Annotated in this window: 42 protein-coding genes (2 of these 42 only partly in view); 20 read left to right on the top strand and 22 right to left on the bottom strand. The window is 74.3% G+C overall.

What is annotated here, in order from left to right; all coding sequences use genetic code 11:
- From ftsY to dhaK, 8 genes are all read right to left on the bottom strand, one after another.
- A protein-coding gene (gene ftsY, locus DNL40_RS03030) for a signal recognition particle-docking protein FtsY (protein WP_111249721.1) crosses the window boundary here: on the bottom strand, positions 1–1,112 show its 5' portion. The gene continues 55 nt to the left of window position 1, outside the view; 1,112 of the gene's 1,167 nt are visible here — the first part of the coding sequence; it begins with the start codon at positions 1,110–1,112; its stop codon lies off the left edge, out of view.
- 58 nt (positions 1,113–1,170) lie between these two features.
- Positions 1,171–1,581, bottom strand: coding sequence for a hypothetical protein (locus DNL40_RS03025; protein WP_111249720.1), 411 nt, complete (start codon positions 1,579–1,581; stop codon positions 1,171–1,173).
- Positions 1,582–1,666: 85 nt separating this feature from the next.
- Positions 1,667–5,236, bottom strand: a complete 3,570-nt coding sequence (smc, locus tag DNL40_RS03020) for a chromosome segregation protein SMC (protein WP_111249719.1) — start codon at positions 5,234–5,236, stop codon at positions 1,667–1,669.
- 129 nt (positions 5,237–5,365) lie between these two features.
- Positions 5,366–5,809 (bottom strand): nucleoside-diphosphate kinase, encoded by a 444-nt coding sequence (gene ndk / locus DNL40_RS03015; RefSeq protein WP_111249718.1) that lies wholly within the window; start codon positions 5,807–5,809, stop codon positions 5,366–5,368.
- A gap of 55 nt (positions 5,810–5,864) precedes the next feature.
- Complete coding sequence (locus DNL40_RS03010; RefSeq protein ID WP_111249717.1) at positions 5,865–6,308, bottom strand: DUF4233 domain-containing protein; 444 nt, start codon at positions 6,306–6,308, stop codon at positions 5,865–5,867.
- 63 nt (positions 6,309–6,371) lie between these two features.
- Positions 6,372–7,073: a dihydroxyacetone kinase phosphoryl donor subunit DhaM gene (gene dhaM / locus DNL40_RS03005; RefSeq protein WP_111249716.1), complete on the bottom strand. Its 702-nt coding sequence runs from the start codon at positions 7,071–7,073 to the stop codon at positions 6,372–6,374.
- Complete coding sequence (gene dhaL / locus DNL40_RS03000) at positions 7,070–7,720, bottom strand: dihydroxyacetone kinase subunit DhaL (protein ID WP_111249715.1); 651 nt, start codon at positions 7,718–7,720, stop codon at positions 7,070–7,072. Before dhaL ends, dhaM begins: the two co-directional genes overlap by 4 nt.
- A 29-nt stretch (positions 7,721–7,749) precedes the next feature.
- Complete coding sequence (gene dhaK / locus DNL40_RS02995) at positions 7,750–8,760, bottom strand: dihydroxyacetone kinase subunit DhaK (protein ID WP_111249714.1); 1,011 nt, start codon at positions 8,758–8,760, stop codon at positions 7,750–7,752.
- Positions 8,761–8,954: 194 nt separating this feature from the next.
- On the opposite strand from dhaK, the gene DNL40_RS02990 reads away from it, so the two are divergent.
- Genes DNL40_RS02990 through DNL40_RS02975 form a run of 4 tightly spaced genes read left to right on the top strand, consistent with a single transcriptional unit; the run spans position 8,955 to position 12,775 of the window.
- Positions 8,955–9,974, top strand: coding sequence for a siderophore ABC transporter substrate-binding protein (locus DNL40_RS02990; RefSeq protein WP_111249713.1), 1,020 nt, complete (start codon positions 8,955–8,957; stop codon positions 9,972–9,974).
- A complete protein-coding gene (locus DNL40_RS02985; RefSeq protein WP_111249712.1) occupies positions 9,971–10,963 on the top strand; it encodes an ABC transporter permease in 993 nt (330 codons plus the stop codon). Before DNL40_RS02990 ends, DNL40_RS02985 begins: the two co-directional genes overlap by 4 nt.
- Positions 10,956–12,014, top strand: coding sequence for an iron chelate uptake ABC transporter family permease subunit (locus DNL40_RS02980; RefSeq protein WP_111249711.1), 1,059 nt, complete (start codon positions 10,956–10,958; stop codon positions 12,012–12,014). Before DNL40_RS02985 ends, DNL40_RS02980 begins: the two co-directional genes overlap by 8 nt.
- Positions 12,011–12,775 (top strand): iron ABC transporter ATP-binding protein, encoded by a 765-nt coding sequence (locus DNL40_RS02975; RefSeq protein WP_111249710.1) that lies wholly within the window; start codon positions 12,011–12,013, stop codon positions 12,773–12,775. Before DNL40_RS02980 ends, DNL40_RS02975 begins: the two co-directional genes overlap by 4 nt.
- Positions 12,776–12,883: 108 nt before the next feature.
- On the opposite strand, the gene DNL40_RS02970 is transcribed toward DNL40_RS02975, so the two are convergent.
- The 3 genes from DNL40_RS02970 to DNL40_RS02960 form a co-directional block, all read right to left on the bottom strand.
- Positions 12,884–14,287 carry a bifunctional folylpolyglutamate synthase/dihydrofolate synthase gene (locus DNL40_RS02970; RefSeq protein WP_111249709.1) on the bottom strand — a complete coding sequence of 468 codons (1,404 nt, stop codon included), beginning with the start codon at positions 14,285–14,287 and terminating at the stop codon, positions 12,884–12,886.
- Positions 14,284–17,631, bottom strand: coding sequence for an isoleucine--tRNA ligase (ileS, locus tag DNL40_RS02965; protein WP_111249708.1), 3,348 nt, complete (start codon positions 17,629–17,631; stop codon positions 14,284–14,286). The genes DNL40_RS02970 and ileS overlap by 4 nt, the downstream gene beginning before the upstream one ends.
- Before the next feature lie 326 nt (positions 17,632–17,957).
- Positions 17,958–19,550 carry a glycosyl hydrolase family 18 protein gene (locus DNL40_RS02960; RefSeq protein WP_245885588.1) on the bottom strand — a complete coding sequence of 531 codons (1,593 nt, stop codon included), beginning with the start codon at positions 19,548–19,550 and terminating at the stop codon, positions 17,958–17,960.
- 365 nt (positions 19,551–19,915) lie between these two features.
- Between DNL40_RS02960 and DNL40_RS02955 the strand changes: the two genes are divergently transcribed.
- The 3 genes from DNL40_RS02955 (at position 19,916) to DNL40_RS02945 (ending at position 23,039) form a co-directional block, all read left to right on the top strand.
- Positions 19,916–20,980, top strand: coding sequence for a putative F420-0 ABC transporter substrate-binding protein (locus tag DNL40_RS02955; protein WP_245885587.1), 1,065 nt, complete (start codon positions 19,916–19,918; stop codon positions 20,978–20,980).
- A gap of 68 nt (positions 20,981–21,048) precedes the next feature.
- Positions 21,049–22,068 carry a putative F420-0 ABC transporter permease subunit gene (locus DNL40_RS02950; RefSeq protein ID WP_111249905.1) on the top strand — a complete coding sequence of 340 codons (1,020 nt, stop codon included), beginning with the start codon at positions 21,049–21,051 and terminating at the stop codon, positions 22,066–22,068.
- Positions 22,065–23,039, top strand: a complete 975-nt coding sequence (locus DNL40_RS02945) for an ATP-binding cassette domain-containing protein (RefSeq protein ID WP_111249706.1) — start codon at positions 22,065–22,067, stop codon at positions 23,037–23,039. The genes DNL40_RS02950 and DNL40_RS02945 overlap by 4 nt, the downstream gene beginning before the upstream one ends.
- Before the next feature lie 61 nt (positions 23,040–23,100).
- Here the strand turns inward: DNL40_RS02945 and DNL40_RS02940 are convergent, their stop codons facing one another.
- Together DNL40_RS02940 and DNL40_RS02935 are read right to left on the bottom strand one after the other, a co-directional pair.
- Positions 23,101–29,145, bottom strand: a complete 6,045-nt coding sequence (locus DNL40_RS02940; protein WP_111249705.1) for a DUF5979 domain-containing protein — start codon at positions 29,143–29,145, stop codon at positions 23,101–23,103.
- Positions 29,146–29,511: 366 nt separating this feature from the next.
- Positions 29,512–36,774 carry a DUF5979 domain-containing protein gene (locus DNL40_RS02935; protein ID WP_146252005.1) on the bottom strand — a complete coding sequence of 2,421 codons (7,263 nt, stop codon included), beginning with the start codon at positions 36,772–36,774 and terminating at the stop codon, positions 29,512–29,514.
- Between the two features lie 150 nt (positions 36,775–36,924).
- Here DNL40_RS02935 and DNL40_RS02930 point away from each other — a divergent pair, with 150 nt between their 5' ends.
- The 3 genes from DNL40_RS02930 to DNL40_RS02920 are packed head-to-tail and all read left to right on the top strand — an operon-like array spanning position 36,925 to position 40,459.
- Positions 36,925–38,316 carry a right-handed parallel beta-helix repeat-containing protein gene (locus DNL40_RS02930; protein ID WP_218925978.1) on the top strand — a complete coding sequence of 464 codons (1,392 nt, stop codon included), beginning with the start codon at positions 36,925–36,927 and terminating at the stop codon, positions 38,314–38,316.
- Entirely contained in the window at positions 38,313–39,182 is an 870-nt protein-coding gene (locus DNL40_RS02925) for a hypothetical protein (protein ID WP_111249703.1), read from the top strand. The genes DNL40_RS02930 and DNL40_RS02925 overlap by 4 nt, the downstream gene beginning before the upstream one ends.
- A complete protein-coding gene (locus DNL40_RS02920; protein ID WP_218925977.1) occupies positions 39,179–40,459 on the top strand; it encodes a Dyp-type peroxidase in 1,281 nt (426 codons plus the stop codon). The genes DNL40_RS02925 and DNL40_RS02920 overlap by 4 nt, the downstream gene beginning before the upstream one ends.
- A 15-nt stretch (positions 40,460–40,474) precedes the next feature.
- Here the strand turns inward: DNL40_RS02920 and DNL40_RS02915 are convergent, their stop codons facing one another.
- Entirely contained in the window at positions 40,475–40,936 is a 462-nt protein-coding gene (locus DNL40_RS02915) for a hypothetical protein (protein ID WP_111249702.1), read from the bottom strand.
- A 102-nt stretch (positions 40,937–41,038) separates the two neighbouring features.
- Between DNL40_RS02915 and DNL40_RS02910 the strand changes: the two genes are divergently transcribed.
- Together DNL40_RS02910 and DNL40_RS02905 are read left to right on the top strand one after the other, a co-directional pair.
- Positions 41,039–41,632, top strand: coding sequence for an HhH-GPD-type base excision DNA repair protein (locus DNL40_RS02910; protein ID WP_111249902.1), 594 nt, complete (start codon positions 41,039–41,041; stop codon positions 41,630–41,632).
- 74 nt (positions 41,633–41,706) lie between these two features.
- Positions 41,707–42,804, top strand: coding sequence for a glutathione S-transferase family protein (locus tag DNL40_RS02905; RefSeq protein ID WP_111249701.1), 1,098 nt, complete (start codon positions 41,707–41,709; stop codon positions 42,802–42,804).
- On the opposite strand, the gene DNL40_RS02900 is transcribed toward DNL40_RS02905, so the two are convergent.
- The gene (locus DNL40_RS02900; protein ID WP_425450752.1) at positions 42,792–44,009 is read right to left on the bottom strand and encodes an FAD-dependent oxidoreductase; all 1,218 of its coding nucleotides are present in this window, start codon (positions 44,007–44,009) and stop codon (positions 42,792–42,794) included. The two genes, DNL40_RS02905 and DNL40_RS02900, sit on opposite strands and share 13 nt — an antisense overlap.
- A 203-nt stretch (positions 44,010–44,212) precedes the next feature.
- Here DNL40_RS02900 and DNL40_RS02895 point away from each other — a divergent pair, with 203 nt between their 5' ends.
- The 5 genes from DNL40_RS02895 (at position 44,213) to DNL40_RS02875 (ending at position 47,064) form a co-directional block, all read left to right on the top strand.
- Positions 44,213–44,971, top strand: coding sequence for an SDR family oxidoreductase (locus DNL40_RS02895; RefSeq protein WP_111249700.1), 759 nt, complete (start codon positions 44,213–44,215; stop codon positions 44,969–44,971).
- A 67-nt stretch (positions 44,972–45,038) separates the two neighbouring features.
- Positions 45,039–45,587 (top strand): TIGR03668 family PPOX class F420-dependent oxidoreductase, encoded by a 549-nt coding sequence (locus DNL40_RS02890; protein ID WP_111249699.1) that lies wholly within the window; start codon positions 45,039–45,041, stop codon positions 45,585–45,587.
- 104 nt (positions 45,588–45,691) lie between these two features.
- The gene (locus DNL40_RS02885; RefSeq protein ID WP_111249698.1) at positions 45,692–45,961 is read left to right on the top strand and encodes a hypothetical protein; all 270 of its coding nucleotides are present in this window, start codon (positions 45,692–45,694) and stop codon (positions 45,959–45,961) included.
- Between the two features lie 34 nt (positions 45,962–45,995).
- The gene (locus DNL40_RS02880; RefSeq protein ID WP_111249697.1) at positions 45,996–46,601 is read left to right on the top strand and encodes a DUF4126 domain-containing protein; all 606 of its coding nucleotides are present in this window, start codon (positions 45,996–45,998) and stop codon (positions 46,599–46,601) included.
- A 79-nt stretch (positions 46,602–46,680) separates the two neighbouring features.
- Positions 46,681–47,064: a DUF429 domain-containing protein gene (locus DNL40_RS02875; RefSeq protein ID WP_111249696.1), complete on the top strand. Its 384-nt coding sequence runs from the start codon at positions 46,681–46,683 to the stop codon at positions 47,062–47,064.
- A gap of 12 nt (positions 47,065–47,076) precedes the next feature.
- Here the strand turns inward: DNL40_RS02875 and cutA are convergent, their stop codons facing one another.
- Complete coding sequence (cutA, locus tag DNL40_RS02870; protein ID WP_111249695.1) at positions 47,077–47,403, bottom strand: divalent-cation tolerance protein CutA; 327 nt, start codon at positions 47,401–47,403, stop codon at positions 47,077–47,079.
- Positions 47,404–47,422: 19 nt separating this feature from the next.
- Positions 47,423–47,797 (bottom strand): PH domain-containing protein, encoded by a 375-nt coding sequence (locus DNL40_RS02865; protein ID WP_111249694.1) that lies wholly within the window; start codon positions 47,795–47,797, stop codon positions 47,423–47,425.
- Positions 47,798–48,118: 321 nt separating this feature from the next.
- Here DNL40_RS02865 and DNL40_RS02860 point away from each other — a divergent pair, with 321 nt between their 5' ends.
- From DNL40_RS02860 to DNL40_RS02850, 3 genes are all read left to right on the top strand, one after another.
- Positions 48,119–51,553, top strand: a complete 3,435-nt coding sequence (locus DNL40_RS02860; protein WP_111249693.1) for a glycoside hydrolase family 3 C-terminal domain-containing protein — start codon at positions 48,119–48,121, stop codon at positions 51,551–51,553.
- A gap of 151 nt (positions 51,554–51,704) precedes the next feature.
- A complete protein-coding gene (locus tag DNL40_RS02855) occupies positions 51,705–52,748 on the top strand; it encodes an alcohol dehydrogenase catalytic domain-containing protein (protein WP_111249692.1) in 1,044 nt (347 codons plus the stop codon).
- Positions 52,749–52,767: 19 nt separating this feature from the next.
- Positions 52,768–53,292, top strand: coding sequence for a YbaK/EbsC family protein (locus tag DNL40_RS02850; RefSeq protein ID WP_111249691.1), 525 nt, complete (start codon positions 52,768–52,770; stop codon positions 53,290–53,292).
- 93 nt (positions 53,293–53,385) lie between these two features.
- On the opposite strand, the gene DNL40_RS02845 is transcribed toward DNL40_RS02850, so the two are convergent.
- The 5 genes from DNL40_RS02845 to DNL40_RS02825 all read right to left on the bottom strand — a co-directional run.
- Complete coding sequence (locus tag DNL40_RS02845; protein ID WP_111249690.1) at positions 53,386–54,042, bottom strand: bifunctional 4-hydroxy-2-oxoglutarate aldolase/2-dehydro-3-deoxy-phosphogluconate aldolase; 657 nt, start codon at positions 54,040–54,042, stop codon at positions 53,386–53,388.
- A gap of 71 nt (positions 54,043–54,113) precedes the next feature.
- Positions 54,114–55,058, bottom strand: a complete 945-nt coding sequence (locus tag DNL40_RS02840; protein WP_111249689.1) for a phosphotriesterase family protein — start codon at positions 55,056–55,058, stop codon at positions 54,114–54,116.
- Between the two features lie 23 nt (positions 55,059–55,081).
- Positions 55,082–56,569, bottom strand: coding sequence for an FGGY family carbohydrate kinase (locus DNL40_RS02835; protein ID WP_111249688.1), 1,488 nt, complete (start codon positions 56,567–56,569; stop codon positions 55,082–55,084).
- Positions 56,566–57,381: a GntR family transcriptional regulator gene (locus tag DNL40_RS02830; protein WP_179950902.1), complete on the bottom strand. Its 816-nt coding sequence runs from the start codon at positions 57,379–57,381 to the stop codon at positions 56,566–56,568. Before DNL40_RS02830 ends, DNL40_RS02835 begins: the two co-directional genes overlap by 4 nt.
- Positions 57,378–57,671, bottom strand: partial view of a creatininase family protein gene (locus tag DNL40_RS02825; protein WP_111249686.1) — the 3' end only. It continues 438 nt past the right edge of the window; 294 of the gene's 732 nt are visible here — the last part of the coding sequence; the start codon falls outside the window, past its right edge — the gene reads right to left on this strand; the stop codon is at positions 57,378–57,380. Before DNL40_RS02825 ends, DNL40_RS02830 begins: the two co-directional genes overlap by 4 nt.

Here is a 57,671-nt window from a genome sequence, read left to right as displayed (position 1 = left end):
TCCGGCCCCTCCCCCAGGCCCACGAGCTTGACCGGCACGCCCAGCTCGCGCTGCACGGCCACGACGATGCCGCCCTTGGCGGTGCCGTCGAGCTTGGTCAGCACGATGCCCGTGACCCCGGCGACCTCGCCGAACACGCGCGCCTGGGTCAGGCCGTTCTGGCCGGTGGTGGCGTCGAGCACCAGCAGCACCTCGGTCAGCGGGGCCTCGCGCGTCACCACGCGCGTGATCTTGCCGAGCTCGTCCATGAGGCCGGCCTTGTTCTGCAGACGACCGGCCGTGTCCACCAGGACGACGTCGGCGCCGTCGGCCTTGCCCTGCCGCACCGCGTCGAACGCGACGGCCGCCGGGTCCGCGCCGTCACGGTCCGCCCGCACGGTGGTGACGCCGACGCGCGAGCCCCACGTCTGCAGCTGGTCCGCCGCCGCGGCACGGAACGTGTCCGCCGCGCCGAGCACCACCTTCTTGTCCTCGGCGACCAGCACGCGGGCCAGCTTGCCCACCGTGGTGGTCTTGCCGGTGCCGTTGACGCCCACCACCATGACGACGCCCGGCTGGCCGGGCTCGTCACCGGCCGTGCGCAGCGCGCGGTCCATGCCGGGGTCGACGAGCCGGACCAGCTCCTCGCGCAGGAGCGCGCGCACGGCCTGGGTGTCGGTGACGCCGAGCACGCGAACACGCGTGCGCAGCGCCTCGACGAGCTCCCCGGCGGGGCCGGCGCCGACGTCGGCGAGCAGGAGCGTCTCCTCGATCTCGTCCCAGTCGTCCTCGGTCAGCTGGTCGCGCGAGAGCACCGCGAGCAGGCGCGCACCGAGGGGCGAGCCGGAGCGGGCGAGCCGGTCGCGCAACCGCACCAGCCGCCCCTGCGCGGGGGCGGGCTGCTCGACGGGGACGGCCTCGACGTCGGCAGCGGTCGCGGGCACCTCTGCTGCGGGGGGCGCCTCGGCGGGGGCGGGGGCCGCGGCGTCGCCGGTCGCCGTCGTCGGCCGCTCGAGGACGGTGCCGGACGGCAGGTCACGCTGCCGGCGCGAGCGCGGGACGAGCAGGGCCGCCGTGCCGCCGCCGGCGACGAGGACGGCCAGGGGGATGAGCCAGAGGAGGACGTCGTTCACGAGTCCCAGTCTCCCAGAACGCAGGCGGCGGGCACGTGCGCGCGGCGGGGCGGGGCGGTCAGCCGCGCCCGCCCGGGGACGCCGGGCCCGGCGCCGGGGAGGCGGGGGCCCCGGCGGCCGGCTCGGGCGCGACGTCGGGGCGGTGCACGGTGCCCACGTGGAGCTGACGGGTGGCCTGCTCACGTGCGCGGTGCAGCACGTCGGAGAGCTGTTCCGCGTCGACGTAGGCGGGCCCGCTCTCGACGGTGCCGGCGAAGAACGTGTCGAGATCCGTGTCGACCGGTTCCGGCACCGCTTCCTCGCGCCGCTCGCGCCGGAGCCCCGCCCGGAAGCTGCTCCAGAAACCGCGGAGGCTGCCGCCGAGCCCCACGGGCACGTCGTCGTCGCGCCGCTCCATCACGTTCGCCACGAGGAACACACCGGCGACGAGGAGGACAGCGACGACACACCAGACGACGAACGTGACCATGGCACCAAGTTTCCCTCACCCGCTCGCACACGCCCGGGACGGGAGGTGAGGATTCTGCGAGGACACGAGCCCCAGGCCCGCGGTCTCAGGCGTCCGCGGCCTCCCGCAGGCGCTGGGAGATGACGGTCGTCACACCGTCACCACGCATCGTGACGCCGTACAGGGCGTCGGCGATCTCCATCGTGCGCTTCTGGTGCGTGATGACGATGAGCTGGGAGTCGCGCTGCAGCTCCCGGAAGATGTCGAGCAGGCGGCCCAGGTTGACGTCGTCGAGCGCTGCCTCGACCTCGTCCATGATGAGGAACGGGCTGGGGCGCGCCTTGAAGATGGAGACGAGGAACGCCACCGCGGTCAGCGAGCGCTCGCCCCCCGAGAGGAGGCTGAGGCGCTTGACCTTCTTGCCCGCCGGGCGCGCCTCGACCTCGATCCCCGTGCCCAGCAGGTCGGTGGGGTCGGTCAGCACGAGCCGGCCCTCGCCGCCCGGGAACAGCGTGGGGAAGACCCGCTCGAACTGCGCGGCCGTGTCCCGGAACGCCTCGGCGAACACCTGCTGCACCCGCTCGTCGATGTCCTCGACGATCTGCAGCAGGTCCTGGCGGGACTTCTTCAGGTCCGCGAGCTGGTCGGTGAGGAACCGGTGCCTCTCCTCGAGCGCGGCGAACTCCTCCAGGGCGAGCGGGTTGACCGTGCCGATGCGGGCCAGCGCCCGCTCGGCCTGCCGCAGCCGCTTCTCCTGCTCCTCGCGCACGTACGGCACGGGCTCCGGGTCGGGATCCTCCTCGGCCGCGCCCTCGGGCCGCGGCACGGGCACCATCCGGTGCGGGCCGTACTCCTCGACCAGGGTCTCGGGGTCGGTGCCGAGCTCGTCGGTGGCCCGTGCGCGCAGCTGCTCCAGGCGCAGGGTCTGCTGCGCGCGCGCCACCTCGTCGCGGTGGGCGACGTCGGTCAGCTCCCGCAGCTCGCCGGCGAGACGGTCGACGTCGGCGCGCACCGCGTCGAGCTCGTGGGCGCGGGCCGTGCGTGCTTCCTCGGCGGCCGCACGCTCGGCGGCGGCCCGCTCGATCGACCGGGCCAGCGCGTCGAGCGCCGTGGTCGCGTCGTCGCGGACCGAGGCGGCGACCTGCGCCTGGGCGGTGCGGGCCCGCGCCCGCGCCGCGGCCTTCTCGCGGGCGGCTCGCTCGGCGGCGGCCGCCCGGGCCAGGCCGTGCGCCCGCCCCGAGACGGCTCGGGCGCGCTCCTCGCTGGTGCGCAGGGCGAGCCGTGCCTCCGTCTCGGCGGAGCGCGCCTGTGTCGCTGCCTCCTGGGCGGCGTCGCGCGCGCGGGTGGCCTCGGTGACAGCCTCGTGGGACTGTGCGGGCTCGGCCTCGGCCACCTCCAGGCGCCGGGTCAGCTCCGCGAGCTCGGCCTCGTCGGCGGCCCGCCGCTCGGTGGCCTGGGCGAGGTTGCTCCGGTGCCGCTCCGCCTCGGCCCGGGCCGCCCGCTGCGCGGCTCCGAGCGTACCCAGCCGCTCGGCCACCGCGGCGAGCGCGGCGTCGGACTCGTTGAGGCGGTCGAGAGTCTCGTCGTACCGGTCCTGGGCCCCGGTCAGGGCCTCGCGGGCCGCCGCCAGCTCGAAGCGGCACCGCTCCCCGCGGGCCGTCGCCTCCTCGGCGCTGGAGCGTGCCTCGTCGAGCGCGGACTGCAGGTGGAGCACGCTCGGCGCCGCCGCGGACCCGCCCCAGGCGCGCACGGCACCGAGCAGGTCGCCGGCGCGCGTCGCGGCCACCACCCCCGGCTGGGCGGCCACGAGCGCCCTGGCCTCCGCCAGGTCCTCGACGACGACGACGTCGGCCAGCAGCGCGCGCAGCGGCGCGGCGGCGGGCCCCGAGACCGTGACGACGTCGAGCGCCCGGCGCGCCCCCGGGGGCAGCGCGCCGACCTGAGCCGGTGGCTCCTGCGAGGCGCCCTCCGAGCCGACCACCAGCCCGGCCCGGCCCGCGTCGTCGTCGCGCAGGAGGCGCAGCGCGTCGACCGCGGCGTCCACGTCGGCGACGGCGACGGCGTCGGCCAGGGGCCCCAGGGCGGCCGCCACGGCGTCCTCGTACCCGGCCTCCACGCCCAGCAGCGCGGCCACCGAGCCCAGCACCCCGGGCGCGTCCGCCGCGAGCAGCGCACCGGCCCCGTCCTTGCGGTCCAGGCTCAGCTCGAGCGCCTCCACGCGGGCCGACCACGTCGCCCGGTCCCGGTCGGCGGCGGCCAGCCGCTCCTCCAGCGAGGCGACGGCGGCACGGGCCTCCTCCAGCGCGTCGGCGGCGGCCTCGTGCTCGGCGTCCAGGCCTTCCTCCCCTGCCTCCGCGCCCACCACCTGGGTCTCCAGCGCGGCGAACTCCCGCACGGCCTCCTGCTCGCGCCGCTCCGCCTCCTCCAGCGCGGCGCGCACCCGCTCGAGCTCGGCGTCGCCCGCCTCGACGCGGCTGCGGCGCGCGGCGACCTGGCCGGCCAGCCGAGCCAGCCCCTCGCGGCGGTCCGCGGCGCCCCGCAGCAGGGCGGCCAGCTCCTTCTCCGCCTCGCTCCCGGCCGCCTCCGCCGCGGCCCGGGCCTCGACCGCGCCGGCCAGCGCCGTGCGCGCCAGCTCCACCTCCCGGGCCAGCTCCGCCTCCGACGCCCTGGCCCGCTCGGCCTGGGCCTCGAGCTCGGCCGGGTCCTGCCCGCGGTGCTCGGGCTCCGCCGTGCCCAGCAGACGCACCCGCTCCTCCGCGAGGGTGCGCAGGCCGCGCAGCCGCTCGCGCAGCGCCGACAGGGCGTGGAACGTGTCCCCCGCCCGGGCTGCCGCCGTCGTCGCCCCCGCGGCCGCCACCTCGAGCCGAGCCAGCCGCTCGCGTGCTGCACCCAGCGCCGCCTCCGTGGCGGCCTGCCGCTCGCGCAGGGCGGCCTCGTCCGCCTGCTCCGCCTCGATCTGTGCCGTCAGCTGGGCCAGGTCGTCGGCCAGCAGGCGGCTGCGCGCGTCCCTCAGGTCCGCCTGCACCGTGCGCGCCCGCCGCGCCGCCTCCGCCTGGCGCCCCAGGGGGCCCAGCTGCCGCCGCAGCTCGGTGGTCAGGTCGGTCAGGCGCGCCAGGTTGCCGGCCATCTGGTCCAGCTTGCGCAGGGCCTTCTCCTTGCGCTTGCGGTGCTTGAGGACCCCGGCGGCCTCCTCCACGAACCCGCGGCGGTCCTCCGGGGTGGCACGCAGCACCGCGTCGAGCTGCCCCTGCCCCACGACCACGTGCATCTCGCGGCCGATCCCCGAGTCGCTCAGGAGCTCCTGGATGTCGAGGAGACGGCACGGCGAGCCGTTGATCGCGTACTCCGAGCCGCCGCTGCGGAACAGCGTGCGCGAGATCGTCACCTCGGTGTAGTCGATCGGCAGCGCGCCGTCGGTGTTGTCGATGGTGAGGGCGACCTCGGCGCGGCCCAGCGGCGGGCGGCCCGAGGTGCCCGCGAAGATGACGTCCTCCATCTTGCCGCCGCGCAGCGACTTGGCACCCTGCTCGCCCATGACCCACGCGAGGGCGTCCACCACGTTCGACTTGCCGGAGCCGTTGGGCCCCACGACGCACGTGACGCCCGGCTCGAAGCTCAGCGTCGTCGCCGAGGCGAACGACTTGAAGCCCCGGAGCGTGAGCGTCTTGAGGTGCACCCGCCGAAGCCTAGCGGGCAGGGCCCACAGACCCCCGCAGCCCCTGACGACCGACGCGGGTCCCCGGGTCCCCGGTCCTGAGCGGTCAGGACCGGGGACCCGGGGACCCGCGTCGTGGGAGGGAGGGCGTCAGAGCGACGGGAACCAGAGCGCGATCTCGCGCTCCGCCGACTCCGGCGAGTCGGAGCCGTGCACGATGTTCTGCAGCACCGAGGTGCCCCAGTCGCGGGCCAGGTCGCCACGGATGGTGCCGGGAGCGGCCGTGGTGGGGTCGGTGGTGCCCGCGAGCGAGCGGAAGCCCTCGATCACACGCTGACCCTCGGCCACGACGGCGAGCGTGGGGCCCGAGAGCATGAAGTCCACCAGCGGCTGGTAGAACGGCTTGCCCACGTGCTCGGCGTAGTGCTGCGAGAGCAGCTCGGGGGTGGCGGTCAGCAGCTGCACGGCGGCCAGGGTGTAGCCCTTGGCCTCGATGCGGCGCAGCACCTCGCCGGACAGCCCGCGGCGGACGCCGTCGGGCTTGACCAGCACCAGGGTGCGCTCGACGGCGGGGACGGTGGTCTCTTGCGTCATGCCCCGAAGCCTAACGGGGGCCGCCGGTCCGCACCGGCGGCCCCCGTCGGAAGCCTCACACGTTCGGCGCGGTCTCCGGGTGGGCGGCGTCGTAGGCCCGCCGCTCCCTGTCGATGCGGGTACCCAGCCGCAGCGAGGCCACCCACATGATCACGAAGACGCCCGCGACGAGGTACATCATCGGCAGGGCCAGCCCCGTGGCGATGACCAGCACCTGGGCGACCGTGCCGCCCGCGATGCCCACGGGCCGGCTCGTCAGGCGCGAGAGCACCAGCAGCAGGAGGAACAGCGTGCCGCCCGCGACCCAGATCACGGTGGGGCTGGTGATCTCCACCGGCCCCTTCTCGTAGGCGCTGTCGCGCAGCCCGTACAGGGCCACGGCGGCGAACGCCACGCAGAACGCCTCGAGGGCGAGCGTCGTGGACGTGAACTGCTCGAGCGCCGACTTCTTGGGCTTGATCCGGTCGCCGGGTGCGGGGCGGTCCTTGCTGGTGCTCACGGCTCCAGGCTATCGGCCGCACGGCCGGCGCCCGACCCGGACCCCGGGAGGCAGCACGGTCGTTCAGCCCTCGAGCCCGCCCTCGATCAGCGCCACGACCTCCCGCACCGCCCCCTCGGCTCCAGGGCCCTGGGCCGCGACCTCGACCTCTCGCCCGCCCCGCACCCCGAGCTGCAGGAGCATGAGCACCGACGAGGCGTCCACGCCGTCCACCGTCACGGGGACCCCGAGGTCCGCGACGGCTCGCGCCAGCAGCGCCGCCGGCCGCGCGTGCAGCCCCAGCGGGTCGCGCACCACGACCCGTGCGGACACCCGCCCGGGCCCGCCCTCCAGGCCGCCGGGGCCGTCCGCGGCCCGCGCTCCGCCACGAGCGCCACGCCCGAACTGTGCCGCCGCTGCCTCTGCGGCGAGCGCCACCTCCCCGAGCGGCCGGTCCTGCTGCGCCGCGACCGCGGCCGCCACGGCGCCCTCGACGAACGGGGCCTGCGCCAGGCGCACCCTGCCGGCCCACGATCCCTCCAGCTCCAGCGCGGACTCGACCGTGAGCACCGCCGAGCCGAGGTCGGTGAGCACCACGGCCCCGTCGGCGTCGCGCAGGGCCGCGGCCACGGCGTCCCGCACGACGTCGAGGGACGTGCCCAGCGCACCGCCCGGCACCCCGGCTCCTACCTGGAGCACGACGTCGGGCGCCATCTGACCCGCCAGCTCCGCCGCCCCCTCGGCGAGGCGCACCGAGTGGGAGACGAGCACCAGGGCGACGGTCACGACGCCTCGGCCGCCACCACCGCCGCACGCAGCAGCAGGGCCGTCGAGCGCGCCCCCGGGTCCTCGTGCCCGGCCGAGCGCTCGCCCAGGTAGGAGGCCCGCCCCTTGGTGGCGACGAGCGGCACGGTCGCGCTCGCCCCGGCGTCGGCGGCCTCCGCCGCGGCGCGCAGGACCGCGACGGCGTCCCCGCCGTCGTCGGCGGCCCGCACGGCGGCGTCCACGGCGGGCTGCCAGGCGTCGACCATGGTTTTCTCCCCCGGCCTCGCGCGCCCTCGGGCCTCGATGCCCTCGAGAGCCGCCTCGAGCGCAGCGACCACCGCGCTGGCACCCAGGGACTCACGCTGGGCCGACCGGGCCGCGCGCAGGAACGCCGTGCCGTACAGCGGACCGGAGGCGCCACCCACCGTGGACATCAGGGTGGTGGCGACCAGGGAGAGGACGTCGCCGACGGCCACGGGGCCGCCGTCGGCGCCAGGGGGGTTCTCGTCGAGCTTGGCGAGGACGGCCTGCAGGCCACGGTCCAGGTTGATCCCGTGGTCACCGTCGCCGATCTGCCGGTCGAGCTCGGTCAGCCCGTCCTTGGCTGCCGCCACCTGCGCGGCGGCCTCGCCGATCCAGCGCCTGGCCCACGCGGCGTCCAGCGTCATCCCCGACTCTCCCCCGACTCGTCCTGGCGTCACCAGTGCAGCGCCACCGTTCGCACCGGGGCGTCCCACAGCCCCTCGAGCTCCTCGTCCAGCCGCAGCACCGTGACCGACGCGCCCTGCATGTCGAGCGAGGTCACGTAGCTGCCGACCAACGAGCGGGCCACGGTGACGCCGCGCTCCTCCAGGAGCCTGCGCGCCCGACCATAGACCACGTACAGCTCGCTCGACGGCGTGCCGCCCATCCCGTTGACGAACAGCAGCACGCGCTCGCCCGCCGCGAGGCCAAGGTCGTCGGCCACCGGGTCGACCAGCAGCCGCGTGATCTCGCTCGCCGGCGCCATCGGGACCCGGCGGCGGCCCGGCTCGCCGTGGATGCCGATGCCGATCTCGACCTCGTCGTCGCCGAGGTCGAAGCCGGGCCTGCCGACGGCGGGCACCGTGCAGGCGGTCAGGGCGACGCCCATCGAGCGCACGTTCGCCACCACGCGCCCGGCCACGGCCGCCACCTGGTCGAGGCTGTCGCCGCGCACGGCCGCCGCCCCGGCGATCTTCTCGACGGCGAGGGTGCCGGCCACCCCGCGGCGGCCGGCCGTGTAGAGCGAGTCCTCGACCGCGACGTCGTCGTCGACGACGACGGTGGCGACCTCGGCGCCCTCGGCCTGGGCGAGCTCGACCGCCGTCTCGAAGTTCAGCACGTCGCCCGTGTAGTTCTTGACCACGGCGAGCACGCCGGCGCCCGTGTCGGCCGCCCGCAGCGCTGCCGCGACGCGATCGGGTGTCGGAGAGGTGAAGACGGCGCCGGGCACCGCGGCGTCCAGCATGCCGTCCCCGACGAACCCGGCGTGCAGGGGCTCGTGCCCAGACCCTCCGCCGGAGACGACACCGACCTTGCCCGCCACGGCACCGTCGGCCCGGCCCACGAACAGCGGGCCGGACGGCTCGTCCAGGCCGTGCACGCGCACGAGGCCGGCGTGCGCGGCGGCGAAGCCGGCGAGCGAGTCCTCGACCGCGCGCGCCGGGTCGTCGAGCAGCTTCTTCATCTCTCCGTGCCTCCCCGGCCCTCGGCGTCGAGTGCCCTCGCCGTCATGCCACACCCGCAGGGGCGTGGTGTGCAAGCCGCTGCCGCAGCGGCCGCAGGTCACGAAGCGGTCACGATGCCAATTACGTGACATGACTCTTGCGAAAAAACCACCTAGTCTGCAGCGGCAAGGTCAGCCTTACCTAAGGAGAGAGCGTGCAGACGACGCACCCCGCACGAACCCGGACCGGCCGCGCCGCAGCGACCGGCCTCGCCCTGGCCCTGGCCCTCGCCGGCTGCAGCAGCACCGGCGAGGCCGCAGAGGTCACCGAACCCGGGACCGGCGGGCAGGAGTCACGCACCGTCACCGTCGAGGACAACCACGGCACCGTCGAGGTGCCCGTCGACCCGGAGCGCGTCGTGGCGCTCGACAACCGCGTCTTCTCCACGCTCGCGGCCTGGGACGTCGACCTCGTCGCCGCCCCCAAGGACGTCATGGGTGACGGCCTGTGGCCCGAGTACACCGAGAACGACGACGTCGCGAACGTGGGCAACCACCGCGAGCCCAACCTCGAGGCCATCGTGGCCGCCGAGCCCGACCTCATCATCGGCGGCATGCGGTTCGGCAGCTTCTACGACGACATCGTGGCGCAGAACCCCGGCGCCGTCGTCATCGAGACCTCGCCGCGCGACGGCGAGGACCTGGCGGACGAGATCAAGCGCCAGATCGAGATCCTCGGCCAGATCTTCGACCGCGAGGAGGAGGCCGCCGCCCTCGTCGAGGCCCACGACGCGGCCGTGGCCGAGGCCGCCGCGGCCTACGACGGCACCTCCACCGTGGCCGGCCTGATCACCTCCGGCGGCTCCATCCAGTACTCGGCCCCCGTCACGGGCCGCAGCATCGGCATGCTCTACCCCACGCTCGGCCTCCAGCCCGCGATCGCCCAGCAGGCCGAGGACACCTCGCACGGCGACGAGATCTCCGTCGAGGCCATCGCCGCCGCCGACCCGGACTGGATCGTCGTGCTCGACCGCGACGGCGCCACCTCGGCCGGCACCGACGGGTACACGCCCGCCGCCGAGCTCGTCTCGGGCTCCGAGGCCCTCGCCCAGGTGACCGCCGTCACCGAGGACCAGGTCGTCTACCTGGACCCGACCTTCTACCTGACCGAGGACATCCAGGCCTACACCAACCTGTACCGGCAGGTCGCCGCCGCCTTCTCCGCCGCCGCGTGACGTCCTCCACCACGGCACCGGTCGCTGCCCCGCCCCGCCAGGGGTGGTGGCAGCGACCGGCCGCCCTCGCCGTCTTCTCGCTCGTCACCGCCGGCCTCGTGGTGACCTCCCTGCTCGTGGGCGTCTACGACCTGCGCGCCGAGCGGGGCGCCGAGATGTTCCAGATCACGCGGCTGCCACGGACCCTCGCCCTGGTCCTGGCCGGCAGCGCCATGGCCGTCAGCGGCGTCGTGCTCCAGCAGCTCACGCAGAACCGGTTCGTCTCCCCCACCACCAGCGGCACCAGCGAGTGGGCCGCCCTCGGGCTGCTCGCCTCCGTGCTGCTGCTGCCCACGGCCGGGCTGACCACACGCATGGTGCTCGCGTCGGTGTCCTCGTTCGTCGGGACGATGGTCTTCATGGCCATCCTCCAGCGGGTTCGCCTGCGCACCACCCTGATCGTGCCCGTCGTCGGCATCATGCTCGGCGCCGTCGTCTCCGCCCTGACCACCGTCATCGCGATCTCGACCGACCGGCTCCAGCTCCTCGGCACCTGGTTCATGGGGTCCTTCACGCCCGTGGTCCGCGGCCGGTACGAGGTGCTGTGGGTCGTGGCCCTGGTGTGCCTGGCCGTCTTCGTGCTCGCCGACCGCCTGACGGTCGCCGGCCTCGGCAAGGACGTCGCCACCAGCGTCGGCGTGCGCTACGAGCACGTCATGCTGCTCGGCACCGCGATGGTCGCCGTGGCCACCGGCGTGACCACGGTGGTGGTCGGCTTCCTGCCGTTCCTGGGGCTCGTCGTGCCCAACGTGGTCTCCCTGCTGCGAGGCGACGACCTGCGCTCCAACCTGCCGTGGGTGTGCCTGGGCGGCATCGCCCTGGTCACCGCGTGCGACATCGTCGGACGGATCATCCGCATGCCCTTCGAGATCCCCGTCTCCATGATCCTCGGCGTCGTCGGCGCCGTGGCCTTCATCGCCCTCGTCCTGCGGCTGCGGCGTCATGGCTGAGGCCCTGCGCACCGCCCCCTCGGCGCCCCGCACCGCCGTCGCGCCTCCCGCCGGCGCGGGCCAGGAGCCCGCCGTCGTGCCGCTGCGCGAGCGCTACGGCGTGCGCCTGGCCGCCGTGCTGCTCGTCGCCCTCGCCGCCGCCGTCGGCATCCTCACCTACGGCAACCCCGCCACCCCCGGCAGCCGGGGGTACTGGATCATCGTCGAGTCCCGCCTCGTCTCGGTGGGCACGATCGTCGTGGTCGCCGTCTGCCAGGGCCTGGCCACCGTCGTGTTCCACACCGTGACCAACAACCGGATCCTCACGCCGTCGATCCTCGGCTACGACGCCCTGTACCGCGTCGTGCAGACCGGCCTCGTCTTCTTCCTCGGGGCGGGTGCCGCCACGGCCACCGACGGCGTCGGCAAGATGATCCTCCAGAGCCTGGTGATGGTCGCGTTCGCCACCCTGCTCTACGGGTGGCTGTTCACCGGCACGCGCGCCAGCCTCCACGTGCTGCTGCTCGTGGGCGTGGTGCTCGGCATGGCGTTCGGCTCGATGGCCACCTTCATGCAGCGCATGCTCACCCCCAGCGAGTTCGACGTCCTCACCGCCCGCCTGTTCGGCACGATCTCCTCCGCCAGCGCCTCCTACCTGCCCCTGGGCGCCGGGGTGTGCCTCGTGGCCGGCACGGTGCTGTGGCGGCGCCGGCACGTGCTCGACGTCGTCTCCCTCGGCCGGGAGACCGCCACCAGCCTGGGTGTCCCCTATCGCCGCGAGGTGCTGGTGACCCTGACCGTGGTGTCCGTGCTCGTCTCGGTCTCGACCTCGCTCATCGGCCCGATGACGTTCTTCGGGTTCCTGGTGGCCATGCTCACCTATCAGATCGTGGGCTCCAGCCGGCACTCGCTGACGCTGCCCATGGTCTGCGCCGTCGGCACGGCCACGCTGCTGGGCGCCTACTTCGTGCTGCGGCACGTCTTCTACGCCTCGGGGCTCGTCACCGTGATCATCGAGCTCGGTGGCGGCCTCGTGTTCCTCGTCTACCTGCTGCGGAAGGGACTGCGGTGATCTCGCTCGCCGACGTCGTCAAGACCTACGGCGACGTCCACGCCCTCGGACCCGTCGACCTGGAGCTGCCCCGCGGGGGCGTCACCGCTCTCGTGGGCCCCAACGGCGCCGGGAAGTCGACCATGCTCACGATCGTCGGGCGGCTGCTCGGCGCCGACGCCGGCACCGTCCACGTGGGCGGCATGGACGTCACCCGGGCCAAGCCCCGCGACCTCGCCCGCTCGCTGGCGATCCTGCGGCAGGAGAACCACTTCGTCGCCCGCCTCACCGTGCGCCAGCTCGTCTCCCTCGGCCGGTTCCCGCACTCGCAGGGGCGCCTGACCCCGCAGTGCGTCGAGGCCGTGGACCGAGCCCTGGAGTTCCTCGACCTGACGGCCCTGCAGGACCGCTACCTCGACGAGCTCTCCGGCGGGCAGCGCCAGCGCGCCTACGTCGCCATGGTGCTGGCCCAGGACACCGAGTACGTGCTGCTGGACGAACCGCTCAACAACCTCGACATGCGGCACGCCGTGGCCATGATGACCCAGCTGCGACGCGCGGCCGACGAGCTGGGCAAGACGGTGGTGGTCGTGGTGCACGACGTCAACTTCGCCGCCGCGTACGCCGACCGGATCGTCGCCATGACCGAGGGGCGGATCCGGTACGTGGGCACGCCGGCCGAGATCATGACGCCGGAGGTGCTCACCGACGTCTTCGACACCCCGGTCGAGGTCATCGACCACCCCGACCACCCGGTGGCCGTCTACTACCGCGCCTCCTGACCCGCCCGGCCGGTCCGGCCATGAGCACGGCAGGGACGAGCAGGGCGGGCGCGGCCGGTGATCGGCCGCGCCCGCCCTGGCCCCGCCCCGCCGCGCGGGCCAGGCTGCTCAGCGGCGGCCGAGCAGCACCCGCGCGTCGGCCACGGTGACGACCGAGCCGGTCACCAGCACGCCGGTGCCCACGCCCACGCCGACCGGGTCGTCGCGCTCGGCGAGGTCGGCGGCGAGCTGGATCGCCTCGTCCAGGCGCTCCGCCACGTGCACCCGGTCCTCGCCGTAGATCTCCTGGGCGATGCGGGCCAGGTCCAGGGGGTCGGCCGAGCGGTCCGAGCTGTTGCGCGTGAGCACCACCTCGGCCAGCACGGGCTCGAGGGTGGCGAGCAGCGCCTCGGCGTCCTTGTCCGCCATGATCCCCACCACGCCCACCAGGCGCGTGAAGTCGAACGCCTCGTCGAGGGTGGCCACCAGCGCCTCCGCGCCGTGGGGGTTGTGCGCGGAGTCCACCAGCACGGTCGGCGAGGAGCGCACCGTCTCGAGGCGGCCCGGTGAGGTGACGCTGCCGAACCCGGCCTCGACCACTCCGGCGTCGAGCGCCCCGCCGCCGCTCATCAGCGCCTCGACCGCCGCGAGCGCGAGCAGCGCGTTGTGCGCCTGGTGCTCCCCGTGCAGCGGCAGGAAGATGCCCGAGTACAGGCCCGCCGGGGTCTGCAGGTCCAGGACCTGCCCGCCGACGGCGACCTGCCTCCCTGCCACCTCGAGCTCGTAGCCCTCGCGCACCAGCCGGGCACCGACCCGGGCGGCGCGTGCCCGCAGCACGTCCGCGACGACGTCCTCCTGCGCGGCGACGACCGCCGTCGCGCCCTCCTTGACGATGCCCGACTTGTTGCCGGCGATCTCTTCCAGGGTGGAGCCGAGCCACCGCTGGTGGTCCATCGCGACGGGCGTCACCACGGCCACCTCGCCGTCGACCACGTTGGTGGAGTCCCAGGTCCCCCCGAGGCCGACCTCGACGACCGCGACGTCGACCGGGGCGTCGGCGAACGCCGCCAGCGCCATGACCGTGAGCACCTCGAAGAAGCTCAGGCGAGGACCGCCGGCCTCCTGGGACTCGCGGTCGGCGACGCCCACGTACGGGGCGACGTCCTCCCACACCTCGACGAAACGGGCCGCGCTGAGCGGCTCGCCGTCGACCTGGATGCGCTCGGTCACGCTGGTCAGGTGCGGGGAGGTGAACAGGCCGGTGCGCAGCCCGTGCTCGCGCACGAGCGACTCGACCATGCGGGCCGTGGACGTCTTGCCGTTGGTCCCGGTCAGGTGGACCACCCGGTAGGCCTTCTGGGGGTCGCCCAGCAGCTCGAGCACCCGGGCGACCCGGGCGAGCGTCGGGTCGATGTCGTGCTCCGGCGCCCGCGACATGATCTCGCGGTACACCTCTCGCAGGGACTCCTGGGCGGCAGCCTCCTCGGCCGCCTGCTGCGCCGCCTTGCGGTCGGCACCCTTCTTCGCGCTCACGCCTCGGCCCCCGTGTCGATCGTCGTTGCCCTGGTGACGCGCACCGCGCGGACGTCCGCGTGCGTCACCGACAGGGTCTGCGCGAGCGTCTCGCGCATGACCAGCTCGCGGTGCGCCTCGACGTCGGCGATGCGCTCGGTGGGCACGTCGAGCGCCAGGTCGATCCGGTCGCTCACCTCCAGGCCGGCGGCCTTGCGGGCGTCCTGCACGTCACGGATGACGTCGCGGGCGTAGCCCTCGGCCTCGAGCTCGGGCGTCAGGGCGAGGTCGAGGACGGCGAACCCGCCGCCGGGCAGCACGCTGGCCGCGAGCCGGGCCTCGCCGTCGGCGACCCCCTCCCCGACGACCGTCGTGAGCTCGTACTCGCTCTCCAGGAGCGGCACCGGGCCGTCGTCGGTGGTGACGACGACGACGCCGTCGGTGTCGCGACCCCAGGCGCCGGCCTTGGCGGCCTTGATGACCGCCTGCACGCCGCGACCCAGGCGCGGGCCCGCCGCGCGGGCGTTGACCGCCAGGCGCTCGGTGATGCCGAACCGCTCGGCCGTGCCGGCGTCGAGCTGCAGCAGGTCGACCTCCTTGACGTTGAGCTCGCTCGCCAGGAGCGGCACGTAGTCCGCGAGCGCCGCCGGGTCTTCGACGGCCACGGTGAGGCGAGCCAGCGGCTGGCGCACGCGCAGCTTGTTGGCCTTGCGCAGGCCCAGCGCGGTGGAGACGACGGCGCGGACCTCGTCCATCGCGGCGACGAGGTCGTCGTCGGGCACCAGGGCCGCGTCGGCCGTCGGGGAGGGGAAGTCCTCCAGGTGCACCGAGCGGCCGCCGGTCAGACCGCGCCACACCTCCTCGGTGAGCAGCGGGGCGAGCGGCGCCATGACGCGGCACAGCACCTCGAGGGCGGTGTACAGGGTGTCGAACGCGTCGACGTCCTCCTGCCAGAACCGGTCGCGCTGGGTCCGCACGTACCAGTTGGTCAGCACGTCCAGGTGCTCGCGCACCGACTCGCAGGCGCCCGCGATGTCGTAGGCGTCGAGCTGCCCGGTGACCTGGGCGACGAGGTCGTGGGTGCGGGCCAGCAGGTAGCGGTCCAGCGCGGCCAGGCCGGGCACGCGCTCGGCCGTGACCGTCTGCGCCTGGTAGCCGGCACCGCCCTTCGCCGAGTTCGCGTACAGGGTGAAGAAGTAGTACGTGCTCCACAGCGGCAGGAGCACCTGGCGCACGCTGTCGCGGATGCCCTCCTCGGTGACCACGAGGTTCCCGCCGCGCAGGATGGGCGAGGACATGAGGAACCAGCGCATGGCGTCCGAGCCGTCGCGGTCGAACACCTCGTTGACGTCCGGGTAGTTGCGCAGCGACTTGGACATCTTGCGCCCGTCGGAGCCGAGCACGATGCCGTGGGACACCGCCGTGCGGAACGCGGGGCGGTCGAACAGCGCGGTGGCCAGCACGTGCAGCGTGTAGAACCAGCCGCGGGTCTGGCCGATGTACTCGACGATGAAGTCACCCGGGTAGTGGTTCTCGAACCACTCCGCGTTCTCGAAGGGGTAGTGCACCTGGGCGTACGGCATGGAGCCGGAGTCGACCCACACGTCCATGACGTCCTCGACGCGGCGCATGGTGGACTTACCGGTCGGGTCGTCCGGGTTCGGGCGGGTGAGGCGGTCGATGTACGGGCGGTGCAGGTCCGTCACCTCCACGCCGAAGTCGCGCTGCAGCTCCTCCAGGGAGCCGTACACGTCGACGCGGGGGTACTGGGGGTCGTCCGACTTCCACACCGGCACGGGCGAGCCCCAGAACCGGTTGCGGGTGATGGACCAGTCGCGGGCGTTCTCCAGCCACTTGCCGAACTGGCCGTGCTGGATGTGCTCGGGCGTCCACGAGATCTGCTCGTTGAGCTCGAGCATGCGCTCCTTGATCTTGGTGACCTCGACGAACCAGGAGCTGACGCCCATGTAGATCAACGGCTGCCGGCAGCGCCAGCAGTGCGGGTAGGAGTGCGCGTAGGACTCGCGGCGCAGCAGCACCGTGCCCTCGGTGGTGGCACCCAGGGCGCCGGTCTCGGCCGGGTCGGCTCCGCCGCCCACCCGGGTGCGCGCCTTGAGGTGGTCGATGATGACGGCGTTGGCGTCGAAGACCTGCATGCCCTCGTAGTCCACGACCGGGAACGTGAACTTCCCGTCGGGGCCCACCGGGAGCACGGGGGCCACGCCCTCGCGGTCGGTGACGACCTTGTCCTCCTCGCCGAAGGCGGCCGCGTTGTGCACGACGCCGGTGCCGTCGGTGGTGGTGACGTAGTCCGCCTCGACGACGCGGTGCGCGCGGTCGTGGCCCGCGTAGTACCCGAAGGGCGGCTGGTAGCCCAGCCCGACCAGGTCGCTGCCGCGCAGGCGTGCCACCACCTGCTCCTCGATGCTCTCGACGCCCTCGTCCTTCAGCTCGCGCTCGTAGGCGGCGAGACGGTCGGTGGCGAGCAGGTAGCGCTCGGGCCGGCCCGTGAAGGAGGAGCGCACGACGACGTACTCGATGTCCGCGCCCACCGTGACCAGCAGGTTGGAGGGCAGGGTCCACGGCGTGGTGGTCCAGATCAGCACCAGGTCGCCTGCCTGGACGGCGCCGTCCGCCGTGCCCGAGGTGAGGCGGAAGCCCACGGTCACGGCCGGGTCCTGGCGCTGCTGGTAGACGTCGTCGTCCATGCGCAGCTCGTGGTTGGACAGCGGCGTCTGGTCGTTCCAGCAGTAGGGCAGCACACGGAAGCCCTCGTAGACCAGGCCCTTGTCGTACAGCTGCTTGAAGCCCCACATGACCGACTCCATGTAGGAGAGGTTGAGGGTCTTGTAGTCGTGGTCGAAGTCCACCCAGCGGGCCTGCCGGGTGACGTAGTCGCGCCACTCGTCGGTGTACCGCAGCACCGAGGCGCGGCACGCCTCGTTGAACTTCTCGATGCCGAGCTCGAGGATCTCGTCCTTGGTCTTGATCCCGAGCTGGCTCATCGCCTCGAGCTCGGCCGGCAGGCCGTGGGTGTCCCACCCGAAGCGGCGCTCGACCCGCTTGCCGCGCATGGTCTGGTAGCGCGGGACGACGTCCTTGGCGTACCCGGTGAGCAGGTGGCCGTAGTGCGGCAGGCCGTTGGCGAACGGGGGGCCGTCGTAGAAGACGAACTCGTTGCTGCCGTCCGGTCCCGCCGGGTTCTTCTCGACCGAGGCGCGGAACGTGTCGTCCTGCTCCCAGAAGCCGAGGATCTCGCGCTCGATCGCGGGCAGGTCCGGGGAGGCCGGGATGCCGAACGCGGCGCCGGGGTGGTCGGGGGTCGACGACGGGGCGTCGGCAGAGCGGTGCAGCGGGTAGACCATGGGACGAGGCTCCTCGAGCGGTGGCCGGCAGGACTCCTGCGGGGACGACCACCTGCCGTCTCCGGCAGGGTGCCGCGGTACCACCCCGCTTGCCCGCCCGCTCTCGCCGCTAGTGCGGCGGGCCCGGGCAGACCGCTCGTTCACGGCTGTGACGGGCCTACCCGTCCGGGTCTAGTCAGGACGCTCGCACGTCCCTTTCTTCCGGAGGCTCGCCGGTGATGGCCGGGTCGACGCCTGTGCGGTGCAGTCTATCGCCGCGCGCAAGCGTGCCGCGCGAGGTGGTGGACCATCTCGCGCGGCACGCTCGGTGCGCGCCGGGACCGGGGCTACCGCAGCCCGCGGGAGAGCGCGCCGATCAGCTCGCCGTCGGCGGTGTCACCGGACAGCTCCCAGAAGAACGCGCCACCGAGGCCCTTGTCCTTGGCCCACGCCATCTTCCCCTCGATGGTCTGGGGGGTGTCGTAGCTCCACCACTGGTCGCCGCAGTGGGCGTAGGCCGTGCCGCCGACGGTGCCGGTGGCCGGGCAGCGCGTCTTGAGGATCTTGTAGTCCTCGATGCCCGGCTCGTAGGTGCCCGGGGCGGCGCCCGTGGCAGAGCCGCCGGGTGCCCCCTGGGAGACGCCGGTCCAGCCACGGCCGTAGAACCCGACGCCCAGCAGGATCTTGTCGGCCGGGATGCCCGAGGCGAGCAGCTTGTTCACGGCTGCCTCCGAGTTGAACCCGTCCTGCGGGATGCCCGGGTAGGCGGTGAGCGGCGAGTGCGGGGCCGTCGGGCCCTGCGGGTTGAACGCGCCGAAGTAGTCGTACGTCATCGGCATGAGGAAGTCGAGCTTGCGCGTCGCCGTCGCGTAGTCGGTGGCGTCGATCTTGCCGCCGTCGCTGCCGTCGGCCGTGATGGCCGCGGTGATCAGGAAGTCGCTGCCGAACCGGTCGCGCAGGGCGCTGACGACGCGGTCGAAGGCCTGCGGACCCGACGAGTCGCAGGTGAGGCCGCACGCGTTGGGGTACTCCCAGTCGACGTCGATGCCGTCGAACACCCCGGCCCAGCGCGGGTCGTTGATCAGCTGGTAGCAGGAGTCCGCGAAGGCCTGCGGGTTCGCCGCCGCCTGCGTGAAGCCGCCCGACCAGCTCCAGCCGCCGAACGACCACAGCACCTTGAGGTCGGGGTTGGCGGCCTTGAGCTTGCGCAGCTGGTTGAAGTTGCCGCGCAGCGGCTGGTCCCAGGAGTCGGCGACGCCGTCGACGCTCTGGTCGGCCGTGTAGGCCTTCTCGTACGCCGCGTAGGCGTCGCCGATGGTGCAGCGCCCGCCGGTCGTGTTGCCGAAGGAGTACAGCACGTGGGTCAGCTGCGAGGCGGAGCCTGAGGTCTTGATGTTGTTGACGTGGTAGTTGCGGTCGTAGACGCCCCACTCGGCGAAGTAGCCGACGAGCTTGCGGTCCCCGGGCGCCGGGACCGGGGCCGTGGGCTCCGGGGTGGGCTGCGGGGTCGTCGGCTGCGGTGCCGGCGTGGTCGGGGCGGGCGTCGTGGGCTCCGGGGTGGGCGGCTGCGGTGCCGTCCCGCCGCCGCAGGGGACGCCGTTGATGGTGCAGCCGATCGGCTGGGCGGAGGGGCCCGTCCCGACCCAGCCCCAGGTCTGCGACGCGCCGGCCGCGAACGGGCCGGCCCACACCTTGGAGGTGATCGTGTACCGGTTGCCGTCGCGCGAGACGTCGGCGTCCCACGCGCTGGTGATGGCGGTGCCCTGCGGCAGCTCGAACTCGAGCCGCCAGCCCGGGGCCGTCGTGGTGGTGCCGTTGGTGACGGTGACGGACATCTGGTGCCCGGTGCCCCAGTCGCCCGACGGCGTGAACGTCGCGCCCAGGGTGCCCTGGGCCGCGGCGGTGGGGGCGACGGCCACGAGGCCGGCGACGAGCGCCACGGAGGCGGTCAGCGCCGCCCCGGCTCCGGCCCTCGGGCGCCATCGTGACCAGGACGACCTGCCGACAGCCGCGCGCGCGGCTCTTCCTGCAACTCGCATCGTGCCTCCTTGAATATGTAAGGAAAACGGACGAATCCGCCAGCCTGAACGTTACCCAAATGCAATAAGTACGGCAACGGTCACTATTCGCCTCGTCTGCCGTTTCTTCGACGATCTCCTGCCGCACGGCCGTACTACGCTCGACCCGGATCACGGGCCCGCCTCTGGCCCGTCGGCGCGGCCTGCGCATCTGGGCCGCGGTTCCGCGTGACGCGAGATGGCGCGTCGGTCTCCCAGCCGCTCCCTGCCCTCCTGGAGTCGTCCGCGTGCGCCTGCGCCCTGCCTCGCCCCCCTCGAACGCCCTCCGGTCCGCGCTCCCCACGGCGCTGTCCGTGCTCGCTCTCGCCGCCGTCGCGGCCTGCTCGGCGCCCGGTGCCGGGTCCGCCGCCCCGGGTCAGGGCGCCGACAGCACCGGCGGCACCACCCCCGCGGCGACCGGCACCGCCTACCCCCTGACGATCGACAACTGCGGGTTCGAGGTCACCTTCGACCAGGCCCCGAGCCGGGTCGTGACGATCAAGTCCACGACCGCCGAGATGCTGCTCGCCCTCGGCCTGGGCGACCGCCTGGTGGGCTCCGCGTTCCTCGACGGCCCCCTGCCCCCGGCGCTGGCCGACGCGGCGGCGGGCACGCCCGTGGCCGAGCCGTTCAGCGACGAGGTGCCCGGCACCGAGGCCACCCTCGCCCTGGAGCCCGACCTCGTCTACGCCGGCTGGGAGTCCAACGTGACGGCCCAGGGCGCCGGGGACCGCGCCACCCTCCGCCAGCTCGGCGTGAACACCTACGTCTCGCCGTCGGCGTGCAAGGACGCCGCCTACATGCCCGACCCCCTGACCTTCGACGCCGTGTTCGACGAGATCATCGAGGTGGGCGAGATCTTCGACGCCCGCGACGCCGCAGCCCGCCTCGTGGAGGAGCAGCGCGCCACCCTGGCCTCCGTCACGCCGGACGAGCGCGGCCTGACGGCGCTGTGGTACTCCTCCGGCGACACCATCCCCTACGTCGGTGCCGGCATCGGCGCCCCGCAGATGATCCTCGACGCCGTGGGGCTGGAGAACGTCGCTGCGGACGTCCACGACACCTGGACCTCGATGTCCTCCGAGCAGGTCATCGCCGCCGACCCCGACGTCATCGTCCTGGTGGACGCCACCTGGAACTCCGCGCAGCAGAAGATCGAGCGGCTCGAGGCGAACCCCGCCACCCGTGAGCTCACCGCCGTCCAGGAGCGCCGCTACCTCACCGTCCCCTTCCCGGCGAGCGAGGCGGGCGTGCGCAACGCGGACGCCGTGGCCGACCTCGCCGCGCAGCTCCAGGAGCTCGACCTGCCGTGACGCGGCCGGCACCCGTCGCAGCGCCACGCCCCGCTCCCGCTCCTCCGGGGGCCGGGGCGGGCGGGCGCGTGCGCACGCCGGCCTGGGCCGCGCTCGGCGCCGTCGTGCTGGTCGCCTCGGTGGTGCTGGCCGTGACGATCGGGCCCGCCGCGCTCGGGCCGGGAGACGTGTGGCGGTCGGTGACGACCCACCTCGGGGTCGGCGACCTGCTGGGCGTGACGCCCCCCGACCGGCTCCCCGACGCCATGGTGTGGCAGCTGCGCCTGCCGCGGGTGCTCACCGCCGCGGCGGTCGGCGCCGGGCTCGCCGTGTGCGGCGTGGTCATGCAGTCCCTGACCCGCAACCCGCTCGCCGACCCGTATCTGCTGGGGTTGTCGTCGGGCGCCTCGCTGGGCGCCGCCTGCGTGCTCGTGCTGGGCGCCACGGTGCTCCTGCCCGTGGCCGCGTTCGTGGGCGCGACGGCGGCCCTGGTGGCGACGCTCGCGCTGGCCGCGGCGTCGGGCCGCGGCGGCCTCGCCCCCGCGCGCACGGTGCTGGCCGGGCTCGCGGTGGGCCAGCTCGCGGCCGCCGCCACGTCGTTCGTCATCTTCTGGTCGGCCAAGGGCGACCAGTACCGGGAGATCCTGTCCTGGCTGATGGGGTCCGTCGCCGGGGCGACCTGGACGTCGGTGGCGATCGCCGGCGGGGCCGTGCTGGTGCTCGGCACCGCCCTGGCCTGCACCGGTTCGCTGCTCGACGCCTTCACCTTCGGCGACACCGCGGCGTCGGCCCTCGGCGTCCCCGTCCAGCGGGTGCGCTGGACGCTGCTGGTCGGCGTGGCGCTGCTCACCGGAGCGCTGGTCTCGCAGTCCGGTTCCGTGGGGTTCGTGGGCCTGATCCTGCCCCACGCCGTGCGCCTGCTCGTCGGTGCGCGCCACCGCGCCCTGCTCCCGCTCTCGGCCCTGGCCGGTGCCAGCTTCCTCGTGTGGGCGGACACCCTGGCCCGCACGGTGTTCGAGCCGCGCGAGCTCCCCGTGGGCATCGTCACGGCAGCGATCGGGGCGCCCGTGTTCGCCGCGCTCCTGTGGAAGGGCAGGGCCCGCGCATGACAGACCTCGCACCGAGCCGGCGCACCGCGGCCCGGCGAGCGTCCGACCAGGTGTCCCAGGACCCGGCCCGGTCCGGCCGGGCGAGCCTCGCGACCTCCGACAGGCTGCAGGACGAGGCGCCGCTCGGGGTCGACGCCCGGCGCGTGCGCTGGACGGTGGACGGGCGCCTGGTGCTCGACGACGTCGACGCCACCGCTCCCCCTGGCGCCGTCTCGGGCCTGCTCGGCCCGAACGGGGCCGGCAAGTCCACCCTGCTGCGCCTGGTGGCCGGGGTCCAGCGACCGGACGGCGGGCGCGTCCACCTCGTCGGCGGGCCGGTCCCGGAGCCCGGGCAGGGACTGGGACAGGAGCAGGGCGAGCCGCACGTGCGCACCGAGGACCTGCTCGCGATGCCGCGGCGCCGCCGGGCCCGGCTGCTGGCGCTCGTCGAGCAGGACGCCGCCACCGACCTGCCCCTGACGGTCCTCGACGCCGTCCTGCTGGGCCGCACCCCGCACCGGGGCCTGCTGGCGGGAGACTCCGACGACGACCGGGCCGTCGCCGCGGCCGCGCTGGAGCGTGCCGGGGCCGCCGACCTGGCCGGGCGCCTGGTGGGCACGCTCTCGGGCGGCGAGCGCCAGCGGGTGCACCTGGCTCGCGCCCTGGCGCAAGAACCTCGGGTGCTGCTCCTGGACGAGCCGACCAACCACCTCGACGTCGCCGCCCAGCTCGCCACCATGTCGCTCGTGCGCTCGCTGGCCGCGCAGGGCGTCACGGTGCTCGCGGCGCTGCACGACCTGACGCTGGCCGCACAGGCCTGCGACCACGTGGTCGTGCTGGCGCCCGGGACGGACGGCGGCCGCGTGGTCGCGGCCGGCCCGGTCGAGGAGGTGCTCGTGCCCGAGGTGCTCGACCCCGTGTACGGGGTGCGCACCACGGTGCTGCGGCACCCCTCCACCGGGCGCCCGGTGCTGACGTTCGAGCCGGCCTGAGGCCGCAGGGGCGCCGGACCCGTCTCCGCCCTCCTGCCCAGCCCCACGGCCAGGCGCACGGTCAGCCGCCACGACCACCACGGCGTGTCGCCCGCGGCGCGGTCGCCCGCCGACGGGCCCGAGCGGCGAGCACCGCCGCCCCCAGCGCCACCAGCAGCAGGCCGAGGCCCGCGAGCACCCCGAGCGCGGCGCCGTCGGCTCCCGTGCGCGGCAGGTCCCGCAGCCACGGCCACCACGGCAGCCACGACGGGGCCGCACCCGGCGGGGCGGCTGCCGGCGGCTCGCCCGGCGGGGGCTGTGGTGGGACCGGCCCGGGCGGCGGCGGCCCGGGTGACGGTTCCGGCGGCGGGGGCCCAGGCGGCGGAGACGGCGGCGGGACGCTCCCCCGCACGTTCTCGACGTTGACCAGCACCGTGGTCCCCGGGCTGCCGATCGTCAGGGTGACGCTCTGCCCCTGGGCGTCCTGCCCCAGCACGGTCAGCACGGGCGCGCCCCACACGACCCCTGCGACCTCGGGCAGGTCCACCTCCGTGACGGTCACCTGCGTGCCGGTGGGCAGGTCCTCGGAGAGGAACACGTCCCCGACGGCGAACGTGGCCCGTCGCGGGTCGCCGTCGCCCACCACGTAGTCGACGGCGAACCGGGTGCCCTGCGGCACCGCGTCCTCGAGGTCGTCCGCGAGCGTCTTGCCCACCGCGAACGTGCCCACCTCCGGGTCCACCGGGGGTTCGGGGGGCGGCACCGGCTCGGCCGGGTTGGTCACCACGAGCCCCACCGAGACCCCGGCGCCCACGACGAAGGAGGCGACCTCGCGGGTCACCGGGTCCGTGGTGACGGAGATCTGCGGCGTGCCCCAGACGACCCCCTCGACCTCCGGCAGCACGGTCTCGCGCACGGTCACCGGGGTGCCGTAGGGCAGGTCGGGCGAGGTGGCCACCTCGCCGAGCGGCATGTCGAGCGTCTGCCACGGGCCGCCGTCGACGGAGTACTCGAGCACGAACACGGTGCCCGGGGGCACCAGCCCGGCGGCCGACCCGCTGACCACCTTCTGCGCCGTGAACGCGCCCGTGGTGCGCTGCGCGGTGTTCTCCAGGCCCACGGCCACGGTCACGCCGTCCTCGACCGTGAAGACGGCGGGGCCCTCGGCGGGCTCGCCGCCGACGGTGAGCACCGGGGTTCCCCACGTGACCCCCTCGACCACCGGCAGGGACCCCTCGGTCACCGAGACCTGCGTGCCGGCCGGCAGCGGCTCGGGCAGCGTCCACGTCTCCCCCACCGCGACGTCCGCGAACCGCGGGCCCAGCACGGTGCCGTCCGGCAGCGTGGCCGTGTGCTCGACGGTGAACGTGGTGCCGTCCGGCACCAGGGCGGCGCCGTCCCCCGTGAGCGTCTTGGTCACGGAGAAGCCGCCCACGGGCGGGACGTCGGCGGTGTTCGTCAGGGACACCGTCACCGGCGGCCCGCCCTGCCCCACGGTGAAGGAGGTCGGGTCCACCACGGGCTCGCCCCAGGCGACGCCCTCGACGACGGGCAGCGCCCCCTCGCGCACCAGCACCTGCGTGCCGGCCGGCAGCTCGGGCGACGTCGCCGTGCCGCCGGCGGTCACCGCGAGCCCCGACCACGTCTGGCCGCCGTCGAGCGAGTACTCGAGGACGAACTGCGTGCCGGGCGGCACCGCGTCCGCCGCCTCGCCGGTCACGGTCTTGGTCACCACGAAGGTGCCGGGCAGGGGCTCGGCGGTGTTGACCGCCGTGACCGCGACGCCCGGCGTGGTGCCGCCGGCCAGGGTGAAGCTCACCTCGGCGCCCGGCTGGGCCTGGCCGTCGAGCGTGAGCACGGGGGTGCCCCAGCCGACCCCCGGCACGCCGGGCAGGTCTCCCTCGCGCACGACGACGGTGGTGCCCGCGGGCACGTCCGCGACCGTGGTGGTCTCCCCCGGGGCGACCTCGACGGTGGTCCAGGACGCCCCGCCGTCGGACGAGTACTGGAGGGGGAACGTGGTGCCGGCGGGCACGTCGTCCGCGGCGTCGCCCTGGAGCGCCTTGCCGAGCGTGAAGCTGCCGGGGGCGGGCTCGGCCGTGTTGGTGACCAGCACCGACACGCCGGTGGCGGACCCGACGGTGAACGTGGCGGTGCCCCCCTCGGCCGGCACACCGTCGACTGCGAGCGCCGGGGCGCCCCAGACGACGCCGGGGACGTCCGGCAGCGCCGGCTCGCTGACGGTCACGGTGGCGCCGGCGGGCAGGTCGGGGGCGGAGACGGGCTGGCCGACCGGGACCTCGAGCGGCTGCGGCTCGCCGCCGTCGACCGTGTACTGGACGGTGAAGGTGGTGCCGGGGGGCACGAGGGGCGCCCCGCCGCCGGCCAGCTCCTTGAGCACGGTGAAGGTGCCGGGCGGCAGGTCGTCCGCCGTGTTCTCCAGCCCCACCTCGACCGTGGCGCCCGGTCCCACCAGGAACGAGGCGGTGCCGCCCTCGACGGGGGTGCCGCCGACGCTGAGCACCGGGGTGCCCCACTGCACGCCGTCGACCGGTGGTAGGTCGACCTCGCTGACGGTCACGACAGAGCCCGCGGGCAGCGGCGGGGAGACGAAGGGTTCGCCGACGCCGACGGTGGCGGTCTGCGGTGCTCCGCCGTCGACGGTGTAGACCAGGGTGAACTCGGTGCCGGGGGGCACCTGGCCAGCCTGGGGGCCCACGAGCGTCTTGGTCACGGTGAACTGCCCGGGGGCGGGCTCGGCGGTGTTCGCCAGGCCCACCTCGACGGTGGCTCCGCTGCCGACGGTCAGGGACGCGTAGCCCTCGCCGGTCACCGTGACCCCTTCGCCGGAGAACGCCGGCTCGCCCCAGACGACACCGGGGATCTCGGGCAGGGATCCCTCCCGCACGAGGACCTGCGTGCCGGCCGGCAGGTCCGGGGATGCGACGGGCACGCCGTCGGCCAGCACGGCGGCGGGCAGCGCCTGCCAGGTGGTGCCCCCGTCGGTGGAGTACTCGACGGGGACCACGGTGGTGGCCGGGACGGCGGCGGCCGCGCCGCCGGTCACCGTCTTGGCGACGGAGAACGCGCCGTCGGCCACCATCCGGTTGGTGATGGTCACGACCTGCGAGCTGGGCGCGGCGCCCGGGTCGGCGGGGCTGCCCGTCACCCGCACCGGGCCGGGCGGGCTCACCGTCACCTCCTCCACCCCGGCCGTGGTGACCTCGAGCGCCTCGACGACGGTGCCCAGCGGCAGGGAGGCGATCGTGTGCCCGTTCTCCTGACCCACCCCGACGGTGAACGCTGCGTCGGAGGGCGGCAGCACGAAGGCGGCACCTTCCTCGGGCGTCACGACGTCGAGCCCGCGGAAGTCGCTCGCGGCCACCTCGATGTCGAACTCGGCGGGGTCGGGTGCGCTGCCCCCGGCGGGGTCGATCTCCTTCACGACGGTCACGGAGACGTCGGCCACGAGGCCCGCGTCGATCGAGTGGTCGTTCTCGCCCGGGTTGCCGGCGGTGTAGACGTGCTCGCCGATCGCGGGGTCGTCCGGGTCGGGGACGGCGTTGGAGCCGAGCCGGTCCTGGTCGGCGTCCACGGAGAGCGTGCCGGGGTCGCCGGGGCCCTGGAGCGGTGGGGGCTGCGCCTCCACGGTGGTGAACGAGACCTCCTCCCACGGCACGGGCGGCAGGCGGTCGTCGTCGAGCACCAGCTGCCCCTCGGTGGGCTTGACGAACCGGACCGTGTACTCGCCGCCCCGCACGTCGAAGCCCTCGACGTGGTGGGGGTCCGGCACCTCGACCACGCCCGTCTCCGTGTGCACGTGGTAGGTGGCCCGGGAGGTGAAGTAGTACTCGCCGTTCGCGTCGGTGAGCTGCTCCCCCAGGACCTGCCCGTCCTGGACGAGCTGGACGAGGAACCCGGCGACGGGCGGCTCGTCGGCGTCCTGGACGCCGTCCTGGTCCGCGTCGAACCACACGCGGTTGCCGATCTCGATCTGCGGGAGGAGCGCCAGGGTGTCGAGCTCCCCGAGGCCGCCGCCCTTCTGGAAGTACGGCCCGGGCTCGTCGCACCGGAACTCCAGCGCCCCGTAGCAGTAGTCCAGGGTCTGCTCGAAGGCGCGGGTCGGCGCACCGGTGGGCCTGTCGAACCACATGACGCCCGCGACCCGGATCTGGTCCAGCGGGTCGAACGCCGTGGCGGCCACCTCCGTGGCTCCCGTGAACGTCTCCACGGCACCCAGCGCCACCTCCTGGTGGTTCTGGACGGCCTTGATGCCCGGGTCCCCGAGCGCCTGCTGGTCGTTGAAGTACTCCTGGTGGGTGCCCCCGGGGGTCCCCGGCCCCTGACCGAGGCCGCCGGCCGTCGAGCTCACCGTGACGGGCTCACCGCTCCACCCGACGCCGGTCACGGTGCCGTTCGACTCCAGGTCCCACCGGTCGGTGCCGTCGAAGCCGGCCATCAGCACGTCCCCGGAGGAGATCGACTCGAAGTGGTCCCCGGCGAGCATCTCGCCCGGCCCGGACAGGTGCGAGGCCTGCGACCGGTTCCCGGACTGCGTCTTCGTACGGTCCGCCAGGCCCACGACCATGAACCCGTTGGTGGTGAAGGTCATCGAGGCGACGATCGGCTGCGGGTAGGTCTGGGCGTTGCCCCAGTCGGTGGGGAAGCCCACGCTGCCGTCGGGGAAGCCGTTGCCGTTCTGGTCCCGGGTGTCCCACGCCCACACGTCGGTCCAGGCGTTCCAGCGCGCGATCTGGGGGTAGAGCCCGGCGTAGTAGCCCGCGGGCCGGTTGTTGCCCCAGCTCGCCATGGGGTTGCCCCGCGGGTAGCCCAGGTCGATCCCCGCCACGCCCTGGTCGTAGAGCACCTCCTGCAGCGGCCCGGTGGTCTCGACGTGGAAGCGCGAGACGTGTGCCCGCATGCCCTCGGCCGCGGCGGAAGCCCCCGGGGTGGTGCCGGTGTCCACCCAGCCCACGTACACCTGGTCCTGGTGCACCTCGATGCCCCACGGCACCTGGGTCTCGTCGAACCCGGTCTCGATCATGGTGACGTCGGCGACCGTGGGCACGTACGCCGGGTCGTCGATCGCGCCGGTGACGTCGATGCGGTACACGTTCCGGTCCTGCAGGTTGACCAGGAACAGGTAGGCGAAGTCGAGGTCCTCCCCGCTCCAGGAGGCGATGCCGCCGATGCCGACCCGGTTGGCGCGCTCGAACGCGTCGGTGTCCGGGTGCGGGAGCGTCGGGTCGGCGATGTCGCGGTCGGCCGTGCTGGGCACCTGCCCGACGTCGATCCCGATGCTCGTGACGTCGACCCAGGGCTCCATGCAGGGCGGTGCCGCCGGGTCGGAGCAGACCTCGGTGCTCAGCCCCTCGCGCAGCGTCCCGTCCTCCTGCAGGACGTCGGGCACCCGGTACAGGCCGCCGATCCCGAGCGGTCCCACCCCGGCCATGCGCTTGTAGGTGGCCGAGACCACGAGGTCGTTGAGCCCGCGCGAGTAGCGCGACCCCCACAGCGAGCCGGTGTCGCCGAAGCGGGCCAGGACGGTGCGCTCGGCGAACTTGGGGTCGGCGTCCGGGGAGTCGAGCCGCGTGGGCGCTCCCGGGTTGCTGTCGACGGACCACGGGTTGACGACGACGGAGGCGAGGTTGCTGGAGTAGGCGTTGTCGTAGGCGCCCGCCGACTGGATCACGGTGGTGGCGAGCAGGTTCTCGTTGTGGCTGTCCCTCGGGATCACCGCCGCGAAGTCGACCGACGTGTCGCCGCTGCGCACGAACTGCACGCTGGTGCGGTTCTGCGGTCCCTCGAACCAGGACTCGAAACCGGGCGGCAGGTCGGAGAACTCGACGCGCAGGTGGTCGCTGAACGCCTCGAAGGTGCCCTCCGTGACCGACCATGTCCCGTCCGGCTCGGTGAGCGTCTCGGTGGAGGCGCCGAGGGCGTCGGTCACGGTGACGGTGACCCCGGCGATGCCCATGTCCTGGTGGTGGTCGTCGACGGTGAAGGAGCCGTCGCCGTCGAAGTCGGCGAAGACGAGCCCTCCGACCACGACGTCGACCGCCTGGGCCGGCTGCGGGGCCACCACCGGGGCGGCCAGGGAGCCGGCCACGATCCCGAGGGCGGCCACGACGGCCGCCCTCCGCCGCAGCCAGCCGCGGCCGGCGCTGTGCCGGGGGACGTGCCGGGGGACGTGCCGGGGGACGTGACCAGAGCGACGGTCCGGGCTCTGACCAGAGCGGTGGCGAGCGGTCGTGGTGCCCATGGGGTGCTCCTCCGGGGCTCGTGCGGCGCGCCGCGCGTCGGGCTGCGGAGACGATCTGCGGAGACGATCCCGCCCGGCTCGGGAGGGTCGCGACGGCCGGGCGCACCCGGCGCTCTCTCCCGGCGCACCGCTGCGCCGGCGACGTGTCCCCCTGCGGACTGCCTCACCCAGCCTGCGCCCGCGGCGTGCGGGTCGCACCTCGGGCGGGCTGACCGCCCGAGGTGCGTGCCCTCACTCCTCGCCGGTGGGATCCGTGCCGCCACGTCGACGGCGCACGAGCACGGTGCCCAGCGTGACCGCCCCGGCCGCCAGGGCCAGCAGCAGCCCCACCCCCGAGGCACCGGTGACGGGCAGCCACGGGAAGGGCGGCCGCGCCGACGGCGGGGGCGCCGCTCCGGGCGGCGTCTCCCCCGGCGGGGTCTCCCCCGGCGGCAGGCCCGGTGGCGGGGGCGTCGCCGGCGGCGGGGCGGGCGGTGTCGGCGGTGCCGGCGGCGGTGTCGTCGGTGGTGGCGGGGTCGGCCCCGGCGGGTCCGGGGGCAGCTCGGCCGGGTTCGTGACCACCAGCGAGACCGAGGCGCCGTCGGCCGCGGCGAAGACGGCGAGCCCCGTGGCCGGGTCGTAGGTCACCCCCTCGCCCGCGATGGTCACCTGCCCCCACACGACACCGGGCACCTCGGGCAGCGGGGTGACCTCGCGCAGGCGCACCTCCGCGCCGTCGGGCAGCCCCGAGACCGTGACGGGCTCCCCGGAGGCGGGGACGCCCAGCACGGTCGGCCCCTCGCCGTCCACCAGGTACTCGAGCGGGAACACCTGGTCGTCGGGGACGGCGCCCGCGGCCCCGCCCGTCACCTGCTTGACGACGGTGAACGCGCCGGGAGCGAGCTGCGCGTGGTTGGTCACGACGACGCCGACGGTGGTCCCGGCGCCGATGGTGAACGTGACGGGTGGCGCGGCCGGTTCGCCGCCGTCCACGCTCACCGAGGGCACGTCCCACGTGACGCCGGGCACCAGCGGCAGCCGCGGCTCGGAGACCGTGACCTCGGCCCCGTAAGGCAGCTCGGGGGACATCCAGGGCTGACCCGCCACGACCTCCACGGTCTCGACGGGAGCGTCACCTACCGCGTACTGGATCGTGAACGTGGCGTCGTCGGGCACCAGGGCGGCCCCGTCGCCGTCGAGCACCTTGAGCACCGTGAACCGGCCGGGCTCGTGCCCGGCGTCGTTGGTCAGCACCACCTCGACCACGGCGCCCGCGCCGACGGTCAGGGTCGCCTGGCCGGTGGCCGGGTCGACGGTGACGCCGGTGCCGCTGAAGGCGGGCTCGCCCCAGGTGATGCCCGGCACGTCGGGCAGGTCGACCTCGGTGAGGGTCACGACGGTGCCGGCGGGCAGCTCGGCCGAGGTCCAGGGCTCGCCCACGGTCAGGGTCTGCTCCGCCTCGACCGTCTCGCCGTCCGCGCCGGTGTAGGTGTACCGGACGGTGAACGTCGTGCCGTCGGGGACCTCGCCGGCCGCGCCCCCGGTCAGCGCCTTCTCCACGGAGAACGTGCCGGGAGCCAGGTCGGCCGTGTTCGTGACCGTGAGGACCACGGTGGTCCCGGCGCCCACGGTGAACGACGCCTGGCCGGTGGCGGGGTCGTAGGTCACCCCGTCGCCCGAGATCGTCACGGCCCCCCACTCGACCTGGGGCAGGGCGGGCCGGTCCGCCGTCTCGCGCAGCAGCACCTGCGTCCCGGCCGGCAGGTCGGCCACCGTGACCGGGAGGCCGCTGCCCGGGCTGACGGTCAGCGGCGTCCACGTCTGACCGTCGTCCGTGGAGTACTCCACGGTGAACGTGACGGCGCTCGGCACGCCACCGGCGCCCTCGCCGTCCACCGCCTTGACGACGCCGAAGCCGCCCGGCGCCTGCTCGGCCGGGTTCGTCAGGGTCAGCTCGACCACGCCGGCCGCCCCCACGGTGAACGTGGCGTACCCGGTCGCCGCGTCGGTGGTGACGCCCTCCCCGGTGATGCTCGGCTCGCCGAAGACGACGCCAGGCACCGCGGGCAGCGGCCCCTCGCGCACCAGCACCTGGGTGCCGGCGGGCAGGTCCGCCGAGGTGGCGAGCGAGCCGAGCGGCACGGTCAGCCCGGCCCAGGTGTCCCCACCGTCGGTCGAGTACTCGAGCACGAACTCGGTGCCCGGGGGCACGTCGGCGGCGCCGCCGCCGGTCACCTCCTTGACCACCGTGAAGCGGCCGGGGGCCTCCTCGGCGGTGTTGCTGACGCCGACGGCCACGCCGGTGCCGGGCTGGACCACGAACGTGACCGGGTCGCCCGTCTGCGGCACGCCGTCGACCGAGATCACCGGCGCACCCCACACGACCCCGGCGACGTCCGGGAGCCCCACCTCGCTCACGGTCACCGTCGCACCGGCCGGGACGTCCGGGACCGTCACCGTGCCGCCGAACGGCACCTCGACCTGGACGGGCGCCCCGCCGTCGATCGTGTACTCGATCGTGAACGTCGCGTCGCCCGAGACCGCGCCGGCGGCCGGGCCCTGGACGTCCTTGCTGATCGTGAACGCGCCGGGCGCCGGCTGGGCGGTGTTGAGCAGGGAGATCACCGGCGACGGCTCGTCGCCGGGCCTGACGGTGATCGTGGCGGGAGAGGCGACCGGCTCGCCGTCGACGAAGAGCTGCGGCGGCCCCCACTCCACCCCGGCGACGCCGGGCAGCGGTTCCGCCTCCCGGACCATGATCTGGGTGCCCGGCTCGAACTCTCCCTCGGGGAACGCGACCTGTCCCCACGGGATCGGGAGCTGGACCCACTCGAGCGGCTCCTGCGGGTCCGGCGGCACCACGGCGTACTCGAGCACGAACGTCGGGGCGCTCTGCCCCACGACGCCCGCGGCCCCGCCGAGCACGATCTTGCGCACCGAGAACGTACCGGGCTCGGGCTCGGCGAGGTTCGTCAGGGTCACCGAGACGGTGACGCCCGGCTCCACCACGAACGTGGCCGAGCCCTGCTGCGGCGCACCGGCGCCCACGGTGAACGTGGGCGTGCCCCACACCACGCCGGGCAGCGCGGGCAGGGGGGTTCCCTCGCGCAGCTGCACCACCGTGCCGGCGGGCAGGTCGGCCACCCCGACGGGTGTCCCGTCTGCCGCGACCTCGAGCGGCAGCCACGTCTGCCCGCCGTCCGTCGAGTACTCGACCGGGAACACCGTCCCGGCCGGGACGTCGCCGGCGGCCCCGCCGGTCACCTCCTTGACCACCTCGAAGCCGCCGGGCGCCGGCTCCGCCACGTTCGTGACCGTCAGCACCACGCCCGTCTCGCCCGCGGTGACGGTGAACGACGCCTGGCCGGTGGCAGGGTCGTACGTGACGCCCTCGCCACCGATCGTCACGGCCCCCCACGTCACGCCCGGGGGCGGGGCGGGCAGCGCCTCGCGCACCAGCACCTGCGTGCCCACGGGCAGCGCCGGGGACGTGAACGGTGCCGGCGCCCCGTCGCCGTCGGCGTCGTACCCGATGACGAAGTCCACCCACGTGGCCCCGCCGTCGGTGGAGTACTGCATCGGGAAGGTGGCGCCGTCCGGCACCTGGCCGGCCGCCGCGCCGTCGACCGACTTGGTCACGGTGAACGTGCCGGCGGCGAGCCGGTTGGTGACGCGCACGGTGACGGGGGCGGCCACGGTGCCGCCGTCGACCAGCTCGACCGGCCCCTCGGGGGCGTAGGTGACCTCCTCGACGGCGTCGCTGGCCGCCTCGGTGACCTGCACCGTGGTCCCGAGCGGGAACCACGCCGTCAGGGGCTCGAACGTGCCGTCCGCCCCGGCGGTGACGGTCAGCACGCCGTCGGCGATGCCGTCCGGGTCGGCGGGCGTCACGAGGTCCGCGTTCTGCTCGAGCTGCGCCAGCTCCGCGAAGGTGAACGCTGCGTCCGGGTCGGGGGCGGCCGGACCGACCGGCAGACCCCGGAAGTCGACGGCGTCCAGGACGAGGTCGAACGTCGTCCCCGGGGCGGCGGGAGCGCCCGTCGGGTCGATGATCTTCTCGACCGTGAGGGGGGCGAACGCCAGGAAGCCCGCGTCGATGGAGTGGTCGTTCGCGCCGGGGCCACCGAGGGTGAACGCGAACTCGCCCGTGACCAGGTCCGCGTTGGAGTCCGTGCGCTCGGGGTCCACCGCGGGCGCGGGCGGCGGCGGATCCTCGGGCAGCACCGGCTCGGGACGCACGCTCACGCCGTCGGAGTTGTCCGTGGGGTCGCGGGGGTTGACCAGCACCTCGGGCGTCGCCTGCTCTGCCGTGAACGGCACCGCGGACCACGGAGCGGTCACCGTGGTGCCCCACAGGTCCACGGTCAGGGCACCGTCGTCGGGCCGCACGAACCGGACCGTGTAGTCCGCACCGTGCTCCATCGGCGCGAAGTGCTCGGGGTCGTCGTCGCGCGTGGAGAAGTAGTAGGTGCCGTCGTCGGCGGTGACCTGCGTGCCGATGACGGCGCCGTCGGCGTCGACGAGCTCGACCGTCACTCCCCCGACACCGGGCTCGTCGGCGCTCTGCTCGCCGTCCTGGTCCGCGTCGAACCAGACCCGGTTGCCGATCTCCACCGGCGCCGGCGGAGTCAGCGCGTCGAGGTCGCCCAGGCCGCCACCCTTCTGGAAGGAGCCGCTCGGCGTCACCGCCTGGCCCGGGTCGTCGGTGAGCTCGACCGCGCGCTCGGGCGTGCCGGCGTCCTCCGACAACCACATCAGGCCCTGGACACGGATGTTGACCAGGGGGTCGAACGCCGTCGTCGCCACCTGGGTGGCGCCCGGCGGGCGCAGCACCGCCCCGAGGGAGACCTCCTCGTGGTTGAGGGTGCCGCTGGCGCCGCGCGCCGAGGCGTCGAGCGCCTGGTCGTCGTCGTAGAACTCGTACCCGCCCGGCCCGGTGGAGTGGTGCTCCACGGAGGCGTCCCAGCGCTGGTTGTAGGTGCCGTCCAGGCCCCACGCCCGGGTGTACCCCTGGTTCTCCAGCACGTACGTCTGCTCGTGGGTGTCCCACCCGGCCACGAGCATGTCCCCGGAGGAGACCGTCTCGAAGTACGTCTCCGGCGACGACCCGCCGGGCTGGCCGACGTCGGCCGCCCACTGGATGTTCCCGCCCTGCAGCGAGGTGCGGTCGGTGAAGCCGAGGGTGACGTAGCCGTCCGGGTCGAAGGTGAACGAGGACAGCACGGCCTGCGGGTAGACCTGGACGTGGTGACCGGTGGACCAGCCGCTGCCCTGCCCCGCGTCGATGCCCACGGAGCCGTCCGGCCAGCCGTCGCCGTCGGCGTCGGCCGCGTCCCACGTCCACACGTCGGTCCACGTGTTCCAGTGGCGCGTCTGCGGGTTCTCGTCCGAGTAGCGGTCGCCCTGGTCACCCCAGTTGCCGATCGGGTTGCCGCGGGGGTAGCCCAGCGACATCTCCAGGACGGGCACCGGGGCACCGCCGTCGACGCCCACGGTGGCCATGACGGCCGTCATGGGCTCGTAGCTGTCGCACTCGGGCAGGCCCGGGTCCGGCGGCGGGGTGCCACCTGGTACCGGCGGCAGCCCGGGGTCGACCTGCGCGGCGCACGATCCGGGGGCGGTGCCCGTGTCGACCCAGCCCACGTGAACCTCGTCGTTCCACACCTCGACGGCCCACGGGCGCTGCTGCGGGCCCAGCCCGAGCGGGATCTGCAGCACGTCGGCCGCGGTGGGCGTGAACCCGGGGTCGTAGGCGGGGCTGCCCGGGTTCGTGGGCGAGATGTCGATCCGGTACAGGTTCTGGTCCGCGAGGTTCATCACGTACAGGTACGTGGTGAAGCCGTCCGTCCACGTGTCGATCCCGCCGATGCCCACCCGGGCCGCCCGGGCGAAGGCGTCCGGGTCGGCGACGCTGTCCGTGGGGGCGTCGATGCCGCGCGCCGCGTTCGAGGGCACGGAACCGACCGGGATCCCGACGTCGGTCAGGGAGAACCACGGCTCGACGTCGCCGCTGGGCCCGATGTCGTCGGCGATCTTGCCCGTGCCCGGAGCCAGGACGTCGGGGATGCGGAAGATCCCGCCGAGCGCACGCTCGGTGGAGCCGCCCCACCGGTGCTCGGCCAGCCCGGACAGGCGCTTGTACGCCGCGGAGACGAGGGCGGTGTTGCTCGTGCGCTCGTAGGCCACGCCCCACACGGACCCGACCTCGCCGAACGTCGCGATCTCGCGCGTCTCCTCCGGGGTGGTCACCTCGGTGGTGGGTGCCGCGGTGAACTGCGGTTCGCCGTCGTAGAATCCGCCGGGGACGAAGACGCCGCTGACGGTGCCCGGTGACGCCGGGCACCACGACGGGACGGGCACGCCGGTCGCCACGTAGGCGCCGGCGCGCGGGTTGCTGCTCTCGTCGACCGCGGTCTCGGGGTGGTCGGGCACCGTCTGGGGCTCGACGAGGCGCTGGGTGACGGTGATCGGGCCGGCCCAGCACCCCGCCCCGCTGCCGGGGTAGCGGATGTTGACGCTGCCGAAGGTCACGGGCTGGACCGTCTGCGTGGGACCCGTCGGCGCGAGCCCTCCGTAGACGGTGTTCTGGCTCCACGGGCCCATGTCCCAGACGCCGTTGCCGTTCTCGTCGATGAACGCGACGCTCGACGGCGGCTCGCCCTCGTCCCAGAACCCGTTGCCGTTGAGGTCCTGGTACCAGCGGTACTCGTTGCCGTCCGGGTCCAGGGGCGCGAACCTGTCGATGCCCTCGTCGTAGACGCCGTTCTGGTTGAGGTCCTGGTAGGAGTGGATCGCCTGCGAGGTGGTCCAGTCCGCCGAGACCAGCGCCGGCACGTCCGCGACCGACGGGTGGGCGGGCGAGCCGGCCGACTGGACGGCTGTGATGACGTCCAGCGGGTCCACCCGGTGCGCCTCGGGCCGCAGCAGCGCGTAGTCGACCGACTCGTCCCCGGCCTGCACGAACTGGACGGAGGTGCCGTTCTGCTGCCGGTCCGCGGCGAACCACGACTCGTGGTTGGCGGGTACCTCGGCGAACGTGACCCGCAGCTGCGCGGCGGGCTCTCCCTCCTTGACGAACGGGACGGCGCCGTCGTTCTGCGCCGCGAACTCGCCCTCGGTGATGGACCAGTCGCCGTCGGCGGTCCACGCCCACCCGCCGGGCTGCCCGTCCTGGCCCAGCACGAACTCCTGCGCGCGCACGCTGCGGGTGCTGGCCGAGCGGCCGAGGGCGTCGGTGACGGTGACGGTGACGCCGTCGACCCCGTGCTCGACGAACCCGCCCTGGGGGTCCTCGTCGTAGACGCCGTCGCCGTCGTAGTCCGCGAACACCCGGCCTGCGGCGATGACGTCCTCCGGCGCCGCGCTGGCGGGCGGGTCGGGCACGCCCGGCACCAGGGGCGCGACCACCATCCCGGCGGTCAGGGCCACGACGGCAGCGGAAGCAGCGGCCCCACGGCGCCCGGTGCGGCGCCGTCCGGCCGCGCGGTGGCGCGGAGCGAGCGGTGGCCTACCCATCGCGTGATTCTGAGCACAGCTGTGTGATGTACGCCGCTCGGGAGCGAGATCGGTTCGCCGAGCAACCGCTTCGCTCGTGAGCGGACCCGTGCGAGCGGCCGGGGGCCGCTCGGGGCGCTGGTGAGCGACCGCGCCGGTACGTTGGGTGACGTGCCCGGAAACCGCACCCGCCGCGCCTGGTTCCTCCCCCTGGCCGTGCTGCTCGCGCTCGCCGGCTGCACCGCACCGGGCAGCGGCCGCGAGGCGGCGCCCACCGCCGCGCCCTCCGGCTCCACCGCGCAGGGCACCGGCGGCGAGCCCCGTGTCATCCGCGTGCCGGCCGACGCCGCGACGATCCAGGAGGGCGTCGACGCCGCCGCCCCCGGCGACATGGTGCTGGTCTCCCCCGGCACCTACACCGAGCAGGTGCTGATCGAGACCGAGGACGTGACGCTGCGCGGCGCCGAGCGAGACGGCGTCGTCGTGGACGGCGAGGGGCTGCGCCCCTCCGGGGTCGTGGCCACGGCCGACGGCGTCCGGATCGAGAACCTCACCGTCCGGTACACGACCTTCTACGGGGTGCTGGTCACGGGGATGCGCGGGGCCGACGGCGAGCCCTCCGCCCACGGCGTCGACGGCTACGAGCGCCTCGACCCTCAGGAGCACCCGCCCGTGCAGCGGTTCGGCATCAGCCACGTCACCACCTACGGCAACGGGCTGTACGGCATCTACGCGTTCGACGCCCAGCACGGCTACGTGCGCGACAGCTACGCCTCCGGGTCGGCGGACTCGGGCATCTACGTGGGCCAGTGCCAGGACTGCGACGTGCTCGTCCAGGGGAACGTCGCCGAGCGCAACGCCGTGGGGTTCGAGAACGCCAACGCGTCGGACTCCGTGGTCGTGGTGGGCAACCGGTTCTCCGGCAACCGGGTGGGCATGACGCTGCTGAGCAACTACCAGGAGGCGTTCGTGCCGCAGCGCCGCAACACCGTGGTGGGCAACGTGGTGACCGCCAACGCCTCCGACACCTCGCCCGAGCACGCCGACGGCGGGTTCGGCATCGGCGTCGGCATCAGCGGCGGGCAGGCCAACGTGCTGCGTGCCAACCTCGTGGCCGGCAACCCCGTGGCGGGGGTGCTGCTGGCCAACGCCGAGGACCTCGCAGCCTCCGGCAACCGCCTCGAGGGCAACGCCTTCACGGCCCCGGGGGTCGGCGCCAACGGCGTGGACGTCGGCAACGTCTCCGCCGACCGGGCACCCGCCACGGGCAACTGCGTGCAGGGCTCCGACCCGGCACCGAGCTCCGCCCCCGCCGGCCTCCTCGCCGTCGGCTGCGACGACGCCACCGCCCTGCAGCCCGCCGTCACCGCGGACGGCCTGCCGGCCGCCACCGTGCCGCCGGGCACGAGCTTCCTCCAGGTGCCGGCGCCGCCGTCACAGCCGTCCATGACCGACGTCGAGACGCTGCCCGAGCGGCTCCCCGCCGCCGTGCGCATGCCGGTGCTCGACGACGTCACCGTGCCGGACGCTGGCCTCCTCGCCGAGCGGAGCGGGCTGTCGTGACGGCGGCCGCCTCGCGGTGGCGGGCCCGCCCCGCGGGGGCCGCCCCGCGGCCGCGAGCGCGCTCGCTCCTCGCCGCCGCCGTGGCAGCCGTGGCAGCCGTGCTCCTGGGCGCCTGCTCTCCCGCGGCGGACGGGCACGGCACCTCCGCGCCGTCGCCGTCCGCGAGCGCCCGCCCGGTCACGACCGAGGAGGCCGAGCGGCTGGCGGTGGTGCGGTTCCGCAACTACGACGCCGGGGCGCGGAAGGTCTCGGCGTCGTACACCGAGCAGGGCCACCAGGTCGGTCTCGAGGGCGTGTTCGACTACACGACGCACACGGGCGCCGTGTCGGTCACCACCGACGGCGCCGTCACGGACACGGTGGTGTGGGACGGCGGCCGGGTGGCGATCGCCCCGCGGCCTCTGCCCGACGGCCCCGACGGCCCCACACCACCGGCGTCGTTCGACGGGTGGACGGTGGCCCCCGCCGATCCCGGCGGCTCCTCGATGGGGTCGCTGCTCGCGGTGGTCGCCGCGCTCGGTGCCGACCGGCCCGAGAACCCGCTCCTGCTGCGCCAGGGTGGCGCGCTGTGGCTGCGCGAGGACACCGTGGCGGGGACCCCGGTCACCGTGTTCGCCGGGCCCGTGCGCCCCGGCGACGGCACAGACGGCACAGAGGGCCCGGAGGACGGCACCGCGGGGTCGCCGACCGGGTCCGTGGACCCGGAGGCGGCGGGGCTGCGCTACTGGGTGGACGAGCAGGGAAGGGCGCTGCGCGTCGAGGTGCGCCTGGGCTCCACGTGGGCACGGGTCGACCTTCGCGACACCGAGGCCCGCGTGGCTGCGCTGCCAGGGCCGACGGCCGGAGACGACGGGGCGGCGCCGTGACGACGGAGGGTCCCGAGCACCGCTCACCGCCCCTCCCGCCCAGGGACGCCGCCGACGTGCCGGCCTCGGGCGTGAGCCGTCGCGCGCTGCTGCTCGGCGCGGGCGGCCTCGTGGCGGGGATCGGCGGAGCGGCGGCGCTGCGCGGTCATCCGGGCTCTCCCGGGGCGGCGGGCACGCCGGCGAGCGAACCTCCACCGGCCGGCGGTGTGCCGGTCCCCGCCGACGGCGTGCACCAGGCCGGCGTGACGACGCCGGCCGCCCCGCAGCCGCACGGGCTCCTCGCCGTCTGGGACCTCGACGGCGCCACGGCGGCACAGACCGGCCGGGTGCTCGCGGCGCTCGGCGTGCGCATCCTGGCGCTGACCGACCCGGCGCGGCCCGAGACCGACGTCGTGCCGGACGGCCCCGGCGACCTCACCGTCACGGTGGGGGCGGGTCCGCGCCTGCTGTCCCTGCCAGGACTGCCGCGAGACCTGCCCGGAGCCGGGCCGATGCCCACCTTCGCGGGCGACGACCGCATCGACCCGCGCCGTCGTGACGGCGACCTGCTGGTGGCCCTGCACGCCACCGACCCCACCGTGCTGCCCCCGGTGCTCACGGCGCTGGAGCGGGCGGCGGACGCCGCGGTGCCGGGGCTGCGCACCACCCGGTGGGCCGAGCACTGCTTCCGCGCGCCCGGCGAGGGCACCGTCGCCCGCAGCCCCCTCGGCTATCTCGACGGGATCCAGGTGCCGCGCACCGAGGAGGAACTCGCGGCCGACGTGTGGGTCTCCGCCGCCGACCATCCCGCCGCTGCCGGCGGCACCGTCGTCGTGCTGCGCCGCCTGGTGCTCGACCTGGCCCGGTTCTCGGCGGAGACGCCGCAGCGGCGCGACGAGGTGGTGGGACGCCGCCGGTCCGACGGCGCACCCCTGTCCGGCGGCGTGCGTGACGACGAGGTGGACCTGCGGGCCAAGACCCCCGAGGGCGCCTACCTGACACCCGCGCGGTCCCACGCCCGTGCCGCGCACCCGTCGTTCACCGGCAGCGGGCTCATGCTGCGCCGGTCCTACGGGTTCGCCGCCCCCGCGACGGGCACCGACGGCGGCGGCGAGCAGGGGGTGTTCTTCATCAGCTTCCAGCGCACGCTGGAGACGTTCGTGCGCACCCAGCAGCGCCTCGACGAGGTGGACGACCTCATGGGGTACGTGACCCCGACGGCCAGCGGCAGCTTCCTGGTGCTGCCCGGGTTCGACGCGCAGAGCCCGCTCGGGTCCGGGATCTTCCCCACCGTGTGACGTCAGAGGTGACCGTCAGATGTCCGGCAGCACGCTGCGGTGGAGGGTGCCCACCAGGAACGCCCGCACCCGCAGCAGCTCCGTGGCCGCCGACGCCTTGACCCCCAGCGCGGCCGCCTCCCGCGCGTCGACGACGCGCACGTCGGTGACGTCGTAGTCCGTTCCCTGGCGCGTCAGGGTGAAGGCGCCCGCCGCGAGCGCGTTCTGCGCCCAGTCGGTGTCCTCGCCCCACGGCAGCGGCAGCGCCACGAGGATGTCCCGCACGCTCTTGGTCTGCACGGGCGTGCGCGGGGCCGCGGTGACGGTGGGGTCGAGCGGCGCCCGCGCCGCGAAAGCGACGACCGGCGTCTGGAACGCCCGGCCCGTCACCCGGCCCACGTGGTGCACCACCACCCACGGCGGCACCCGTCGGGCCAGCGGGACCACGTACGGGTTGATCCGCTGGAGGACGGGAGCGATGCGCGCGGGGACGGCCATGCGCCCATGCTGCCCGGGGCCGGGCCACCGCGCAGGGCGGCAGGGCGGCGTGGCGGGGCGTTCGCCCGGTCAGCCGTGCCGAGGTCGGCCAGAATGGTGCCCATGACCGGCACCCTGTGGCTCACCGGCGACGCCGAGGCCGACCAGCTCCTGACCGACGACCCGTTCGCGCTGCTGGTGGGCATGCTCCTCGACCAGCAGTACCCGATGGAGGCGGCGTTCGCGGGGCCGCGCAAGATCCTCGACCGGCTCGGGTCGATCGACCCGCACGCCGTCGCGGAGGCGGACCCGGACGAGTTCGTGGCCCTGGCCACCCAGACGCCGGCGATCCACCGGTACGGGCGGTCCATGGCCGGGCGCATCCAGGCGGTCGCACGCGCCGTCGTCGAGGAGTACGACGGCGACGTCACGCGGATCTGGACCGACCCGGGCGCCTCGGGCGAGGCTCCCACGGGCACCGAGGTGCTCCGCCGCCTGCACGCGCTGCCCGGGTTCGGCGAGCAGAAGGCGAAGATCTTCCTCGCCCTGCTGGGCAAGCAGCGAGGGGTGCGGCCGGCCGGGTGGCGCGAGGCGGCCGGCCACTACGGCGACGAAGGGTCGCACCGCTCGATCGCTGACGTCACCAGCCCGGAGAGCCTGGCCAAGGTGCGCGAGTTCAAGAAGGCGGCCAAGGCGGCGGCCAGAGCCAAGGCGTAGGAGCAGGGCGCCGGGGCCGAGGACGCGGGACGAGCAGCGGCTGCGAGCCCGCCGATCGCCCGTAGGGTTGAACCATGAACGGCGCCTCGACGAACGCTGAGCACCCGGAGCACACCCAGGGCGGTACGTACACCGTCAAGGGCAAGGAGTTCGTGCGGGACCAGAACTACATCACCACGCGCATCGTGCGCGGCGGCGGGAGTCCCGACGGCGGGCACGACCCCGAGACGGACACCTACCCCGTGGAGCCGGGGCGCTACCGGCTGGTGGCCGCCCGAGCGTGCCCGTGGGCGAACCGCTCGATCATCGTGCGGCGCCTGCTGGGGCTGGAGGACGCCATCAGCCTGGGCCTGCCCGGCCCCACCCACGACGCACGGAGCTGGACGTTCGACCTCGACCCGGGCGGCAAGGACCCGGTGCTCGGCATCGAGCGCCTCCAGGACGCCTACTTCGCGCGGCACCCCGACTACCCGCGCGGCATCACCGTGCCCGCGATCGTGGACACCCGTGACGGCGCGGTGGTGACCAACGACTTCGCCCAGATCACCCTCGACCTGTCCACCGAGTGGGCCGAGCACCACCGTCCGGGCGCCCCCCGCCTGCTGCCCACGGACCCGGACGAGCGGGCCGAGATGGAGTCGGTGATGCGCAAGGTGTTCACCGAGGTGAACAACGGCGTCTACCGCGCGGGTTTCGCGGGCTCCCAGGAGGCGTACGCCAAGGCCTACCACCGACTGTTCGACGCCCTCGACTGGCTGGAGGAGCGCCTGGCCACGCGCCGGTTCCTCATGGGCGAGCACATCACCGAGGCCGACGTGCGCCTGTTCACCACCCTGGTGCGGTTCGACGCCGTCTACCACGGGCACTTCAAGTGCAACCGGAACAAGCTCTCCGAGATGCCGCACCTGTGGGCCTACGCCCGCGACCTGTTCCAGACGCCCGGGTTCGGGGACACGGTGGACTTCGAGCAGATCAAGCAGCACTACTACGTGGTGCACAAGGACATCAACCCCACGCAGATCGTTCCCGCCGGCCCCGCCCTCGACGGGTGGCTCGAGCCGCACGGGCGCGAGGCGCTGGGCGAGGACCCGTGGGGCGGCGGCACGGCCCCCGGCCCCGTCCGTGACGGCGAGCAGGTCACGCCGGGGCACAACCCGCTCTACCCGGCCTGAGCGCTCGCCCCCTGCGCCACCGCGGCGACGCCGTCGAGGAACCGCACGATCGCGTTCACGGCGTCACGCCCCGCACGGTTGGCACCCACCGTGGACGACGACGGCCCGTAGCCCACCAGGTGCACGCGCGGCTCCCCCGCCACCTGGGTGCCCTCCATGCGGACGCCGCCACCGGGCTCGCGCAGGCCGAGCGGGCGCAGATGGTCCAGCGCCGCCCGGAACCCGGTGTTCCAGAAGATGACGTCCACGGGCAGCAGGGTGCCGTCCGCCTGCACCACGCCGTCGGGCTCGATGCGCGTGAACATGGGCCGCCGCACCAGCAGGCCCCGTTCCTCCAGCGACCGCACGTACGGCGCCCGGACCAGCCCGGTCGCGGAGACCACGCTCAGGGGCGGCAGCCCGGCCCGGACCCGCTCCTCCACGCGTGCGACGGCGTCGTGCCCCGCCCGGGCGTCGAACTCACCCTCGTGCCACACCGGCTCGCGGCGCGTGAACCAGAACGTCTCGCCCACGTGGCTGATCTCCTCCATGAGCTGGAGGGCGCTGATGCCACCGCCCACCACGGCCACGCGTCGTCCGGCAAAGTCCTCGGCACGCACGTAGCCGGCGGTGTGGAGCTGGCGGCCCCGGAACGTCTCCTGGCCCGGGTAGCGCGGCCAGAACGGCTTCGACCAGGTGCCGGTCGCGTTGACCAGGGCCCGGGCCCGCAAGGTGACCTCCGTGACCTCCGTGGCCTCCTCGCCTCCGGCCCGGGCCAGCACGGCGAGCAGGCCGCCGTCGGCACGCTCCACGCGCCGTACCCGCACCGGCCGCACCACCCCGAGCCCCAGCTCGTGCTCGTAGTCGGCGAAGTAGGCGGGCAGCACGTCCACGCTGGGTGCCTGCGGGTCGGCGGGCGGCTTGTCGACGCCGGGCAGGTCGTAGATGCCGTTGACCGTGCTCATCCGCAGCGAGCGCCAGCGGTGACGCCACGCACCACCCGGCCCGTCCTCGGCGTCGAGGACGACGAACGTGCGGGCAGGTGCCGGACTCGACCCTGCCGGCCCCGCCTCGCCGTCGGGCACCACGGCCGGGACGAACCCCCGACGCAGCAGGTGGTAGCCGGCCGACAGGCCGGCCTGGCCCGCCCCCACGACGACGACGTCCACCGCTGCGGGCAGGGAGAGCGCGCCTCGTGCCCCGCCGGCAGGCGGGGTGGCAGGCAGGGACGCGGACGGAGCGACAGGGTCGGTCACGTCCTCGGCAACCACGCCCGCGGTCCAGGTCTTCCGCCCTCCGCGCCGCCCTGCCCTCGCCACGGGGCAGGCGGCGTCGCCGTCGACCACCAGGCGGTTGTGGCACCCTGACGCCTGGCACACCCGCCCGGCACGTCCGGACCGACCGAGAGACCGACCGAGAGGCTGCACCCATGAGCGAACCGCAGGCACCGTTGCGCGCCCTGGTCACCGGAGCCTCCAGCGGCATCGGCGCCGCCACCGTCCGCCGGCTGCGCGCCGAGGGCTGGGACGTCGTCGCCTCGGCCCGCCGCGAGGACCGGCTGCGAGCCCTGGCCGAGGAGACCGGCGCCACCGCCGTCGTCGCGGACCAGACCGACCATGCCTCCATCGAGAGGCTGCGCGACACGGTGCTCGCGGACGGGCCGCTGCACCTGCTGGTCAACAACGCGGGCAACGCGTTCGGCCTCGAACCCGTCGAGACGGGTGACCTCGACAGGTGGCGGGCCATGTACGAGCTCAACGTGCTCGGCACCCTGCGGGTCACGCAGGCGTTCCTCCCGGCTCTGCGCGAGTCCGGGCGCGGCGACATCGTCACCATCACGTCCACCGCCGCGCACGGCACCTACCCCGGCGGGGCGGGGTACACCGCCTCCAAGCACGCCGAGCGCATGATCGTGAACACCCTGCGACTGGAGCTGGCCGGAGAACCCGTCCGCGTCATCGAGATCGCACCGGGGGCCGTCGAGACCGAGTTCTCCCTGGTGCGGTTCGACGGCGACGCCGAGAAGGCCGCCGCCGTGTACGCCGGCTACGAGCCGCTCGTGGCCGACGACGTCGCCGACGCCGTCGTGTGGGCCGCGACCCGCCCCCACCACGTCAACGTGGACTCACTGATCATCCGGCCCCGGGCCCAGGTGTCGAACACGCAGACCGCCCGCACGCAGCGCTGACCCCCCGCTGCCCCGCCGTCGGGCGCCCTGCCGGGTGAGAGGGGCGCACCTGCGCCACCATCGGGGGATGCGCCTGTCCCCCGCCGAGTGCCGCGAGCGCCTCGCCGCCGCCCGTCATGTGGTCCTGGCGACGGCGGGCGCCGACGGCACCCCCCACGTGGTCCCGATGACGTTCGCCGTGCTGCCGCCGCACGGCCCCGCCGGGGCGGGGCACGCCGCGATCGTGTCCGTGGTGGACCACAAGCCGAAGTCGACGACCGCACTGCGCCGCCTGCGCACCATCGCGCAGAACCCGCACGTGGCCGTGCTCGCCGACCGGTACGACGACGACTGGTCCCGGCTGTGGTGGGTGCGGGCCGACGGCGTGGCCCGAGTGGTGGCGGCACCCAGCCCGGGAGCCGACCTGCACGGTGACGACGACGGCGGGTGGTCGGTGGCCGTGGCCGCGCTCACCGAGCGCTACCCCCAGTACGCCCGGCACCGCCCCGACGGACCCATGATCCGCATCGAGGTGGAGCGCTGGTCCGGCTGGGCGTGGGGCGAGGGCCCCCTGCCCGGGCGCGAGACCGGGGACGAGCCCGACCAGGGACCCGGATGGGGCGACGACCCCACCTGACCCCACCTGACCGCGAGCGCCCCGCCGGCCGGTGCTGGCTCGTGTGCATGCACGGCGCCGCCCGTCTAGCCTCAAGGGAAAGTTGCCCGGACGAAAGGCGTCCCGTGACCTCGGATCCCCTGGGGCCCGACGAGGCCCGACGGTTCCTCGAGCTGCTCGGCTACGAGGCCGAGGTCGCGTGCTTCATCGACGCGCACACCACCACCCCGTGCGACGGACCCGTGGCATGGCGGGGCACGCCGTCCTGCTGCCAGCGGCCCGTGTTCGCCTGCCCGCACCACCACGACGTGGCCGTGCACGCCGTGAAGCTGCAGCAGGCCGTGGACCCGCGGTGCGGCGACCTCGTCGACGGCGTCGACTGGCGGCACGTGTGACCGCTCACCGCCGCTGACCGGCAGACTGAGCGCCATGCTCGAGCTCGCCACCGGAACCGGCCTTGCCATGGCCGCCGGTCTCAACGCCTGGGTCCCCCTGCTCGGCCTCGGCCTCCTGTCCCGCCACACCGACCTCGTGGCGCTGCCCGGCGGGTGGTCCTGGCTCGAGAACGGGTGGGTGCTCACCGTGCTCGGCGTGCTCCTGCTCATCGAGGTGCTGGCCGACAAGGTGCCCGTGCTCGACTCGTTCAACGACGCCGTGCAGACGGTGGTGCGGCCCACCTCCGGAGGCATCGCCTTCGGCGCCGGAGCCACCTCCGAGACCGTCACCGTGCAGGACCCGGGCACGTTCGTCTCCTCCGGGCAGTGGCTACCCGTCGTGCTGGGCATCGTGCTCGCCCTGGTGGTGCACCTGGTCAAGGCGACGGCGCGCGTGGTCTCGAACGCGTCCACCGGCGGGGCCGCCGCGCCCGCGCTCTCGACGGCCGAGGACGTCGGCGCCGTGGCGCTGTCGGCGCTGGCGGTGCTGCTTCCCGTGCTCGTGGTGGTCGCCCTGCTGGGCCTCGGCGTGGCCGGGTTCCTGGTGGTCCGGGCGTCCCGACGGCGCAGAGCCGCGCGAGCAGCGCGAGCCTCGGGCTAGCACCGGCGCGTTCCCGCCCGGCGTGGCATCGTGACGTGGTGTCCGCAGCCCTGGGTCTCCGCGTGCTGGGCGTCGACGCCTGCAAGACGGGCTGGGTCGGGTTCGCCTCGGACGCCCGAGGCTACTTCGGCGAGGACATCGCCCGCCTTGGGTCACCTCCACCGACCGCCAGGTCATCGAGATCCACCCCGAGGTGTCGTTCGCGACGATGGCAGGTCGACACATGGCCCACCCCAAGAGCACGTGGGCCGGCACCGAGGAGCGCAAGCAGGCCCTCGCCGCCCACGGCATCGTCGTCCCGGCCCAGCTCGGCCTGGCGGGGAGGCGGGCCGCCGTCGACGACGTGCTGGACGCCGCGGCAGCCTGCTGGAGCACCGCCAGGTTCTGCGCCGGTGAGGCAGTCTCCTACCCCGACCCTCCCGAACGGTTCGATGACGGGATACCGGCGGCGATCTGGGCCTGAGGCGACGCAGGTTCAGTCGCCCACGGCTTCCCGCACCCAGTCCAGGTACAGCGCCTCCCCGCCGAGGACGGGTGTGCGCAGCACCTCGGGCAGGTCGTAGGGGTGCTGCTCGACGAGGAACTCCTCGAGCGTTCCCGCCCGGGCCGCCGTCGTCTTGAAGGTGGCGCGCCACTCGGTGGAGGTCTGGACCTCCCCGCCCCACCGGTAGGTGCTCGTGAGAGGGCCCTCGACCTGCCCGCACGCGGCGAGCCTGGCGGAGACCGCCCCGTGCACCATGGCGTCGAGGGTCTCGGCCGAGTCGCAGGTGACGGTGACCTGGACGATGCCTGCAGCGCTCATGCCCTGATCGTGGCAGGTGTCAGAGGGTCTTGTCGGCGAGGAGCTGCCCCACGCCGCGGATGTCCACCTGACGGTTGAACTCCAGCTTCACCTTGCCCAGGCCGCTGAACCACATCTCCAGCTCCGAGTCGAGGTCGAGCGTGCCGGCGGTCTCGATCGAGAACGCCTGGATCTTCGAGTACGGCAGCGTCGTGTAGTCCTTCTTCTTGCCCGTCATGCCCTGCACGTTGAGGGCGATGACACGCTTGTCGGTGAACGTCACCGAGTCGCGGATGCCCTTGAACGCCAGGTGGATCTGCTCGCCCGCGGCCAGCACGGGCGACAGCGCCTGCGCCGCGTCGGTCAGGTCCCAGTACCCGAGCTTGACGTAGCTGGCGTTCTGGAAGTCGATCATGGGCTCTCCTCGGTAGGTCCGTCGTCAGGCGACGACGGCACGGCTGGCTCGCCCGAGCCTAGCCACGGCGTCGGACACCGCAGATCGCGGCCCGGGGTGGGCTTCCCCGCTGCTGCCGTTGCGGGCAGGGGGCGGCCAGCCTAGTTTGACGCCCGAACGAATCGATCCGATCCGTTCGACGGTCAACCATCGCGACCTCGGTCGACGACGTCGTCGACCGGCGCCGCACCGTTGCGGACGCCTCACCGGGCACCACGCCAGGATCACCCCGCACCAGCGGCGCGGCCGCAGCGGCACCTTCGCGAACAGGATGGATCGACGATGAAGTCACCTTCGAGGCGGGCCCGCGCGGCCGCGCTGGCCGGGGCGCTGACCGCCACGGCACTCCTGACCACCACGATGGCCGCGCCGTCGGCCCTGGCCACGGCGCCCACCACCCCACCGGGGCACACCGCCCCGGAGCGGGCCCCCGCCTACCTCGACACCACGCTGCCGTTCGAGGTGCGCGCCGCGGACCTCGTCTCCCGCATGACCCGGGCCGAGAAGATCCAGCAGTTCCGCGCCGAGCGGCAGCACAACGCGGGGGTGGCCCCGGCGATCCCCCGCCTCGGCGTACCGGCGTACAACTACTGGAACGAGGCGCTGCACGGGGTCGCCCGCGCGGCCGAGGACCCGGAGCACCTGCTCAACCAGGGCGGCGAGGCCACCGAGTTCCCCACCGGCCTCGGCATCGCGGCCACCTGGAACCGTGAGCTGGTGCGCGCGATGGCAGACGCCACGTCGAACGAGGCACGGGCGATGAACAACTTCGCCTCTCCCGGCGTCGCCGCGGCGCACAAGGGACTCACCTACTGGTCACCGACGATCAACATGGACCGCGACCCGCGCTGGGGCCGCGCGGAGGAGACGTACGGCGAGGACCCGTTCCTCACCGGCGAGATCGGCGGCCAGTTCGTCGACGGCATGCAGGGTGAGCACGAGACGTACCTCAAGACGGTGGCGACACCCAAGCACTACCTGGCCAACAACTCGGAGAACAACCGGCACACCGGCAGCTCGAACCTGACCGAGGCGGAGCTGCGCGAGTACTACACGCCGGCGTTCGCGAAGCTCGTGGGCGAGCACGGCGCCGGATCGCTCATGACGGCGTACAACGCCGTCAACGGCACGCCTGTCTCGGCCAGCAAGGAGCTGGTGGAGGACCTCGCGCGCCGCACGTTCGGGTTCACCGGCACCGTGGTCTCCGACTGCGACGCCGTGCGCGACGTGTGGCAGCCCTCCAACCACCACTGGACGCCACCGGGCTTCACCGAGCCGCTCACCGCCCCGCAGGCGGTGGCGTGGACGCTCAAGACCGGCGTCGACCTGGACTGCATGGACCAGGACTACCCCACCTACCTCGAGGGCTCGTACGCCGAGGGCAACGTCACCGAGGCCGACATGGACGCCTCCCTGGTGCGCACGTTCACCATCCGCATGCGCACCGGCGAGTTCGACCCGGCCGAGCTGGTGCCCTGGCGCAGCGCCGAGTACACGATCGAGAACCAGGTCTCCAACCCCCAGCACCTGGCGGTGTCGCAGCAGATGAGCGACGAGGCGGTCGTCCTGCTCAAGAACGACTCCCCCGCCGGGTCCGACGGCCCGGCAGCGCTGCCCCTCACGCCCGAGGACGCGGACAACGTCGTCGTCGTGGGACCGCTGGCCACGACCGAGGTGCACGGCGACTACTCCCCCACCCGCCTGGCCGAGTCGAAGAACGCCCTGCAGGGCATCGAGGCGCAGGTCCGGGCCGTGGCACCCGACGCCCAGGTCACCTACATCCCGGGCATGAACAGGTCGGGCCTGGAGAACAGGCGCAAGCCGTCCATCGGCACGCGGGTGCCCCCGGCCGCGGGGCAGGCGGCGACCCCGGCCGCGGTGCGGTTCCTCGACGCCTCCGGGGCCGAGCTGGGGCGCGTGACGCCCGAGACGATCCTGCGCAGCGAGATGTTCTCCGGGTGGCGCGGCGTGCAGCCGTGGAACAACCCCGCGACGGCGTACGACAGCATGCAGACCCTCGGCGCCTGGGGCGGCTGGTTCGGCGCCGAGGTCGACGTTCCCGAGGGCACGGCCAGCGTCCAGGTGCTGCAGGGCAGCGCCGCCACCACGCTCGAGGGCGGGCGCTTCGACGTCCGCGTCGGGTCGCGGGACGGCGACGTCGTCGGGCAGGTGCCCGCGACAGGCGCACCGGAGTCGTCGGCGTACTCCGGTCCCACGGGCCCGCAGACCCTGTGGTTCGTCTACGAGAACGACTCGTTCGTGCCCGAGCTGACCGCCGAGCAGGAACAGGCGGTCCGCGACGCGGACGCCGTCGTCGCCTACGTGGGCACCATCGCCGGCAACAGCTCCACCAACCCGCTCATCCCGGGCAACCCCTCCGACTCCTCGGAGGACGAGGACCGGCCCGACATCGAGCTGCCCCGCGGCCAGGCCGACCTGGTGCGCACCGTCGCAGAGCTCAACCCGCGCACGGTGGCGTGGATCCAGGCGGTGAGCACCGTGGACATCGAGCCGTTCAAGGACGAGGCCGCCGCGATCGTCTGGTCCACCTACAACGGCATGTACCAGGGCGACACCGTGGGCCGGATCCTCTTCGGTGCCGCCAACCCGAGCGGCAGGCTGCCGTTCACGCAGTACGCGGACGTCGAGCAGCTCGCCGACCCGCGCGACTACACGATGACGCCCACCGACGGCCGCAACGGCCGCACCTACCAGTACTTCACCGGCGAGGTGACCTACCCGTTCGGGCACGGCCTCTCGTACTCCCGGTTCGAGTACTCCGACCTGCGGGTCGAGAGGAACCGGGTGGCCGTCGACGGGACGCTGCGGGCCAGCGTGGACGTGCGCAACACGTCCGCCGTCGACGGGGCCGAGGTGGTGCAGCTGTACGTGACCTCCCCGAAGGCGGGCAGCGCGGAACGGCCCGACGCGCAGCTCAAGGCGTTCGAGAAGGTCACCGTGCCCGCCGGCGAGACGCGGCGCGTGGAGCTGTCGGTCGAGGCGAAGGACCTGTGGTTCTGGGACACCAGGGCCGGCCGCAAGACGTGGGACAACGGCCGCTGGGGCCTGTGGGTGGGGCCGTCGTCGGACCGCTCCGAGGGGCTGGAGTCGGCGTTCACGCTGTCCGGCCGGCTGAAGCCGTCCCTCAACGTGGTGGCCGCGGTGCCCGACGGCGTGGTGCTGAACACCGCGACGCCGAAGAACGTGATCCACGCGAACCTGTCCGCCACCCGGTCGGACGACTCGTTCTACGACCTGCACAAGGTCAAGGTCGAGTACCGCTCCTCCGACCCGCGGGTGGCCAAGGTGTCCGGCGACGGCGAGGTGTCGCCGGTCAGGGCGGGCGTCGCCCAGATCACCGCGACCGTCTCCGCCGACGGCGGACGGAAGTCCACCACCTTCCCCGTGGTGGTGCGCTCCGGCGCCCTGACCGACGGCGACGTGACGCTGCACGAGCGGCTGGTCTCGTTCGGCGACCAGGAGGTGCGCCGGCGTGACGCCCAGCGCGGCGTGACCCTCCACGCGTCGGTGACGCCCCCGGCGCCCGGTGCGACCTACACCTACCGGGTCGCGCTCAACGAGGACAACACCGCCGGAGCCACCGTGACGCCCGACGGGCACCTGCGGGCCGAGAGGCCCGGCGTCGTGCGGGTGACCGTGGTGGCCGACGTGGGCGGGCAGAAGTACTCGCGCACGGCCACGGTGACCGTGCGATAGCCCGCCTCGCGGCGGTGGCGGGGAGGCGTCGTGCCGTCTCCCCGCCACGGCCGGCCGGTCCCGGTCCCGGCGGGCTTCGCCGTGCCTGAGGCGTGCCCACCCGGGCCGCTGCTCGGTCGGACCGCGCCACCCCCCATGGTTGGATCGCCAGGTGCGCGCCATCGTCTTCGACCAGTTCGCCGGCCCCGTCTCGGTCCGTGACGTCCCAGCACCGACCGCCCCGCCCGGCGCAGTCGTCGTCGAGGTCCGCGCGACAGGGCTGTGCCTGAGCGACTGGCACGCCTGGGCCGGCCACGACACCGACATCCCCGCGCTGCCGCACGTGCCCGGCCACGAGCTGGCGGGCGTCGTCACGTCCGTCGGCGACGGAGTCCGGCGCTGGAAGGCCGGCGACCGCGTCACCGCACCGTTCGTGTGCGGCTGCGGCACCTGCGAGTGGTGCACGTCGGGGCAGGCGCAGGTCTGCCCCGACCAGACCCAGCCGGGCTTCACCCACTGGGGCTCCTACGCCGAGCAGGTGGTGCTCCACGCCGCGGACGCGAACCTCGTCGCGATCCCCGACGGCGTCGGCTTCGCCACCGCCGCGAGCCTCGGCTGCCGGTTCGCGACGGCGTACCGGGCCGTCGTCGGGCGCGCCCAGGTGCAGCGCGGCGAGCGGGTCGTGGTGATCGGCGCGGGCGGGGTCGGCCTCTCCGCCGTCATGGTCGCCGCCGCCCGCGGCGCCCAGGTGGTCGCCGTCGACCGGCACGACGGCGCCCTGCAGACCGCGCGCCGCGCCGGCGCGGCGCACACGGTGCTCGCCGGTCCCACCACCGACGTCCCGGCAGCCGTCCACGAGCTCACGGGGGGCGCCCACGTGACCGTGGACGCCGTGGGCAGCGAGCAGACCTGCGCCGACGCCGTCCTGAGCCTGCGCCGGCGAGGTCGGCACGTGCAGGTCGGGCTGATCCCTCCGGTCGAGGGTCACCCGCGCGTGCCGATGAGCCGGGTGATCGCCTGGGAGCTCGACGTCCTCGGCAGCCACGGCATGGCCGCCGCCGACTATCCCGAGATGCTGGCGCTCGTGGCCGCAGGGGCGCTGCGCCCGCAGGACCTCGTGGAGCGCGTCGTCGGGCTCGAGGAGGGTGCAGCGCTGCTGCCGGGCCTGCGGGACGCACCGCGCGCGGGGATGACGGTCATCGACCCGAGGCGGTAGGGCTCACTACCATCGGCCCATGGCTGAGCCCGCGACTCCCGAGACCCGTCCGGCGCCGGAGATCGCATCGACGCACCCCGCCGTCGAGAAGGTCCGCGCAGCGCTCGTGGAGGCCGGGGCGCACGACGCCGCAGCCGGCATCCGCTGGCTCGACGACGCCGCCACCACGGCCGCGCTCGCCGCGCAGGCGTTGGGCGTGGAGGTGGGGCAGATCGCCAACTCGCTGGTGTTCCTGCTCGACGGCGAGCCCGTCCTGGTGATGACGTCCGGCGCACACCGGGTCGACACCGGCTTCCTGGGCTCGCGGCTCGGCGGCACCGTCACGCGCGCGTCGAAGGACGACGTCCACGCCGCCACCGGGCAGGTGATCGGTGGCGTCGCACCGGTCGGCCACTCGGCACCCGTGCCCACGTACGTGGACGAGGCGCTGGGCCGCCACGACGTCGTCTGGGCCGCGGCCGGTCACGCCAAGACCGTGTTCCCGACGTCGTACGCCGAGCTGCTGCGCATCACCGGCGGGACCGCCACGCCCGTCGAGCCCTGAACGGGCCTCGACGAGGACGAAGGAGGGGGACGGCGTGCGCATGCCGTCCCCCTCCGTCGTCACCTGAGGCCGCGGCGGGCAGCGGACCTGCGGTCAGGCGGCGCTGCGGCCCGTGCGCGCCTGCGCCACCGCCGTGAGGAACGCGGCCGCGTTGGCACGGAGGGTCTGCGCGTCACGGTCGCGGATCGCCGCCGCGGGCGCCAGCTCGCTGGCCGCGCCGACGGCGGCCGCCCCGGCCGCGAACCAGGCCGCCACGTTGTCCACGCTGACCCCGCCCGTGGGCACGTAGACGAGGTCGGGGAACGGGCCGCGCAGCGCGCGCAGGACGCCCGGCCCCCCGAGGCTGCCCGGGAACAGCTTGACGACGTCGACCTCGAGCGCGGCGAGGCGCTGCACCTCGGTGGGCGTGAAGCCCCCCACCATCGTGAGTGCGGCGGTCTGCCGCATCGCAGCCAGCACGGCCTCGTCGAGGCCTGGCGAGACGAGGAACCGGGCGCCGGCCTCGGCGGCCTCGTGCACCTGGTCGGCACGGGTGACCGTGCCGGCACCGACCAGGACGGCGTCGCCGAACCGGCGGGCGACCTCGGTGATGACCACGCCGGCACCCGGCGTGGTGTAGGTGATCTCGACGGCGGTGACCCCGGCGTCGACGAGCGTCTCGACGGCGAAGGAGGCGGAGTCGGCGTCGGGGGCGCGGAGGGTGGCGATCACCCCGGCCTCGGTCACGGCGGGGAGCAGGGGGTGCGGCATGCGGGTCGTCCTCAAGGTCGGGGCGGGGCGAGCCCGGACGGGGCTCGCCCCGCTGCGCGGCTCAGTACGGCTCAGTACGGCTCGGTGAACGAGAAGTACCGCTTCGGGTTTTCGACGAAGAAGAGCCGCACGAGCTCGTCGACGTCGGCGGGCGAGTAGTGACGCTGGCGCAGCTCGTCGCGGAACCGGGGCAGCCACTCCCCCGCGATGTAGTGCAGTCCGGGTCCGCCGGTGTAGGCGGTCAGGTCCGTCTTGCGGGCCAGGTCGCCGCCGATGAGGACGCGGTCGGCGTAGCCCGCCTCGACCACGTCGAGGATCACCTGGATGCGGGTGCTCTCGGGGAAGTACTTGATCTTGGCGAAGCCGTCATAGCAGAGGTAGGTGCCCCGCCCGGCGATCTTCTTGTGCAGGTAAGGGTCCGGGTTGCGCATGAGGTGGACGATGCCGACACGGTTGAGGTCGACGCCCTCCTCCTCCAGCATGTCGAGCTGCTTGAGCGCCATGGTGCCGGTCTCGGTGTGGCCGTGCAGCACGGCACCGGTGGCCCGGTGGGCCCGGGCGGCGGCGCGCAGCACGCGCTCCTCCACGGGGGTCACGCGGTTGTAGCTGGTGCCGTACTTGATGGCGCCGGCACGCACGTCGGTGCCGTCCATGCCGGTGGTGACGTCCGCGACGATCTGCTGCTGCAGCTCTTCCACGGTGCGGTCGGCGAGCAGGTCGTCGAACCACTCGCCCTTGTTGAACCCACCGCAGGCGATGATCTGCAGCCCGGTCTCCTCGGAGATCTTGCGCAGCTCGGCCGGCCGGCGGGAGTAGTCCCAGGCGGAGGCCTCGTAGAGGCTGCGGACGCCGACGGCGAGCGCTTCCTTGGCCTCGACGAGGGCCATGGCGGGGTCGAGAATGACGAGGTCCTCGTCGGCGCGCTTGTGCTCGGGCGGTGCCCCGAGGAGGTGCTCGTGGGAGTAGGTGAACCCCAGCTCGTCGGAGGAGATGTCTCCGGTCACGGTACGGATCATCGTGCTGCTTTCTCTCGTGGTGCTCAAGGTCGGGAAGGCCCGGAGGCGGTCTGCCGCCCGAGGGCCAGGGCCTGGCCGCGCAGGCGCTCGTACCGGGCACGGCGGCGGTCCCAGGCGGCCGCGGTGGCGGCCCGTGGGGCGATCTCGGTGCCGGCGGCAGGCGGGGCGACGTAGACGCCGGCGGCAGCCCAGCCGAGCACGGCTGCCCCGACGGCGGACAGGTCGGGCTCGTCGAGGACGTGCACGGGCAGGCGGGTGACGTCGGCGATGATCTGGGGCCAGGCGCCGATGCGGGAGCCACCGCCGGAGAGCACCACCCGGCGGTACCCGCCCGCCGGTCCGTCCGCGAGGAGGTCCAGCAGCCGGGCGACGTCGAACGCGACGGCCTCGAGCGCGGCGGCGACCAGGCGTGGCGGCGTGGTGGTCGGGGTGACGCCGAGGAGGGTCCCGGTGGCGGCGCTGTCGAAGTCGGGGCTGCCCGTGCCGGCCAGGTAGGGCATGAACATGAGCGGGTCGTCGGCGTCGGGGTCGGCTGGCGCCTGGGCGATGGCGTCGGCCCCCACCGTGCTGCGCAACCAGTTGACCACCAGGCCACCGGTGAGCAGGGAGCCGAGCGCGAACCAGGACCCGTCGGCGGTGGGGTGGTAGGTGACGGTCCCCGTGGCGCGCGGGCCGACGTCGGGGCGCGCGCCCGCACCGAGCACGGCCATGACGGTGGCGGAGGTACCGAGCGAGACGGCGGCGTCGCCCGCGTCGAGCCCGGCGGTGCCCGCGAGCGCGGCGGCCATGTCCCCCGCGCCCACGGCGACGGGCACCCCGGCGGGGATCCCGGTCTCGCGGGCGGCGGTGCGGGTCGTGCGGCCCCCGAGCGCGGTGCTGGGCAGCACGGGCGGGAAGATCCGCCGGGGCAGGCCGAGCGCCTGGATCGTGCCCTCGTCCCACTCCCACGTGCCGGGCCGGAGCAGCAGGGAGTTGTAGGCGTCGGTCGGGTCGGTCGCCACCTCGCCCGTGAGCCGGGCGCGCAGGAAGTCCTTGGCGGAGAGGTAGTGCTGCGCGCTGCGCAGGACGTCGAGGTCTCGCGCCTGCCACCACAGCAGGCTGGACAGGGAGAACACGGCCTGCGGCTCGTTGCCGGTCCGGGCGGCGAGGTCACGGCGCAGCGGCGGGTCCAGCGCGGTGATCTCGTCGGTGCCGCGCTGGTCGGCCAGCAGGAGGGCGGGAGCCACGGGGCGCACCTGGTCGTCGACGAGGACGACGGCGCTCATGTTGCCGCTGAGGCCGACGGCCGCGACCCGGGCGAGGTCCGCCTCCGCGGCGAGCGCCGCCAGCGCCGTCCTCAGGGAGTCCCACCAGCGCTCCGGGTCGGCCTGGACGCCGGAGGACGTCGGGTCGATCCCGTGGTGGTGGCTCGCCGAGGCCACGGTGCTGCCGACCTCGTCCAGGAGGAGGACCTTGACGCTCGTGGTCCCGAGATCGATGCCGAGACCGAGCGCGCCCCCGGCGCCCGTCACCCGGCTGCCTTCGTGAGCGAGGCCAGCAGCCGGCTGCGGTGCTGGTGGGCGTCGATGTGGATGGAGACGGCGAAGGTCTCGCCCCGCACGTAGGCGATCGCGTACTCGACGGGGCGCTCGTCGTGCAGGTACGCGGTGCGGACCACCCGCATGACGGGGGCGTTCCGCCCGACGTCGAGCACGGTCGCGGTGGTCGGCGGTGCCACGGCGGCGCTCCACTGCTCGTCCGCCGAGCAGGGGCGCGACCCCTCGATCTGGGAGAGCTGTTCGTAGAGGGACGTGGCCTCGACGGCGGACCTGCTCAGGGCGGGCACGGTGGCGCAGGAGAGCCAGGACGTCAGGTGCACGACCGGCTGGTCGTCGCTGACGATGATGCGCTCGAGGCTCCACACGTCGTCGCCCTTGCCGATGCCGAGGGCGGCGGCCACGTCGGCGGGGGCGCTGGCGATCTCGAGCGCGATGACGCGCTCCCTGGTGGTGCGTCCGGCCGCGCGCAGGTCCTCGCTGAAGGAGGGCAGGACACCCGGGCGGTTGCTGCGGATGGCACGGTCGGGGTCGGCGACGAAGGTGCCCTTGCCCTGGCGACGGGTGACGAGCCCGCGCTGCTCGAGGTCGCGCAGCGCCTGGGTGGCGGTGGCACGGCTCACGCCGAGCCGGTTGAGGATCTCGTACTCCGACGGGAGCCGGGCGCCGGGCCGGCGGTCGAGGACCGCTGCTGCGAGCTGGTCGGCGATCTGCCGGTAGCGGCTGACCGGCGAGTCCGGGTCGAGGTCCTGCAGCACCTCCACGCCGATCACGTCGTCGTCCTTCATCGGAGTCCTTCCTTCCATGCGCCGACGATCTCGGCGGCGGTGGCGACGACGTGGTCCACGATGCGCCGCCCCTTCTCCTGCGTGGCGGCGGTGGCGTCACCGAAGACGCCACTGCTGCTGAGGGTGTCCCACCGCAGGGGTGCGGCCTCGAAGTGCGGTGGGTAGTCGGGGTACTCCCGCACGGCGCGGTCCATGTGCACCAGGTCCTCGCGGACGGCGAGCATGACGGAGGTCTCGAGCTCGTCGGCGTGCATGATCGCGGGATGGCTGCGGGGGCTCTGCGCTACCTG

Origin of the sequence: Xylanimonas oleitrophica (assembly GCF_003244315.1) — a bacterium.
Classification (GTDB): Bacteria; Actinomycetota; Actinomycetes; order Actinomycetales; family Cellulomonadaceae; genus Xylanimonas_A; species Xylanimonas_A oleitrophica.
This window is presented reverse-complemented; position numbering and strand designations above follow the sequence as displayed.

Bases quoted from the DNA above. Each gene is read 5' to 3' on its own strand.
- DNL40_RS02865 (WP_111249694.1), bottom strand. From the start codon at position 47,797: ATGATCGACTTCCAGAACGCCAGCTACGTCAAGCTCGGGTACTGGGAC.
- ndk (WP_111249718.1), bottom strand. From the start codon at position 5,809: ATGACGCAAGAGACCACCGTCCCCGCCGTCGAGCGCACCCTGGTGCTG.
- DNL40_RS02980 (WP_111249711.1), top strand. From the start codon at position 10,956: ATGGCTGAGGCCCTGCGCACCGCCCCCTCGGCGCCCCGCACCGCCGTC.
- DNL40_RS02915 (WP_111249702.1), bottom strand. From the start codon at position 40,936: ATGGCCGTCCCCGCGCGCATCGCTCCCGTCCTCCAGCGGATCAACCCG.
- DNL40_RS02905 (WP_111249701.1), top strand. From the start codon at position 41,707: ATGAACGGCGCCTCGACGAACGCTGAGCACCCGGAGCACACCCAGGGC.
- DNL40_RS02895 (WP_111249700.1), top strand. From the start codon at position 44,213: ATGAGCGAACCGCAGGCACCGTTGCGCGCCCTGGTCACCGGAGCCTCC.
- dhaK (WP_111249714.1), bottom strand. From the start codon at position 8,760: ATGAAGAAGCTGCTCGACGACCCGGCGCGCGCGGTCGAGGACTCGCTC.
- DNL40_RS02860 (WP_111249693.1), top strand. From the start codon at position 48,119: ATGAAGTCACCTTCGAGGCGGGCCCGCGCGGCCGCGCTGGCCGGGGCG.
- DNL40_RS02935 (WP_146252005.1), bottom strand. From the start codon at position 36,774: ATGGGTAGGCCACCGCTCGCTCCGCGCCACCGCGCGGCCGGACGGCGC.
- ileS (WP_111249708.1), bottom strand. From the start codon at position 17,631: ATGGTCTACCCGCTGCACCGCTCTGCCGACGCCCCGTCGTCGACCCCC.
- DNL40_RS02850 (WP_111249691.1), top strand. From the start codon at position 52,768: ATGGCTGAGCCCGCGACTCCCGAGACCCGTCCGGCGCCGGAGATCGCA.
- DNL40_RS02840 (WP_111249689.1), bottom strand. From the start codon at position 55,058: ATGATCCGTACCGTGACCGGAGACATCTCCTCCGACGAGCTGGGGTTC.
- DNL40_RS02910 (WP_111249902.1), top strand. From the start codon at position 41,039: ATGACCGGCACCCTGTGGCTCACCGGCGACGCCGAGGCCGACCAGCTC.
- cutA (WP_111249695.1), bottom strand. From the start codon at position 47,403: ATGAGCGCTGCAGGCATCGTCCAGGTCACCGTCACCTGCGACTCGGCC.
- DNL40_RS02890 (WP_111249699.1), top strand. From the start codon at position 45,039: ATGCGCCTGTCCCCCGCCGAGTGCCGCGAGCGCCTCGCCGCCGCCCGT.
- DNL40_RS02845 (WP_111249690.1), bottom strand. From the start codon at position 54,042: ATGCCGCACCCCCTGCTCCCCGCCGTGACCGAGGCCGGGGTGATCGCC.
- DNL40_RS02880 (WP_111249697.1), top strand. From the start codon at position 45,996: ATGCTCGAGCTCGCCACCGGAACCGGCCTTGCCATGGCCGCCGGTCTC.
- DNL40_RS02945 (WP_111249706.1), top strand. From the start codon at position 22,065: ATGACAGACCTCGCACCGAGCCGGCGCACCGCGGCCCGGCGAGCGTCC.
- dhaL (WP_111249715.1), bottom strand. From the start codon at position 7,720: ATGACGCTGGACGCCGCGTGGGCCAGGCGCTGGATCGGCGAGGCCGCC.
- DNL40_RS03025 (WP_111249720.1), bottom strand. From the start codon at position 1,581: ATGGTCACGTTCGTCGTCTGGTGTGTCGTCGCTGTCCTCCTCGTCGCC.
- DNL40_RS02830 (WP_179950902.1), bottom strand. From the start codon at position 57,381: ATGAAGGACGACGACGTGATCGGCGTGGAGGTGCTGCAGGACCTCGAC.